The sequence below is a fragment of the Stenotrophomonas sp. MYb238 genome (assembly GCF_009496535.1).
Classification (GTDB): domain Bacteria; phylum Pseudomonadota; class Gammaproteobacteria; order Xanthomonadales; family Xanthomonadaceae; genus Stenotrophomonas.
In genome coordinates, this window is sequence record NZ_WIDL01000027.1 from 1 (window position 1) to 43815 (window position 43815).

Sequence of the window (43815 nt, forward strand, 5' to 3'; positions counted from 1 at the left end):
CCCGTTCCCCGTTCCCCGTTCCCCGCCTTACCGCAACAACTCGCCGGCGCCGCCGTCCAGCAGCTGGCGCGCGACGTTGCGGCCCAGCGCCTCCGGGTCGCGCCCCGGCCCCTGGGCCTGGGCGCGCACCACGCGCCCGTCGGCGACGCCGCCGACCAGTCCCTGCAGCCACAGGTCGCCGCCGCGCCACTGCGCCAGCCCGGCCACCGGCACGTGGCAGCTGCCGTCCAGCGCTCGGTTCATCGCCCGCTCGGCTTCCACGCAGGCGCGCGTGCCGGCATCGTCCAGCACCACCAGCAGCGCGATCACGTCGGCCGCGTCGGCCCGGCTTTCCACCGCCACCGCGGCCTGCGCCGGCGCCGGCAGCCACTGCGGCGCGCGCAGGCGGTCGCGGATGCGCCCGTCCAGCGCCAGCCGCTCCAGCCCGGCGCAGGCCAGGATGATGGCGTCGTAGTCGCCGGCATCGAGCTTGGCCAGCCGCGTGTTGACGTTGCCGCGCAGGTCGCGCGATTGCAGGTCCGGGCGCAGCGCGCGCAGCTGCGCCTGGCGGCGCAGTGACGAGGTGCCGACGACGGCGCCGTGCGGCAGCGCGTCCAGCGTGGCGTAGCGGTTGGAGACGAAGGCGTCGGCCGGGTCGGCGCGCTCCAGGATCGCCGGCAGCGCGAACGGCGCGTCCAGTTCCATCGGCACGTCCTTGAGCGAATGCACCGCGCAGTCGGCCTCGCCGCGCAGCATCGCCAGCTCCAGTTCCTTGAGGAACAGACCCTTGCCGCCGATGGCGGCCAGCGAGCGGTCCAGCACCTCGTCGCCGCGCGTGCTCATCGGCACCAGCTCGACCGACAGGCCCGGGTGCGCCTGGCGCAGGCGGGCGGCGACGTGTTCGCTCTGCCACAGGGCGAGCGGGCTCTTGCGGGTGGCGATGCGCAGCATGTTCATGGCGCCATTATCGGCGCAGTGCTCACGCCCCGGCCAGTTCCGCCTTCAGCGCCGCCACGCAGCGGCGGCTGACCTCCAGCGGCTGCGCCACGCCGCGCAGCACCGCCTGCACCTGCCCGGCCGCGGTCCGCCGCAGTTCCTGCAGGCGCTGCCGGGAAACCAGGCAGTTGCGGTGGATGCGCACGAAACGCGCGCCGAACTCCTCCTCCAGCGAGCGCAGCGACTCCTCGATCAGGTCCTCGCCGTGCACGTGGTGGACCACCACGTATTTTTCCTCGGCCTGCAGGTAGAACACGTCCTCCAGCGGGATCAGCCGCAGGTTGCCGCGCAGGCGCGCGCACAGCACCCGGCGTCCGGGCGCGGCGGGCGCCGCCGCGCCGACCCGCCCGGCCAGGAAGGTGCGCGCCCGTTCCAGCGCGGCCGCCAGCCGCTCGCCGCGCACCGGCTTCATCAGGTAATCGATGGCCGCCGCCTCGAACGCCGACAGCGCGTGCGAGTCGTAGGCGGTGCAGAACACCACCGCCGGGCGCGGCTCGAACCGCGCCAGGTGCCGCGCCACGTCCAGACCGTCGACGCCGGGCATGGCGATGTCCAGCAGCACCACGTCGGGCCGTTCCCGCTCGCAGGCCTCCAGCGTCGACCGGCCGTCGGCCGATTCGGCCACCACGCTGACGTCGCCGTGGGCGCACAGCAGCACGCGCAGGCGCTCGCGCGCCAGCGGTTCGTCATCGGCAATGAGCACCTTCATCGCCATCCCCTTGCCCTGCATCCCTCCCCGGATGACGCATGGTAGCCAACCGCGGCGCGGACCGGCAGCCGCTGCCGCCGCGCCCTGGCTCAGCCCTGCGCGAAGCGCGCCTGCAGCCAGTCGCCCAGGGCGTGGATTTCCTCGGCGCAGACCTGATGCGCCATCGGGTAGCGGTGCCATTCCACGCCGAAGCCCAGCTGCTCGAGCACCTGCCTGCTGTGCTCGGCCACCTGCACCGGGATCACCGGGTCGGCGCTGCCATGGGCCATGAACACCGGCTGCGCGGTGGCGCCGTCGGCCAGCTGCGCGGCGGCGGCATCCACCTCCGGCAGGTAGGTGGACAGCGCGACCAGCCCGGCCAGCGGCGCCTGCCGCCGCAGGCCGGCGGACAGGGTGATGGCGCCGCCCTGCGAGAACCCGGCCAGCAGGATGCGCTCGCGCGCGATGCCGCGCGCCTGTTCGCGCGCGATCAGTTCCTCCACCTGCGCCACCGACTCGGCCACGCCGGTGGCGTCGGCGCGGCTGCGGAAATCCAGGCTGACGATGTCGTACCAGGCGCGCATCGGCATGCCGTTGTTGATGCTGACCGGGCGCTTGGGCGCATGCGGGAATACGAAGCGGATCGCCGGCCAGTGCGGCCGCACCAGCTCCGGCACGATCGGCGCGAAGTCGTGGCCGTCGGCGCCCAGGCCGTGCAGCCAGATCACCGACCATTCCGGCGAAGCGCCGGTTTCCTGTTCCACTGTCTCCAGCATTGCATGCGACTCCAAGGGACTGGGACGCATTATGCCTGTGGACAGGAGACCAAGCCGATGCCGGTCTGTTGCTGTTGCTGTTGCTGTTGCTGTTGCTGTTGCTGTTGCTGTTGCTGTTGCTGTTGCTGTTGCTGTTGCTGTTGCCCGTGATTTTGCTGCTGTCTTTGGCTTTTGACTTCCGTGTCCCCTTCCGCAGCGACGGAGCCGGCGGGAAGAACCCGAAGGGCGGCGTGCAGGACGCACGCCGTTTTTCTACGCGACATGGATGTCGCGTAGAAAAATCCTGCCGGCGGAGTGGACCCGGCGCGCGCAGCGCGTCGGGCGCGGAGGCAGGGGCGTGTTTCTCTTGGTTACTTCTCTTTGCACGAGCAAAGAGAAGTAACTCGCTCCTGCGAAGCAGGGGCGAAAGCTGTGCTTTCAAGCTCCCGATTTCATGTTTGGCCTCTAGCTCTGGCTGGCCTCTGGCTTGGCCTTTTTGCCTATCGTGCTGGCACAGACGTCCAAGGGAAGCCCAGAGCAAGAGCAGAATCAGGATCAAAGGCTTTCGCTCCCCTTCGGGGCGTGAGCTACTTTTCTTTGCTCGTGCAAAGAAAAGATAGCCAAAAGAAACACGCCCCTGCCTCCGCGCCCTCCGTGCCTGCGGCACTCCGGGTCCACTCCGCCGGCGGGATTTTTCGACGAGACATCCATGTCTCGTCGAAAAACGACGTGCATCCCTGCACGTCGCCCTTCGGGTTTTTCCCGCCGGCTCCGTCGCTACGGAAGGGGACCCTGAAAGCAAAAGCCAAGAGCAGGGCAAAACCACGGCAGCAGCGAAGGCGAAGGCGAAGGCGAAGGCGAAGGCGAAGGCGAAGGCATCTTCGCCTTTGGACCGTTACGACACCCGGTCCGTTCTACAGCCGTAAACCAAACCAAAAATCCCGACCGTCAGAAAAACAAGAAGTCGCCCTGTTACTCCACGGAAAGCGGCTCCTGCATCGCCGCCGCACGCAATTCCGCCGCACGCACCAGCACCGGCGGCGGCGCGCTTTCCTCGGGAATGGACAGCAGGCGATGCCGGCGCAGCCAGTCGCCGATCTTGCGCGAGGAGGTGAGGCCCACCACCGGCACCGCCAGCGCCATGCCGATCACCACCGGCGCCATCCAGGCCGCCAGCGACGGCGACACCGCGTAGGCCATCGCCCCCATCGCCACGCCGAACACGCTCAGCCCACCGTAGCTGCGTAGCAGCGCCACCCAGGAAACCCTGCCGTCGTCGCGCTGCTGCGCGTCCCAGCCCGAGTCCCTGCCGGCCAGCACCTCGGCCACGCCGCGCGACTGCACGTACATCACCACCGGCGCCATCAACGCGGCCAGCACGGTTTCCAGCAACATCGAGGCGAACGCGCGCAGGGCGCCGCCACAGCCCTGCCGCTCGCCGCGCGCACTGAGCATGGCCACGTAGCCCATCGCCTTGGGCGCCAGCAGCACGCCCATGGTCACGGCGAACACCCACAGCACGCCCTGCTCGTCCAGGCCGCGCCAGTAATGCGCCGGCGACAGGCGCAGGTGCAGCTCCTCGGCAAGGTCGATGCCGCCGTGGACCAGCGGGATAGCCATGCCGATCAACATCAACATCGCCCACATCGGCGCGGTGAAGTAATGGCCGATGCCGACCAGCATGTGCACGCGGCTGATCCAGTGCAGCCCGGCGGCGGTGACCACCTTGGAGTGCTGCAGGTTGCCCTGGCACCAGCGGCGGTCGCGGATCAGCAGGTCGGTCAGCGTCGGCGGGCCTTCCTCGTAGCTGCCCTGCAGGTAGGGCACCATGTGCGCGGCCCAGCCGCCGCGGCGCATCAGCGCGGCCTCGACGAAATCGTGGCTGAGCACGTGGCCGCCGAACGGCTTGCGCCCGGGCAGTTCCGGCAGGCCGGCCTGCTCGGCGAAGGCGCGGGTGCGGATCACCGCGTTGTGGCCCCAGTAGTTGCTCTCGGCGCCGTGCCACCAGGCCACGCCGTAGGCCATCACCGGGCCGTAGACGCGGCCGCCGAACTGCTGCATGCGCGCGAACGCGGTGCGGCCGCCGACCACCGCCGGCAGCGACTGGATCAGGCCGACGCCGGGATGTTTTTCCATCGCCGAGGCCAGGCGCACGATCACCTCGCCGGTCATCAGGCTGTCCGCGTCCAGGATCAGCATCTGCGGATAGGCGCCGCCGAAACGCCGCACCCAGTCGGCGATGTTGCCGGCCTTGCGCCCGGCATTGTCGGCACGGCGCCGGTAGAACAGCCGGCCGCGGCCGCCGGTGGCCTCGACCAGCCGCGCGAATACCTGCTCCTCGGCACGGCCGATGGCCGGGCGCGTGGTGTCGCTGAGCACGAAGAAATCGAAGCGGTCGAGCTGGCCGGTGGCCGCCACCGATTCGTAGATGGCCTGCAGCCCGGCCATCATCCGCCGCGGGTCCTCGTTGTAGGTGGGCATCAGCAGCGCGGTGCGGGTGTGCAGTTCCGGCAGCGGCGCGTGCGGATGGATGCCCAGCTTGCGGCGCCCGCGCAGCAGCGCCTGCAGGCCGGCCAGGCTGCTGACGAAGGAGAACGCGATCCACGCGAACAGCAGCACGAACAGCCCCAGCAGGCAGGCTTCGAGCACGTTGATGCCGCCATTGGCCAGCACCCGCGCCATCATCCAGGTGGCCACCACGGTCATTGCCGCCGTGGTGCCGAACACGTACAGCCGGCGCAATACGATGTTCGGCGGCGAGGTGTCCTGCCGCCGCCCCTGCAGCCGGCCCTGCCGCAGCGACTGTTCAGGCATGGACAACGGGCTTTCCGCCGGCAGCACGGCGATGCCGGCGTCGCGCGCGGCGCGGTGCGGATCGGTCATGGAATCCACCGCTCGCCCGGACGCGCCGGGCGGAAAAGGAACGCCGCTGCCGGCAGGCGGGCGGCAACGGGAACAGGGCTTCCGTGGTGCACGGGGCTCTCCGAGAGTCAGACAGGCGCCAAAGCTAGAAGATCGAACCTAAACAGGCTGCGAACATGCCCGATGGGAGCGGCCGGAAGCGCCGTTCGTGCCCGACCGGCATCCCCGGAACCAGCGGCCACGGCCGCGCCACGCAGGGCCGCCGCGACGCGGCGCCCGCTCAGCGCGCGGGCGACAGCAGGCCGCGTCGGCGGAACCACCATTCCAGCGGCACGGTGACCAGCGGCGGCACCGCCGCCAGCAGGGCCAGCAGCAGCGCCCACAGCGGCCAGCGCTGGCGCACGCCGGCATACACGCTTGCCACCACGTAGAACAGGAACGCCAGCCCGTGCAGGCGCCCGAACAGCCACACGCCCAGTTCGGTCGTCTGCGTGCCGTACTTGAGCAGCATGCCGACCAGCAGCCCGGCCCAGGTCGCGCCCTCGATCAGCGCGGCGACAGCGAACAGCTTTCCAGCGGCGGACATCGGCTTTGCGGGCATCGACACGTCGTCATCGTTCGGAAGGACGCGGATTGTAGGCGATCCGGCTGCCGCATCGCCGCCGGCGGACGCCCCCGGGGAGGCCGCAACGGCGGTCCGATGGCGCATTGGCCTAGAATCCCGGGCGGCGGCGGGCACCGGCACGCACTGCGTCCCTTGACCTCCGCGCCCCATTCCCGTCGCCGGCGATGCTTCGATCGATGCCCTTCCCCTCCCTGCCCCAGGCGCTCCACCAGCTGCTGCGACAGGCGTTCCGCGCCCTGCCGATCTCCGATGCCCGCCGCGACAGGTGGCGCAACCACCTGCTGGACCGCTTCGGCGGGATGCTCCCGCGACCGCCGCGCGGCCACGCGCCGGAAACGGAAGCCGCCCTGCGCGTCACCCGGCCACTGCACCGGGCCGACGAGCCCGCGATCGGCCACGTGCCGTACCGCAAGGCCGACCTCCCCACGCCCCTGCCCGCCACGCTGGTCGCGTTCTACCTGCCGCAGTTCCACGCGTTCGCCGAGAACGACGCCTGGTGGGGCAAGGGCTTCACCGAATGGCGCAACGTCACCCGGGCACTGCCGCAGTTCGAGGGCCACGCGCAGCCGCGGCTGCCGGCGGACCTGGGTTTCTACGACCTGCGCAACCCGCAGGTGATGCGCGACCAGGCGCGGCTGGCCGCCGAGTACGGCATCGGCGCGTTCTGCTTCTATTACTACTGGTTCAGCGGCCGCACCCTGATGGAAGACCCGCTGCGGCAGTGGCTGGCGGACGACGGCATCGAGCTGCCGTTCTGCCTGTGCTGGGCCAACGAGAACTGGACCCGGCGCTGGGACGGGCGCGAGGGCGAGGTGCTGATCGGCCAGCAGCACAGCGCCGATGACGATCTGGCCTTCATCGCCCACGTCGCGCCCTACCTGCGCGACCGCCGCGCACTGAAGGTCGACGGGCGGCCGATGCTGCTGGTCTACCGCCCGCATCTGCTGCCCGATCCACGCGCCACCGCGCAGCGCTGGCGTCAGTGGTGCCGCGACAACGGCCTCGGCGAGATCCACCTGGCCTATGTGCAGGGATTCGAGCGGCCCGATCCGCGCGATATCGGTTTCGATGCAGCAGTCGAGTTCCCGCCGAACATGAGCAACCCGCGGTCGCTGGCTGCCGACCAATGGCTGCTCAACCCGGACTTCGCCGGCGATGTGCGCGACTGGCGCGAGCTCGCGCGCGAGGCCGCGGCGCGGCCCCTGCCCGCCTATACGCTGTATCCCGGGGTGAATCCCGGCTGGGACAACGAGCCGCGCCGTCCGGGCAGGGGCCGCATCTTCCTGCACGCCTCGCCGCGCGGCTATCGCGACTGGCTGCGCGCGACCGTGCACGGGCGGCTGGCTGCGGTTCCCGCCGACCGGCGCCTGGTGTTCGTCAACGCCTGGAACGAATGGGCCGAGGGCGCGGTGCTGGAACCCGATGCGCGGCTGGGCCATGCTTGGCTGGACGCCACCCGGCAGGCGCTGGCGCCGCCACCCGTACGACCGGCCGCCGCGCGCCCGTGCGCGGTGATCCACGCCTGGTACCCGGACGTCTTCGACGAACTGCTGCAGGCGCTGCACGCCAGCGGCCTGCCGTGGCGGATCGTGGCCACCACGCCGCCGGAGCGGAAGGACGAGATCGAACGCATCGCGCAGGCGCGCGGCATGGAGGTGGAGGTGCACGCCTTCGCCAACCATGGCCGCGACATCCTGCCGTTCCTGCACGTCGCCGGACGCCTGCTCGACGAGGGCGAGGACCTGGTGCTCAAGCTGCATACCAAGCGCTCCACGCACCGCCAGGACGGCGAGCAGTGGCGCAACGAGCTGATCGGGCGCCTGCTGGCGCCCGACAGGGCCGCGGCCATCGTTCAGGCGTTCGACGCGCAGCCCGACCTGGGACTGGTCGCGCCGGAAGGCCATGTCCAGCCGCTGCATTTCTACTGGGGCGCCAACGAGCGCAACGTGCGTGTGCTGCTCAGCCGCCTGGGCGTCGCGCAGCCGAATGTCGAGCGCGACACGTTCATCGCCGGCAGCATGTTCTGGGTACGCCTGTCGGCGCTGCGCCCGCTTCTGGACGGCCACCTGCAGCCGTCGCAGTTCGAGGCCGAGGCCGGCCAGGTGGACGGCACGCTGGCGCACGCGGTCGAGCGGGTCTTCACCCTGGCCGCGCGCGATGCCGGCTTCAGGCAGACCACGGCCGCCGGGCTGCTCGGCCTGCCTGTCGATACGGCAGCGCCCTACGCCTACGCGCAACGCCACTGACGACGCTGGGCCACAGGGTGGCCCAGCGAGGCGGATCAGGCGTGCGCGAACGGCACGCCGGTCCGGGTCTTCAGCTCTTCCATCTCAACGCCCGGCGCCGCTTCCACCAGCGTGAGGCCGGCATCGGTGACGTCGAACACCGCTAGGTCGGTGATGATGCGGTCCACCACGCCCACGCCGGTCAGCGGCAGCGTGCACTCGGGCAGGATCTTGTGCTCGCCGTTCTTGGCGGTGTGCTCCATCAGCACCACCACCCGCTGCACGCCGGCCACCAGGTCCATCGCCCCGCCCATGCCCTTGACCATCTTGCCCGGCACCATCCAGTTGGCCAGGTCGCCCTTGTCGGTGACCTGCATGGCGCCGAGGATCGCCAGGTTGATATGGCCGCCGCGGATCATCGCGAACGAATCGTGGCTGCCGAAATAGCTGGCGCCGGCGCGCGCGGTCACGGTCTGCTTGCCGGCGTTGATCAGGTCGGCGTCGACCTCGGCGTCGGTCGGGAACGGGCCGATGCCGAGCAGGCCGTTCTCCGACTGCAGCCACACGTCCACGCCTTCGGGGATGTGGTTGGCCACCAGCGTCGGCAGGCCGATGCCCAGGTTCACGTAGGCGCCGTCGGTCAGTTCGCGCGCGGCGCGCTGCGCCATCTCGTCACGGGTCCAGGCCATTTTGCTTCTCTCCAGTATTCATAGGCTGTAGTCGCCATCCCTGGCGCGGATTCATCGCTTCGTCAGACCCCGACCCGGACATGGCCGGACGGTCGCAAACGCGGCCGACGCCGGCAGGGCATCGGCCAAACGCGTTCACTCACCCTGACGGATGGTGCGTTGTTCGATGCGTTTTTCCGGGGTCGCGTTCAGCACGATGCGGTCGACGTAGATGCCCGGCAGGTGTACCTGGTCCGGGTCGATCGCGCCCACCGGCACGATCTCCTCCACTTCCACCACGCAGACCTTGCCGGCCATGGCGCAGGCCGGGTTGAAGTTGCGCGCGGTCTTGCGGAACATCAGGTTGCCGGCCTCGTCGGCCTTCCACGCCTTGACCAGCGACACGTCGGCCTTCAGCGCGGTCTCCATCACGTAGTGCTTGCCGTCGAATTCGCGGGTTTCCTTGCCTTCGGCCACCACCGTGCCGTAGCCGGTGGCGGTGAAGAACGCCGGGATGCCCGCGCCGCCGGCGCGCAGCCGCTCGGCCAGGGTGCCCTGCGGGTTGAACTCCAGTTCCAGTTCGCCGGCCAGGAACTGCCGCTCGAACTCCTTGTTCTCGCCCACGTAGGAGGAAATCATCTTGCGGATCTGCCGGGTTTCCAGCAGCTGGCCGAGGCCGAAGCCGTCCACGCCGGCGTTGTTGGAGATCACGGTCAGGCCGGTCGCGCCGGAATCGCGCAGCGCCGCGATCAGAGCCTCGGGAATGCCGCACAGGCCGAAGCCGCCGACCGCCAGGGTCTGCCCGTCGGCGACCACGCCGGCCAGGGCCTGGGCCGCATCGGCAACCACCTTGCCGCGCCGCCCGCTCAGGGTTGAAGGATCGCTCATCGCATCACGCCCACAGTCAAAGGATGGCCGCATTCTAGCCGCAGTCCATCGCCGCCCCTCTTGGACCTTCGTCCAGCCGCGAACGGCCCGCTCACCGCCGAGCGACTAAACTGGGCGTCTTTCCCGCATCGACAGGTTGCCCGCATGCCATTACCCGCGTTCAAGGCCTACGACATCCGCGGCCGCGTGCCCGAGGAACTCAACGAGGACCTCGCGCGCAGGATCGGCAAGGCCCTGTCGGCCCGGCTCGGCGACGGCCCGGTGGTGCTGGGCCACGACGTGCGCCTGACCAGCCCCGGCCTGCAGGACGCGCTGGCCGCCGGGCTGCGCGGCGAAGGCCGCGAGGTGATCGACATCGGCCTGTGCGGCACCGAGGAGGTCTATTTCCAGACCGACCACCTGGGCGCGGCCGGCGGGGTGATGGTCACCGCCAGCCACAACCCGATGGACTACAACGGCATGAAGCTGGTCAAGGAGCAGGCGCGGCCGATCAGCTCCGATACCGGCCTGTTCGCCATTTCCGACGCCGTGGCGGCCGATGGCGCGCCGGCGCAGGCGCCGCGCGCCGGGCAGGTCGAACGGCACGACAAGAGCGCCTACATCGCGCACCTGCTGTCCTACGTGGACGTGGCCGCGCTCAAGCCGCTGAAACTGGTGGTCAATGCCGGCAACGGCGGCGCTGGCGCCATCGTCGACCTGCTCGCCCCGCACCTGCCGCTGGAATTCGTGCGCATCTGCCATGAACCCGACGGCAGCTTCCCCAACGGCATTCCCAATCCGCTGCTGCCGGAGAACCGCGCCGCCACCGCCGAGGCGGTGCGCGCGCACGGCGCGGATTTCGGCATCGCCTGGGATGGCGACTTCGACCGCTGCTTCTTCTTCGACCATGACGGCCGCTTCATCGAGGGCTATTACCTCGTCGGCCTGCTCGCCAAGGCGATCCTGGCGCGCAATCCCGGCGGCAAGGTCGTGCACGACCCGCGCCTGGTGTGGAACACGGTGGAGATGGTGGAGGCGGCCGGCGGCATGCCGGTGCTGTGCAAGAGCGGGCACGCCTTCATCAAGGAGAAGATGCGCGCCGAGAACGCGGTCTACGGCGGCGAGATGAGCGCGCACCATTATTTCCGCCAGTTCGCCTATGCCGACTCGGGCATGATCCCGTGGCTGCTGATCGCCCAGCTGGTGTCCGAGAGCGGCCAGTCGCTGGCCGCGCTGGTCGAGGACCGCATGGCCGCCTATCCGTGCAGCGGCGAGATCAACTTCAAGGTGGCCGACGCGAGGGCCGCGGTCGAGCGCGTCATGCAGCACTTCGCCGCGCACGCGCCGGCGCTGGACCACACCGACGGCATCAGCGCCGATTTCGGCGACTGGCGCTTCAACCTGCGCAGTTCCAATACCGAGCCGCTGCTGCGGCTCAACGTCGAGTCGCGCGGCGACGCCGCGCTGCTGAAGGCGCGCACCGACGAAATCTCCACCCTGCTTTCGGCCTGAGGCTGTCATGAGCGACATCACGCCCGTCATCCTGTCCGGCGGCTCCGGCACCCGCCTGTGGCCGCTCTCGCGCGAGGCCTATCCCAAGCAGTTCCTGCCGCTGGCCGGCGAACAGACCATGCTGCAGGCCACCTGGCGCCGGGTCGCGGCCGTCGCCGCGCACGGGCCGCTGGTGATCGCCAACGAGACGCACCGCTTCGTCGCCGCCGAGCAGCTGCAGCAGGTGGGCGCCGAACCGCAGGCGATCATCCTCGAACCGGTCGGCCGCAACACCGCGCCGGCCATCGCCGTGGCCGCGCTGGAAGCCACCCGCGGCGGCGAGGATCCGCTGCTGCTGGTACTGCCGTCGGACCACGTGATCGCCGACGAGGCCGCCTTCCACGACGCCGTGCGCCAGGCCGCGGCCGCCGCGGCGACAGGCAAGCTGGTGACCTTCGGCATCGTCCCGACCGGCCCGGAAACCGGCTACGGCTACATCAAGGCCGCGCCCGGCGACGGCGCGCGCGCCGTCGAACGCTTCGTCGAGAAACCCGACCTGGATACTGCCACCGGTTACGTCGCCAGCGGCCAGTACCTGTGGAACAGCGGCATGTTCCTGTTCCGCGCCTCGCGTTACCTGGAGGAACTGGCACGTTTCAACCCGGCCATGCTCGAACGCAGCCGCAGCGCCTGGGAAGGCGCGCGCCGCGATGCCGATTTCACCCGGCTCGATGCCGAAGCGTTCGCGGCGGTGCCGTCGGACTCGATCGACTACGCGGTGATGGAAAAGACCGCCGACGCGGTGGTGGTGGCGCTGGACGCGGGCTGGAACGACGTCGGCTCATGGACCGCGCTGCGCGACGTCTCCACCCAGGACGGCGACGGCAACGCCCACCGCGGCGACGTGATCGCCATCGACTGCCGCAACACCTATGCCTACAGCGAGCGGCTGGTGGCGCTGGTGGGCCTGGACGACGTGATCGTGGTGCAGACCGACGACGCGGTGCTGGTCGGCAAGGCCGACCGCATGCAGGAGGTCAAGGACGTGGTGGCGCGACTGAAGGCCGAAGGCCGCGCCGAGGCCAGCTGGCACCGCAAGGTCTATCGCCCGTGGGGCGCCTACGACTCCATCGACAACGGCGAGCGTTTCCAGGTCAAGCGCATCACGGTCAAGCCCGGCGGCACGCTGAGCCTGCAGATGCACCACCACCGCGCCGAGCACTGGGTGGTCGTCAGCGGCACCGCCGAGGTCACCCGCGGCGACGAGGTGCTGCTGCTCGGCGAGAACCAGAGCACCTATATTCCGCTGGGCGTGACCCACCGCCTGCGCAACCCCGGCAAGCTGCCGCTGGAGCTGATCGAGGTGCAGTCCGGCAGCTACCTCGGCGAGGACGACATCGTGCGTTTCGAGGACACCTACGGGCGCAGCTGAAGCGCTCTCCCGCAAACAGCAATCCCGGCCATTGGCCGGGATTGCTGTCGGTACCCGATGCGGTCCACGTCAGGCGGCCGCGATCTCCGCCATCACCCGCTTCAACCCGTCCTGCCACGCCGGCAGCGCGATGCCGAAGTCCTGCTGCAGCCGGCCGTTGTCCAGCACCGACCATGCCGGGCGCCGGGCCGGCGTCGGGTACTCCGAACTGGGAATCGCGTCCACGGCCGGCACCTTCGCCAGCACGCCGGCGGCCAGCGCCTCGGCGAAGATCGCTTCGGCAAAACCGTGCCAGCTGGTCTGCCCGGAGGCGGTCAGGTGCCAGGTGCCGGACAGGCCGCCCGGATGCCGCAGCGCCTGCGCGGTGACGTCGGCGATCAGCGCCGCCGGCGTCGGCGTGCCGACCTGGTCGGCGACCACGCGCAGCTGCTCGCGCTCGGCGCCCACGCGCAGCATGGTGCGCAGGAAATTGCCGCCGTGCGCGGCATACACCCACGCGGTGCGGAAGATCAGGTGGCGCCCGCCCGCGGCACGCACCGCGTCCTCGCCGTCGCGCTTGCTGGTGCCGTACACGCCCAGCGGCGCGGTCGGCGCGTCCTCGCGGTAGGGCGTATTGCCCTGTCCGTCGAAGACGTAGTCGGTGGAGTAATGCACCAGCGGCACGCCATGGGCCGCGCACCAGCGCGCGATCACGCCCGGCGCCTGCGCGTTGGCGCGCAGCGCCGCCTCCGGCTCCTGCTCGGCGCGATCCACCGCGGTATAGGCCGCCGCGTTGACCACCACCGTGGGCCGCACGCGGTCCAGCAGCGCCGGCAGGCGATCGGGCTGGTCGAAATCGGCTACTTCGCAGGCGCTGCCGTCGTGCAGGGTGCCGCTACGGGTGGTAGCCACCACCGGGCCCAGCAGCGCCAGCGCGCGCAACAGCTCGCGGCCGACCTGGCCGTTGCCGCCGAACACCAGCACCGTCATGGCGCGTATACCGGCAGCCGGTCCTCGGCGATGTCCTTCAGGAACGGCGCGCCCTCGTCCTTGGCCGAGAGCGTGGGCGCGCTGATCGGCCAGTCCACCGCGATGTCCGCGTCGTTCCAGCGCACGCCGGCATCGGCCTCCTTCACGTAGACATCGGTGCACAGGTAGCTGAACACCGCGCGTTCGGACAGCACCGCGAAACCATGCGCGAACCCTTCCGGGATCCAGAACTGGCGGTGGTTCTCCGCGCTGAGCAGCACCGCTTCCCAGCGGCCGAAGGTCGGCGAACCGCGGCGGATGTCCACCGCCACGTCGTAGACCTCGCCCTCGAGCACGCTGACCAGCTTGCCCTGCGGCCGCGGCCACTGGTAATGCAGGCCGCGCAGCACGCCCTTGACCGAGGTGGAGACGTTGCTCTGCACGAATTTCGCCGGCAGCCCGTGCCCGGCGAAACGCTCGGCGTTCCAGGTCTCGAAGAACATGCCGCGCGCATCGCCGAACACCGCCGGCTCGATCACCACGCAGCCCGGCAGCGTCGTCTGGATCACCTTCATGGCACCACTCCGCGCTGCAGCAGCTTCTGCAGGTACTGGCCGTAGCCGTTCTTGAGCAGCGGCGCGGCCAGCGCTTCCAGCTCGCCGGCGCCGATCCAGCCCTGCCCGTAGGCGATTTCCTCCGGGCAGCAGACCTGCAGGCCCTGGCGGGTCTGGATGGTCTCGATGAAGTTGGACGCCTCCAGCAGCGACTGGTGGGTGCCGGTGTCGAGCCAGGCGTAACCGCGTCCCAGCTGCTCCAGGTACAGCCTGCCCGCGTCCAGGTAGCACTTGTTCAGGTCGGTGATCTCCAGCTCGCCGCGCGGCGAAGGCTTGAGCGCGGCGGCGTAGTCGCTGGCGTTGCCATCGTAGAAATACAGGCCGGTCACCGCGTAGTTGGAGCGCGGATTCTCCGGCTTCTCGACCAGGCCGACGACCTTGCCGTCCGGATCGAACTCGGCCACGCCGTAACGCTCCGGGTCGTTGACCCAGTAGCCGAACACGGTCGCGCCCGCGTCGCGGGCATCGGCGCGCTTGAGCGTGTCGCGCAGGCCATGGCCGTGGAAGATGTTGTCGCCCAGCACCAGGCAGCTCGGCTTGCCGCCGACGAAATCGCGGCCGATCAGGTAGGCCTGGGCCAGGCCGTCGGGACTGGGCTGGACCGCGTACTGGATGTCCATGCCCCACTGCGAGCCGTCGCCCAGCAGCGCCTGGAACAGCGCCTGCTCGTGCGGGGTGTTGATGATCAGCACCTCGCGGATGCCGGCCATCATCAGCACGCTCAGCGGGTAATAGATCATCGGCTTGTCGTACACCGGCAGCAGCTGCTTGCTGACGCCCTTGGTGATCGGATACAGGCGCGTGCCGGAACCGCCGGCGAGGATGATGCCTTTGCGTTGGGTCATGTCGGGTCCTTGGCTTCAGGCGGAGGTGCCGATGCGCTGGAGGCGGTAGCTGCCGTCGAGCACGCCGTCGACCCATGCCTGGTTGTCCAGGTACCAGTCCACGGTGAAGGCGATGCCCTGCTCGAAGGTGTAGGCCGGTTCCCAGCCCAGTTCGTCCTTCAGCTTGGAGGCGTCGATCGCGTAGCGGCGGTCATGGCCGGGGCGGTCGGCGACATGGGTGATCTGGCTGCTGCGCGGCTGCCCGTCGGCGCGCGGACGGCGCTGGTCCAGCAGCGCGCAGATCGCCTGCACCACCTCGATGTTCTGCTTTTCCGAGTTGCCGCCGACGTTGTAGGTCTCGCCGACCCGGCCCTTGGCCAGCACGGTGCGGATCGCCTCGCAGTGGTCGGCCACGAACAGCCAGTCGCGCACCTGTTTGCCGTCGCCGTACACCGGCAGCGGCTCGCCGGCCAGCGCCTTGGCGATCACCAGCGGGATGAGCTTCTCCGGGAAATGATACGGGCCGTAGTTGTTGGAGCAGTTGGTGGTCAGCACCGGCAGCCCGTAGGTGTGGTGGAACGCGCGCACCAGGTGGTCCGAGGCGGCCTTGGACGCCGAGTACGGCGAATTGGGCGCATACGGCGTGGTTTCGGTGAATTTGCCGGTCTCGCCCAGCGTGCCGTAGACCTCGTCGGTGGAGACATGCAGGAAGCGGAAGGCCTCGCCCTTCCCGGCCGGCAGCGCCTTCCAGTAGTCGCGCACCGCTTCGAGCAGGCCCAGGGTGCCGACCACGTTGGTCTGGATGAAGGCGCCGGGGCCGTCGATCGAGCGGTCCACATGGCTCTCGGCGGCGAAGTTCAGCACCGCGTCGGGCTGGTGTTCGGCCAGCAGGCGCTCGACCAGGGCGCGGTCGCCGATGTCGCCCTGCACGAAGACATGCCCCGGGTTGCCCTCCAGGCTCGCCAGCGTGCGCAGGTTGCCTGCGTAGGTCAGGGCATCGAGGTTGACGACCTTGATGCCGCGGGCGACCGCCTCCAGCACGAAGTTGCCGCCGATGAAGCCGGCACCGCCGGTCACTAGCCAGGTGGGCACTGTCTTTATCTCCTGTACCGTCCATTCGCCCGGATCCCAGCGATCCGGAGCTTGCTCCAGGCGGCACAGGATACAGGCAGCCCCACCCCCGCTGCCTTGCCGCCACCGAAACGCGCGGCACCGGCGGCCGGCGCCGGCTGCGGCCGAGGCATCGTCCTGCGCGCCCCACAGGTATCCATACGCGTTCGCACGGGACTCCCCCACCCGCTAGAATCGGGGCTTTCCTCCGTCCGGCATTTGGCGCCGGCCCCCTGCAACCGAAGGATCCCGCAGCACATGAAAATCCTCGTCGCGTACAAGCGCGTGGTGGACTACAACGTCCGCATTCAGGTCAAGCCGGATGGTTCCGGCGTGGTCACCGACGGCGTCAAGCTCTCGCCCAACCCGTTCGACGAAATCGCGCTGGAAGAAGCCCTGCGCCTGCGCGACAAGGGCATCGCCACCGAAGTCGTGGTCGCCACCATCGCCCCGGCCGACGCCCAGGCGCACCTGCGCAACGGCCTGGCCATGGGCGCCAACCGCGCCATCCACGTGGTCACCGACCAGGCCATCCAGCCGCTGACCGCCGCGCGCACCCTGCTCAAGCTGGTGGAGAAGGAACAGCCGGACCTGGTCATCCTCGGCAAGCAGGCCATCGACGACGACGCCAACCAGACCGGGCAGATGCTGGCCACGCTGTGGGCACGCCCGCAGGCCACCTTCGCCTCTAAAGTTGAGATCGCCGACGGCAAGGCCACGGTCACCCGCGAGGTCGACGCCGGCCTGGAAACGCTGGAAGTGGACCTGCCGGCGGTGATCACCACCGACCTGCGCCTGAACGAGCCGCGCTTCATCAAGCTGCCGGACATCATGAAGGCCAAGGCCAAGCCGCTGGAGACCCTGCAGCTGGCCGACCTGGGCGTCGAAGCCGCCGATACGTTCAAGACCACCCACTACGCCGCCCCGGCCAAGCGCAGCAAGGGCGTGATGGTGAAGGACGCCGCCGAACTGGTGGCCGCACTCAAGCAGAAGGGGTTGTTGTAATGGCCAAGATTCTCGTCATCGCCGAACACCTGGACGGCAAGCTCAACAGCGCCGTCGCCAAGACCGTCTCGGCCGCCGCCGCCATCGGTGGCGACATCGACGTGCTGGTGCTGGCCGCCGACCCGGCCGCCGTCGCCGCGCAGGCCGCGCAGATCGCCGGCGTCGGCCGGGTGCTGACCGTCGCCAACCCGGCCAACGAACACGCACTGGCGCAGGTGCTGGCCCCGCAGATCGCCAAGGCGGCCGCCGGCTACAGCCACGTGTTCGGCCCGTCCACCACCACCGGCAAGGATCTGATGCCGGCCGTGGCCGCGCTGCTGGGCGTCAACCAGGTCTCGGACCTGATGGCCGTCGAAGGCCCGCACACCTTCAAGCGCCCGATCTACGCCGGCAACGCCATCATCACCGTCGAGGTGCCGGCCGACCAGGTGGTCGTGGCCACCGTGCGCGCCGCCTCCTGGCCGGAAGCGGCCAAGGGCAACAGTGCCCCGGTCGAAGCGGTCAGCGTCGATGCCGCCCTGCCCTCGCACACCCGCTTCGTCGGCCTGGCCGCCGGCAAGAGCGACCGCCCGGACCTGCAGAGCGCCAGGCGCGTGGTCTCCGGCGGCCGCGGCGTCGGCTCGGAAGAGAACTTCAAGGTGATCTACCAGCTGGCCGACAAGCTCGGCGCCGCCGTGGGCGCCTCGCGCGCCGCCGTCGATGCCGGCTACGTGCCCAGCGACATGCAGGTCGGCCAGACCGGCAAGATCATCGCCCCCGAGCTGTACGTCGCCGTCGGCATCTCCGGCGCCATCCAGCACCTGACCGGCATCAAGGACGCCGGCACCATCGTGGCCATCAACAAGGACGGCGACGCGCCGATCTTCGAGGTGGCCGACATCGGACTGGTCGGCGACCTGTTCGCCCTGCTGCCGGAGCTGGAAGCGGCGCTGGCCTGAGTGATCGCGTCGCCCCGTGCCTGCAGCACGGGGCGACGCGGATCCAGTTACCGGCCCAGCACGAAATACGCTTGGTGCAGGCGATCCAATGCATCGATGTTCAATGCGACCGCAGCGCCCATGACCAGGGCCAGCAGTACGGTCCTGACAAGATCTGGACTCCGCATCGCCACGCCCGCCCAGACGAATGCCAGCGTCGGCAGGAAGTAGCGTCCCTGCAGTCCCTGCACGATAGGCGCATCCAGCGAAGTCCAGCGCGCGTACAAAGGCAGGGATATGAGCACGGCCGATCCTGCCGCCATCACCAGCGACGCCGGCGCAGCCCACCGCCAGGGGAACAGGTCCTCGCGATTGCTGCCGAGGAACAGTGCGGCCAGCAGTGCGACGCCTGCCAGCGGGTACGCCCATTCGGAGAGCGGCACGTCGATCCATCCCAGGATGCCGACCATCATCCGGTAGAGATGCTGGTTGTAGTCACCGAAAAAGGTATTGCCGACAAGATGCAGGAATACGGCCGGATCGCTCTTCAGCAGTTGCATGTTCGCCTGCGGGTCGACCCCGTCGCGCACGATGCTGTCGGAGTCGACCGAGGCGATCAACCCCAGATGCAGTATCCAGGGCAGCACCAGGAAGCAGGCGAGCGCCCGAACGTACGAAATGCCTGAACGCCTGAACGCATCGCGGCAGAACAGCAGGCTTCCCAGTATCCACGCCGCTCCCGGTTTGAGCAGTCCGACGGAGATGGCCAGCACCCACAGCAACCCCACAACCCGGCGTACTTCCACCTGCCCGCTCGCCAATCCGGCGGTAAGCCCGATCCAGGCGATGCTCAGGCTGATGACAAGCGAATCGGCCGACAGCGAGGCCATCTGGAACATCGACATCGGCAGCAGCGCGATGAGAGCCAGTGCCCATCTGGCGCGCCCACCGAAAGCAACGCCGATCCCGACCAGTACGGTAGCCAGCAGCAGATTCAGGAAACGTGCCGAATAAAGGAAGGTACCGAACGAAGAGCCGGTCGCGCACGCGACGGCGAAGGCGGCGGTAGAAAGCGCATATTGATGCGGGAAATAAGGATCTGCGCCACGTGCCATTTCCGTCGTCGTGGCCGAGCAGATGACCGGCTGACCGAGCTGCCGTTCCATGCGCTCGGCCGAGAGCGGCTGCTTGTTGTCCAGGTATTTGGAAAAGGGGCCGTACATCAGCGCCACTTCGGGGAACAGATCCCCCGGCGCCCCGCCAAACGGAGCCCCGGCATGGATCTTGGCGATCTTGGCCAGATGCGCCCCCTCATCCGGCACCGCGCCTGGCGGCGTCTGCAGCGCATAGAGGCCACCGAACACCAGCATCAGCCCTGCGCATACCCAATGGGCACGTCCGTCCAGCCACTCCAGCCAGCGCAGGCGCGGGAAGCGGCGGATCGGCGCCAGCAGCAGCCAGCGCAGGCCGAACAGGGCCACCGCCAACAGAACGACGCCCGCGCAGAGAACGCCCTGGTAGAGCCTATGCCAGCGCTTGGCCGCGCGTATCGACGCGTTCAGCGCCGCATCTCCGGCCAGCACCACCTGCGGATCGGCCGCATCGGCCGCCGACGACAACACCAGGCATTGGCCTTCGCCGGCCTGCTCCACCTGATGGGCACCAACCACGACGTAACCGCGGTCCTGGCCCGCCAGCGAGAGCCTCATGCCGCAAAGCGAAACCTTGCCACCGCCAGGTGGATCGATACGGACATGGGCCATGCGTGGCCCGGATTTTTCCAGCACGATTTCCGTCGGCTGGCCCGCCGCCAGCGGATACCACCGGGACGTGGATTCGCTGAAATGCCCCTCCTCGTCGTAGAACACCTGCATCTGGCCGGCAACGGACGATTGCACATTGAACGCAAGCCGTGATCCGGCCCGTTCACCCGCGAACCAGAGCAGCCCGAGCACAAGCAGCCCTACCACGGCCGCGAACAGCACCTCCGCGCGGCGCGGCCTCCACTGAAGACGTCCTGTCCCGTCTGTCGCATGCGTCATCGTTTCACCCATCCAGTACTCAACGGAAAACCCAGCGTCGCATCAACACATAGCTGAGCACGGCCAGCAGGATCTCGACGAAGATCTTCGCCCCCCAGGCTGCCCTGATACCTCCCGCATGGCCGATAAACACGACCGCTGCCGTGCTGAGCAGCGTCAGGGAGATCCATAGCAGCACGTAGCGGAACAACTGTTCCCGCGTCAGCCTGGATTGCCGGAACGTCAGCTTGCCATTGAGCAGGAAGCCCAGCATCGCAGCGGAAAAACGCGTCAACAGGTTGGTCCAGGACGGCGCCATTCCCCAGTAGGTGAGCAGGATGAACAGGCCCGCATCGAAAGCGAACTGCACCCCTCCTACCGCCAGGAACAATGCGATGCGCAGCAATCCTGCCTGCGCCGCTGACGGACGCGCCATCACCTTCCAGGCGCTCCACCAGCGGTGCCGGCGGCCGGCCCTGCAAGCAACCGGGAAGATAGCGGCAGCTTTGGCACGGCCGCGATATCGTAGGAAAGGAACGCCAGCAGCAACTGCAGCCCGACCAGGACGGGCATTGCCGCCAGCATCACCGTGCCAGCGGTGGTCGGAACGCCGCTGGAAACTCCCCGCCACCATTCGATGGCGCCAAAACCGGTGCCGAACGACAGAAGAGCCAAGCCCGCGATCAGTTCGAGCGAGGCGATCGACAGATCGCGCAGGAAGTAGTTGTAGAAGATCCGCTTGAGGAAATTGCGCACATGCTTGGCCATGAACTCGCCCAGGATGCGGCTGATCTTCAGGTTGCTGACCTCATCGGCGTACTTCGCGTCCATCGGTACATCCACGATCACCGCACGGAACGTGCCGAGGCGGAACATCATGTCGGTCTCGAAGAAGTAGCGCCTGCTGATCTTGTTCATCGGCAGCAGCCGCGCCACCCGCGCGGAAATGGCCGTGTACCCGTTGGTCGGGTCGAACACATCCCAATAGCCGCTCGAGAATTTGGCCATGAACGAAAGCGCCGCATTGCCCACGAGCCGGAGCGTTGGCATCTGGCCGATCTGGCTCAGATCGTAGAACCGGTTGCCCTTGGTGTAGTCGGCCATTCCCGTGGCGATCGGCGCCACGAAGCGTGGCAGCAACCCCAGATCCATCTGCCCATCGCCGTCGACCTTGACGATGATGTCGGCGCCCGACTCGATCGCATGCCGATAACCGGTCAACACCGCGCCGCCGACACCTTGGTTCACCTCGTGTCTGAGCACCACTACCCGGCCATCTCGACACTGTTTCTCCACCAGTTCTCCTGAGCCGTCCGGGCAGGCATCGTCGACCACGATGATCTGCTGGACCATGGACCCGATCGAGGCAATGACGTCGAGAATGTGCCGCGTTACCCGATAGCTCGGGATGACGACCGCTATCCTCGGTTCCATCTCGCGCATAGGTCAGGACTCCAGGAAAAAGGGCTTGGACAGGGAAAGGTTGGGATTGTAGGCCGGGTCGTGCCGCAGGGCCGCGCCCCAACGCTCCCGCATGAACTCCACTTCCGACATGAACCTGGCCTGCTTGACGGGATTGTCCTCCAGACCGCGCGATGCAGATTCGTGATGGTAAAGCTCGGCGAACGGCGTCCATAGGTTGCGATAGCCCCGCGAGCGGATACGCAGGCACAGATCGACATCGTTGAAAGCCACCCGCAGGCGCTCGTCCAGCCCGCCAACCTCGTCGTATACCGACCTGCGTACCAGCAGGCAGGCCGCGGTCACCGCCGACAATTCCTGGGTGAGCAGCAAGCGTCCAAAATAACCCTGGCTGCCGCGTGGCAGCCGGCTGCCGATGTGTCCTGCCACGCCGCCAAGGCCGACCAGCACGCCTGCATGCTGGATCGTATCGTCGGGGTAATAGAGCATTGCCCCCACGACACCCACGTCCGGACGCATCGCATGCGCGACCATCTCCTCCATCCAGTCGGCGGAGATGACTTCGATGTCATTGTTGACCAGCCCGATGACTTCTCCCCCAGCCTGCGCAACGGCGAAGTTGTTGATCGCCGAGTAGTTGAATTCGCCGGGATAGGACAGGACACGCACATTGGCAAGCGTGGAAATCCGGGCGAAGTAGTCCAGCGTCTCCGGTTCGGCCGAACCGTTGTCCACCACCAGGATTTCGTAGTCGGGATAGCTGCTGCGCTCCAGGATGCTGTCCACGCACATGCGCAGCAGGTCCACGCGGTCGCGGGTAGGAATGACCAGACTCACCTTGGGTGCCTTCGACGGCATGGCACGCCGTATCCGCAGCATGCTGGCCGGCAGGATGCTCACTTCGCATTCCTGCCTCGTGCGCTGCAGATGCTCTTCCACTGCGCGGCAGCCGGCCACCACGGCGTAATTCTTCTCGCCAGCCGCCAACGCGGTCGATCCCTGGATCGCCCGCCAGTGGTAAAGGATGCGCGGGATATGGACGATCTCAGCAGGAGCGATCCGCTCCACGCAACGCAATGCCAGATCCCAGTCCTGGGAGCCTTCCAGCCCCTTGCGGAAGCCACCGAGTTCGCGCACCAACTGCAACGAGTACACGCCCAGGTGCGAAATGCAGTTCTGGCCCAGAAACAGGTCGTAGTTCCAGTCCGGCTTGAAATAGGGATCGAACCGGTTGCCCTCTTCGTCGATCTTGTCCTCGTCGCTGTAGAGCAGCTTGGCGTTCGGATTGCGGCAGACTGCCTCGGCCACAAGAAGCAATGCCTCAGGATGCAGTTCGTCGTCATGGTCCAGCAGAGCCATGTACTCGCCTGTGGCCACCTCGAGCGCCGAATTCGACGACGCGGAGATATGCCCATTCTCCTTCCGGTAGACGACCTTGATCCTCGGGTCGCGGCGCTGGTATTCGTCGAGCACCGCGCGTACGTGCGGCGACGGCGAAGCGTCGTCGGAAATACACAGTTCCCAGTACGGATAGTGCTGCTCAAGCACGCTGTCCAGCGCACGGCGCAACCAGCGTTCCGGCGCCTGGTAGACCGGCATGACCACCGACAAGAGAGGATGGCGCTGCAATGCGTCGATGCGCGTGGCGATATCGAAGGCAGCAAGCGAAGGCTCGTTTCGGCCCAACCATCGGGCATAGTCGCTGGAAAGCCGGGGTTGCAGCGCCTGGTAGTCCGCCAGACAACGCCGGCGCACGGCGCCATGACCTCCCCTGAGCCCGGTTGCCAGCATCGACCATGACAGCCGCATCCCCTGGGCAAGGCCGCCGCCGCGCGCGCGGAGCACACGCCGCAGCATGTGCAGCCATGCCAAAGGACGCGCTACAGGCCGCAAGCGGACGTCGATATCGAAGCAGGCATCCTCGTCGCTGGGATCAAGCCGCAGAGAACGCAGGCCAGCCGCCAGGTACAGGACGGTTTCGCTGCGACCAGCAGCATCGTAAGGAAGCAGACCGACACGTTCGGAATCGTTCGTACCTCGGCCATGATCGGGATACAGGCAGGGATTTTCCAGCCGTCCCTCGCAGGCCCTGCCGTCGATCGTCAGTACGTACCAGCCTGGCGGAACGACCGCACCCAATATCGCCGTCCCGGCCATACGCAGGTTGAACTGGGGGTCACGCTGACTGCTTCGCCACCGTCCCTCCGCGGATAACGCCACATTGGCCAACGGCTCGATCTGCATTTTCCAGCCGCTGGCACGCTGCGCGCTGCGCAGCCTTCTCGCCTGCCATTGCCGGTTCAGGCGATACAGGACCGGCCGATCGGAACGCCGCTTGAGCTCCATCAGCACATCCGACAACGCGCCAAGCTGGGAAGCAAGGGCGTCGTGGCGGACCATCTGCGATGCCAGCGTCTGCCGTATGAGATCGACCTGCGCCGCATGCGTCTCCCGCACGGAATCGGCAAGGGACGACTGCGCCTGCCTGATACCGGCCGCCTGTTCCTTGGCGGTCGTGTGCAGAGCGTCCATGCGCTCCAGCTGCCGGGAATGCCGCAAGGCGGCAGCTTCGTCAGCGACGTTGAATGCTGTCAGCCGTCGGAACCGCAGTTCCACTTCCACCGGTTGTTGTGTCGTCCGCAGATGTTCCAGCCCGGACAGGTCCAGCTCCATCCACGGATCGTCGTCATCGCTGGCCCAGGCGATCTGGTCGGCGACACAGGGAGCGAGGCGATGCTCGTGCATCACCCGCACGCGCGATGGCAGATCCGTCACCGGCTGTCCGCCAACGCGCAGTTCGGTCACCGCGTAGGCGCCGGCGCGACTGTCCGGATCGAAGCGCAATCGATCCATCGGCAACGCCGGATCTACCACGAACGATGCATGCGCGATGCCGTCAGGGGCCATCGTCGCCTGCGCGGACAGCATCTGGTCTTCGCTGTAGGCGCCGTCGTTGCTGCGCAGGTACAACCGGGACGCGGAAGCGGGAAGCGCAGCCATCGGGGGCGCATTCCATGCACTGGCCAGACCCAGCCCTTCACTCCAGGCAGGCACGTGGCGTTGTCGGTCCAGTTCGATGGCCGACAGCGCGGTATCCAGCGCTGCTTCATAACCCCGCCGGGAAGCCTCGAAGCGCGGCCTGATCTCATCGAATGCCGCTGGCAGGTCGAGGGCTTCGCCATGCGCAGCGGACTGGATGCAGCGGTAAAGGGCTACCGCATCCGGGTCGAGTGCGAACTCTTCCGTGGCACGATGGTTGCGCAACTGCGCGTCGAGAAAGCCCTCCACCGCTGTGGTGGAGGCCGGATCCGTGGGTATTGGCTCCAGTCCAAAGACGGCATTGCAGCGTGCGATCTGTGTGCGCCAATCAGCGATCAGGTCCTCATAGGTCAGGAACAGGCGACTGGCGCCACGCGTGGCCTGTTCGGCTTCCATCTGGTAGGTCATCGACAACAGGCCCGCCCGGTAATCGGACATTCCTCCCCGACGCCGCAGCGAGGCGGCCACCTCCACCGGATGCCGCGCGATGAAAGCGAAATGCGCACGCGCTCCCATTTCCGCCAACAGGTCGCGCCACAGCGGCACAAAACGGCACAGGCGCGGATCCTTGATCACAGCCGTCTGGCCGTCGGCCATCAACGCGGCCAGTATCTCCCGCAGTTCGGATCGGGCCTGCAGTGCAGCGGGCCGCTGCAACCAGCCCTGGGGCAGCGCACGCAAATCCTGCCAATCCATGCCGAAACTGGCAAACAGGCGATCGTGCACCGCGACCACCTGGTTGTGCTCGAAGTAGCCCTTGGGGTTGTCGTCGGCCACCGCGGGCAACAGATCGTCTCCCAGGCTGAAACCGAGCATGCTGAAGGTTCCGGCCAGGGCCGACGTACCGCTGCGGTGCATGCCGAGCACGATCAATGCACCCGGTTCTGCAGTTCCTTTTTTCATGGACAAACCTTCCGTATCTGGGACTGCGGCACGCGCATGGCCGACTTATCATCCGGGGTCATTCTACCGGGGTACATGCCGACGGCATGCAACCGCCCCGCCTACCAGCGGATACCATGGCCCGCTGCCTGATCGCGCAACTCGCGCCTGAACAAGCGGCAGTAGAGACGCCAACGCAATCCTCCACGGCGCAACCGCTGGTAATCGCCCTCGAATACCCGCGGATAGTCCGCATGCGCTGGCACTTGCAGGCCGAGGAAACCCCATACTTGTCGCATGGTAGCCTCCGGCAGATCAGCCAGTCGCTCGTTGCGCAGCACCAGTACCTGCTCGCGCGGAAAATGCCGGAAAAGTACGTCCAGTTGGCGCGCGTAGTCGCCACGCAGCCGATAACTGTGGTGGCGCAGCGGCGAGCCCCATGCAAAATCGTCAGTGTGTCCGCGAAGGCGCAGCCGCTCCAGCAGCATCGCCCCCCAGAACGGCCAGGTTTCGTCGCCACGGCCCGCTTCCATGCTGTGCTGCGACAGCGCGCGCTCCAGCGGATGCCGCAGGATCACCACCCACTTCATCGCGGGGTTATAGCGGGCGATCCGCGCGACCAGCGCGGGATGGAGAATGTAGATCGGCGTCGCGTCGCCCACCAATACTTCTGCGCCATCCGTATCAAAATGCTGCGCATAGACGCGGTCGACATCCTCCGACGTCCAGGTGTCGTCGAAAGCGGGGTCGTCGAAAACGTGCGCCTCCTTGGTGCGCGGCAGCGCCACCTGTGGATGCACGCCGACATAACGCGCCAGCGCGGTGGTGCCTCCTTTCTGTACACCGCCGATCACGAAGCTGACACGTGGCCCGCTCACATCCCCCCCTGCAGCACGTCCAGCGCGCTTGCCACGTCCTCGCTTCCATAGAAGCGCCGCCACGGGCCATCGTGCCGATGCAGGCGCTCGGCATAACGCCGGCATGCGTCGGCGTCGTACAACCTGCTCGCATTGCGGTTGCGCAGAGGCAGCAACGGAACTGCGACTCCCGTTGCAGAGGCAAGGGCTTGGCCACCGGTGGCGACCACCTGTTCGTAGCGCAAGATGCGCTCACCAGGCAGATAGTGATCGAAGCGCGCGAACAGCCAGTCCAGAAGGTGCAGTTGGCGCTCCAGTACATCCGGCTCGGCATCCAACCGGGCCGCCAGTTCCGGGGACAACCTCTCACCCGCAGGCAATCTGCCGGCAGTCACCGGCAGATTCACGGAGTTCCAGGAGGCCAGAACAGCCAAGGGATTGCGCACTACGGCATAGCACTCGAATTCCCGCACCAGTTCGGGGAGCAGGGCGGTAAACGCGGCATTGTGCTTGATGACCAGACTGAACTCGCCGGACAGGGCCTTTTCGACCCGGATGTCTCCAAGCTGTGCCGTTCTTATGCGCAGGCCATCCGCGTCCACATTGCTCCCGAACGGGTTGTCCGGAACCCGGCCATCGACCTGCTGGCTGGTCGCGGTTCCGGATTCGAGCAAGCTGGCGCGCGACGCCAGGAAGAAGTCCCGGATCGCGCCAACCGCCGCGGCGTGCTGCCTGGGCAACTCATGCACGGGCATCGGTTCGAACAGCGCGACCGTATCCGGTGCCTGTCCCAGCAGATTGCAACACAGTGTGGTTCCGGAGCGGGGCACCCCCGTCAGGATGATGTTCCGTGGCTTCAAGACTCGCTGTTCTCCACATTCTGGATGACCTGCGCGAAACGTTGGCGCTCGTTCGCTTGGCCATATGAGGTCGCCGTTTCCCTTCCCTTCCGTCGCAGCCGCGTGGCAATTTCGGGCAACAGCGCGCGTTCAACGGCATGCGCGAGCGCCGCAGGTTCGGCGGTCGACAGGATGCAGTTGATGCCATCGCGCGCGTATTCACGCGACCCGATGCAGTCCGTCATCACAACCGGCACGCCAAGTGCCATCGCTTCCAGTGCCGGCAGATAGAAGCCCTCTGCTGCATGTGGCAAGGTCACCACCACTGTAGCGGCGGCCACCTTTTCCAGGTATTCCACCCGGGGTATCCACCCGTCGCACACAGCCACCCGCATCCCGCGGGCCTGTAGCTCCGTCGCAAGCGCGTGTGCGAGCTCCGGAGCCTTCAATCCCGCGATCAGCACGCGCCCGGCTCCGTCCTGGGAAGGCTGCGCAATCAGTTCCCCCGGCAGATCCAGCGCCGCAGGGATGACGATGACGGGCCCATTGACCTCCTCAGTCGCCAGTATGGACTCTGCCACAGGGTGGCTTACGCAGATGCGATGCGCGGGAGCCCCAAGGAAAGCACGCAATGGATGGTCCGCCCAGCCATGGCGTACGGCCTGGATAAGATTGATGACCGGGCGCGGAGGGTGTCGGCGATCGGGTAGTACCGTCCAATCCATGCCGGCAAGGAACAGCAGATCGAACGCCTGCGGATTCCATTCCCGCTCGATCCGTTCGGGCAGGCCCATCCATGGGTTGCACTCGTCACGAAGCGAACCCGGTGTCAGATGGACACGCGCATCCCACCCCAATGCCAGCGCATGCCGGAAATAGTCCCAGACCTTGCCGTGCCCCCCCGTGTAACCAAGGAAGTCCCGGTGGAACAGCATCCGACCACGACTCATGGCTCGATCCCGATCTCCATGGGAACCGGGAACAGCCCGGTGAAACGCTCGCGGCTGTCGTCCACAACCTCGAACGACAGCCAGCCTTCCTGCCGCGACAGCACCACGGTCTGTTCGATGGACGGGGAATCCACGACGCGCATGCGCAGCCGATAGATGCCCTGCTGGAACAACGCGTCGAAACCAACGTCGACCGTGACGTCGTCCGCCCCAACTGGCAACGCCACCCGTCGTCCGGTCAGCTGAAGGCCACGGCCATCCAGCACATCGAAGATCAGACCCGGATGGGCGATATCCGCCCGCCGCCGTACGACGAAGCGCAGCCGCAGGCGTTCACCATGCCGCACCGAGACATGCCGGACGTCATTGATGCTGGCCTCCAGCACACGCGCGTCGTCCAGCCCATAGCCACCGTCAATCCTCACCAGTTCTTCGGACCGGCGATCCTGCTGCGAGGCCAGAACCCGCTTGTGGGTGCGATGCAGGTACTCGGTGATCACCTCGTCCGGCAATCCCTCCAGCACGATGCGCCCCTTCTCCAGCAGCATCGCGCGATGGCAGAAGGCCTTGACCGCGTTGAGGTCATGACCGACGAAAAGCAATGTGGTCCCACGCGAAAGTATCTGATCGATCCGTGCCATGGCCTTGGCCTGGAAGGCGGCGTCGCCCACGGCCAGGGCCTCGTCGACGATCAAGATGTCGGGGTCGGTATGGACCTGGACGGCGAAGGCCAGCCGCAGCGCCATGCCCGAGCTGTAGGTCTTCACGGGTTCGTCGATGTAATCGCCGATGTCCGCGAAAGCGATGATGTCGTCCATCCGCTCGCGCACCTGCGCGGACGTCAGGCCCAGGATGGCGGCATTCACCCGCACGTTCTCGCGCCCGGTCAACTCCGGGTTGAATCCCGACCCCAGCTCCAGCAGCGCCGCCACCCGACCATTGACCTGCACGGTACCCGCACTGGGTTCAAGTACCCCGGCAACGATCTGCAGCAGCGTGCTCTTGCCGCTGCCGTTGTGCCCGACGATGCCCAGCGCTTCACCCCGCTGCAGACTGAAGCTGACTCCGTTCAGCGCCTGGTGATAATGGAGATGGAGATCCGCCCGCTTCCGGAGCCAGCTCGCCAGCCACGGCACTGCCCGCTCCACAATGCGGGAGAAGCGATAGAACACGGGCACCCAGAGCCGGCTCGCAGGCGTCACCCACAGGCGGTACTTCTTGTCGATGCCGCTCAGCGTCAGCGCGGGAGAGGGGGAAGTCATTCAATGGTGCCACGGCAGTTAGCGGGACAGGATAACGTCCTCGGCTCCAGCCCGCATCCGGACCAGGCAACGTGAGGATATTATTCAACATCTCTCCATCAATGACCGCAGGAGTAACCACCTGATGCCCATCTTCTCCACGGGCCTGATTGGCCTGATCGCAAGTACCGCCGGTGCAGCGGCTCCGGCCACCAGTCCGGTACAACAAGCCCAGCTTCAGCATCTGGAACTGACCCGGATGCAACTCATGGATGATCGATGCCATTGGTTGGATCGCACCAGCCGCACCGCGCTGGATGCCACCGAAGCCGAACGCCTTGCATGGCTCCGCGAAGCGGCGCCCGGGCAGAATGCCTCCTCCGCCGACGTCGCCGCCAATGCGGAGCGGGCCAAGGCGGTGAATTGCACGAACAGTGGCGACGCGGTTGCAATCCGCTATGGCGCTTGGCAGATGCGGGTCACCTGGGTGCTGCGGGCATATGCTCTGCTCGACGGCAAGGATCGGCCTGCATGGTTCACCCAGCAGAGCCCTGTGCGTCCACACCGGGGCGCGCTTGAAGAGACACTCGCTGCACTGAATGAAAAGTACGGCGGGGCCATTGCCAACAGCCTTCCGGGCATCGAGACCGAAGCCAGGCAGATGCTGGCGGCGTACTGCCCGAACAAACCACAACGTTGCGAGAACACCTCCTCTCCGGCGCATGGCAAAGACTATGCCCGTGTGTGGGTCCAGCAATCGGCCAGATTCGCGGCCGCGCTGGCTGCCGATCCGGTCAAGCTCCCGCCACTCCCGCAATAACATCCTGACTACCCCATTGCCGTCGACACAGGATTGGCATGGGGTAATGGACAACCTTCGGCAACGGGCTGCCATCAGTCCGTTGCACGGGGGACGCGGATCGAAACTGTCGTTGTGTCGCTGACGGCTGTACCGCGCACAGACCGTATTGATCACCGGCGCCAGCGCCGGGACCAACGCCTCCTCACTCTTGGCACGCTGCCATGTGGGACGGGGATCCCCTCCCGACAGGTGGAGCACACCGTGACGCGATGGCTGATCGATGGCCACCCGGGCTTCGGCATTGGAGACGCGTTTCCATAGCTGCCTGACATGACCGAAAGCGCGGCGACTGCCCCGGCCCTGCTCTGATCGCGCTCCGCCATCGCTCATGGCTTCATCTGCTCGATGCACCTCCGTAGAAGTCATCGGCCCTATCGGTATCGTGGCGACCCGTAAAAATGCACGCCGCATTAGGGAACCCGGCTTTCCTGTCGCCTGCCGTGGAACACGGCAAATAAAAAGGCGGATGGCATTGCTGCCATCCGCCTCAGTACCACCTTGATATCAGAGCGACTGCAAGCAGTCACTTAGAACATCATTACAGCTTGGTGGTCGGGGTCAGCCAGGTGTCGTTACCCTTTTCCGGGGTCAGGTCGGTGACCACGCCGTCCTGGTGACGGTTCAGAGCCGAAGCCTGCAGGTCAGCGCACTCGGCGGTGACACGGACGTACCACTTGCCGGTGCCGTCGCCGAAGCCGCCGGTCACGCCAGCAGAGGTGGCAGCGCCTTCCAGCACTTCCGAGTTGACCTGCTTCGAGCCATGCGGAGCCAGGGTCAGCTTGACTTCGCCGCTGTGCTTGCCGGCGTCGTCCTTGGCATCGATGGTGATCGGGCAGATCTGCGCGGTGTTGTTGGTCAGACGCAGGAACGACTGAGCAGTCGGGTTGCCGGCCGGGTTGACGTTCTGGAAGATGATCGTCGTGCCGTTCAGGCGCAGCGGCAGCAGGTCGAAGTTGTACACCGGCGGATCAACACGCTGCTGTTCCAGGTTGTACTTGACTTCCAGCGAACCGGCCAGGTTCTGGGCCTGCATCTCGGCAGCGTGGTTGGCGCCGAAGCACACGAACACGGTCGACGGCGACGGCGGAGCGTTGGTGACGTTCTGCCACAGGGCGCTGTTGGCCGGGCTGGTGAAGGTGGCAACGCCAGCGGCGACAACGCCGTTGGTGAAGGCACCGGCAGCCTTGGTGCAGCCAGCGTTCTGATCCAGCCACACGCGGTTGCCGCCGAACGCGGTCAGGTCGTTGCCGGTCACCTTGACGATGATGTCCGCGGTGGACACGACGTTGTAGTTCGGCAGGGCAGCCGTGGCGCTGAAGTTGTTGACGTAGGAGCCCGGGGCGGCACCGGCGGTTTCAATCGCCTTGGCCACGTCCAGGGTCACGCTACCAGCGTTGAAGGTCGCCTGGTCATCCGCACCCACGATGCCGACGCTGGAGAAGAACGTCTTGCGCGGATCGGCACCGACGTCGATGGTGGTGGCGACGTTACCCTGGGTCGGATCGGCTTCGACCACCAGGCCCCACTTGGACTTGGCGTAGTCGACCTTGCCGGCCAGGATCTGGATGCCGTTGGCATCCTGCACGGTGATCTGCGAGGTGATGTTGCTGTTGGTGAACAGACCGTTGACCAGGTTCTTGATCTTGGCGCTGTTCAGCTGCAGGAAGTAGTCACCCGCCGCACCGATGGTGCCGGCGCCCGTGGCGGTGTACTGGAAGTTCAGCTCGTTGCCGTTGTAGTTGGCGGTGCCCGGCACGTAGGCGATGGCAGCGCCGGCGCCGCCGGTCTGCGCACCTTCCAGGAACAGCTGCACCAGGGTATCAGCCGGGTAGGTGCTGTCGAAGGTGGCGCCCTGGCCCAGGGTGACCTTCACGGTCAGCACGTCGCCACCGGCGATGTTGCTGATGCGGTTGGTGGTGTTGTCGCTGGTCTCGGCGATCAGCTGCAGGCCGTTCGGGCTGTCGATGGACTTGGTGTCGTCGACGAACAGATCCTTGGCGTAGGTGATCTGCTGGCCAGCGATGTACTGGTACTTCGCAGCCGAGGCAATGCTCGGGATTGCCAGCGCGCCCACCACAGCGGCGGTCAGCAGGCTCTTGTTGAACTTCGTCATGTGAATCAACTCCGTTGAGTTTTTTTAGTTAACTAAAAAAGAAACTTCCTGATACAGCAGTAGCCGTTACCGGTCACCTGACCTACCCCGGTACCGTCGGGCCAGCCCGTTGGCAAACCGGTCGCTTCCGGCGAGCGTGGAAAAGAATTCTTCCCCATGATCCCCGTAGGCAAGCTACCGGGCGAACGTTAACCAAGCCTTACTTGGCCGTCAAGCCCGCGCGAGGCTTTTTGCGATGGCTCCGCCGTTCACCACCACCGATGGTGGGATGAGACGCCGGTTCAGGCGAGTTGCGAAACCTGACATCCGCCCAGCCGAGGGGATGAGCGAAGCAGTCAGGATTCACTTGAATGAATAGCCTTGTCAAGCATCCCTGCACCCTCCACCGGGATATGCCCCGGCCGCTGGGCCTATCGCACGCGACGCGGGTTACCGGGAGATGACAGGCCTGCGTCAGGCACTTCCAGCCCCAGCGCGGGCTGGGACCTGCGTTCAGACTGCGATGTCGTTGGCGCTGGTGATCGCCAGGATGATGCCGATCATGATCACGCCGATGGCTCCGCCGATCAGCAGGATGGCCACCGGCTCCAGCAGGGCCAGGAACTGCTTCATGCGGGTACGGCCGGAGTCCTCGCACAACCGCGCAAGGGACTGCAGCATCGTCGGCAGCTCGCCCGAGCGCTCGCCCACGCGGACCAGGTTGTAGCCCGTCGCTGTGAGCGTCTGCTGCTCTTCCAGCGCATCGGCCAGGGGGACGCCATTGCGCACGTTGCGCGACACCTCCTCCAAGCGGGCACGCCGCCCGGGAGCGATGATGCTGGCCCGAGCCAGCCCCAGCGCATCCATCAAGGGGACGCGATTGGACAGCAGGGTCGCCAACACCCTGGCCCAGGTGGCGGTCTCGGATTCCACGCGCCAAGCCCCCAGCACCGGCAGCCGCTCCAGGCCCTCCAGCCAGCGCGCCCGCGTCTCCGGGTTGCGCAGCACCACCACCAGCCAAGTGACCAGGGCGGCCACGAGCAACAGCACGCCCGCGTACCATTGGCGCAGGAACATGCCCGTATTCAGCACCGCCGACGCCAGCCATGGCAGATCGTCGGCACGCTTGAGCAGCGCGGCGAACTTGGGCACGACGAAGGTGAACATCATCACCACCGCCCCCAGGCCGGCACAGATCAGCACCGCGGGATAGGTCAACGCCTGCCGGATCTCCGAACGCACCGTCTGGTCGTACTCCATCTGCTCCACCACGTCGTGCAACGCACGGCCCAGCAAGCCCGATTTCTCGCCGCTGCGCACCACCGTGGCGACATAGCGCGGCAATGGCAGGCCGGCAGCCTCCAAGGCCGTGGAGAATGCCTGCCCCTGGCGCAGGCCGGTGGCGATGCCATCGAACGCGGCCACCAGCCGCGGATGGTGGACCGAACGCACCTGCGCGGCCACGGCCTCGGCCAGGCCGACGCCAGCCCCGAGCAGGGTGGACAGCTCATGGAAGGCCAGGATCAGGTCACGCTGGCGCAGGCGTGCAACCTGCCCCCTCTGCCGTCGCCGCGCCGCCTCGGCCGGCTGCACGGCGACGACCGACAGCCCGCGCCGCTCCAACTGGCGGGCTGCTTCGCGCTCGGACTGGGCCGCAACCACTCCTTCCAGGGCGGCGCCTTCAGCATTGAACGCTTTATAACGGTATTGGGGCATGGGTCAGACCGCCGTCACGCGCAGCACTTCCTCCACCGAGGTCAGCCCCTGCCAGGCCTTGAGCAGCCCATCCTCGCGCAGGAAACGACCGCCCCGGGCACGGGCCATGCCCTTGAGCTCGGCATGGCTGGCACCGGCCACCACGGCCTGCTGCATTTCCTCGTCCACCGGGATCAGCTCGTAGATGCCGATGCGGCCCCGGTAGCCGGAATGCTGGCAGCGTTCGCAACCGACCGCCTCGCGCCATTGCGCGGGGGTCTCACCCAGCACCCGACCGGCCCATTGCGCGGCCTCGGCCGCGATGGCCGGCAGTACATGCGCGGCCGGACGGGCGCAATGCGGGCACAGGCGCCGCACCAGGCGCTGCGCCTGCAGGCCTTTGACCGGGGTGGCGACGAGAAACGGCTCCACGCCCATGTCGATCAACCGGGTGAAGGCGCCGATGGCATCGTTGGTATGCACGGTGGACAGCACCAGATGGCCGGTAAGCGCCGACTGGATGGCGATTTCGGCCGTCTCGCGGTCGCGGATCTCGCCGACCATGATCACGTCCGGGTCCTGGCGCAGGATGGAGCGCAGGGCGCTGGCGAAGGTCAGGCCGATATCCGCATGGGTCTGGATCTGGGTGATGCGCGGCAACTGGAACTCGACCGGGTCCTCAACGGTAATGATCTTCTTCATGCCGTCGTCGGCGGCAGCCAGGGTGGCGTAGAGGGTGGTGGATTTGCCCGAGCCGGTAGGGCCGGTGACCAGGATGATCCCGTGCGCCTCGCGGCTCCAGGCGCTCAGCAGGGCCAGATGGTCCGGCGCCATACCCAGCCGCTCCAGGCCCAGGTCCTTGCGCTCCTTCGGCAGCAGGCGCAGCACAATGGACTCGCCGTGGACGCCGGGCAGTGCGGATGCGCGGATATCCATGGCTTGGCCGCTGGCGCGCACGCTCATGCGGCCGTCCTGCGGCAACCGGCGCTCGGCGATGTCCATGCCGGAAATCAGCTTCAGGCGCGAGGCCACGGCATTGAACCGCTCGCGCGGCAACTGCAGGCGGGCATAGAGCACGCCGTCGATCCGGAAGCGGACGATAAACTGGTGTTCGTCCGGCTCCAGGTGGATGTCCGAGGCGCGCTGCTCCACCGCCTGCGCCAGCAGGCTGTTGACCAGCTCGACCACCGGCGCTTCCTCGGCCAGTTCACGCAGGTGGCGGACATCGTCGCCACCGTAGCCGGAAGCCACCAACCCATGGGCCAGCTTGTCCAGGGTGCTTTCCATCAACTGGTTGGCAGCCAACGCCCACCGCATGGAGACCCCCGGATACAAATAGGCCAGGGCCTCCTGCAACCCAGGGTCCAGCGGGTCGCGGCTGGCACACCAGACAGCGCCCTCGGCATCCTGCCAGAGCAGCACTTCCTGATCCTGCATCCAATCCACCGATACCGGCTCATCGCCGGGCACCACCCAAGCCTCGATTTCGGGCAGAACCACATCGCGCCCTGCAAGCGGAATGCCGAGCTGTTCGGACAGGACGGCCAGCAACTGCTCCTCTGACAGCGCGCCGATGCGCATCAGCAGACTGCCCAGGCGTCCGCCCACATTGCCCTGCAGTTCGAGCGCCCGCTCCAGGTCGACGGGGCTGATCGCACCGCGCGCGATCAGCATCTGACCCAGGAGATCAGGGGAAGACACATCCGCGGGGGGCGGGACGAGAAGATCGGCTGCGGTGTTCATGTAAGCCTGGGCACGCTTGAATCGGGAAGCGGGTAAGTATCAGAGCACATCTGCGAAGCCCGGGCGCAACGCCCGGAACAGGGCACTGCCCATCACCAGCACCACCAGCGCGGCCGCGGAATAGCCTGCCGCCGATGCAAGGTCGGGCCATTGTCCGTGGAAAACGGCTTGGCGCAGCGCCTCGACCGGCCAACTGATGGGATTGATGGCCACCGCGCCCACCAGCATGGGGGGCACCATCGAACGCGGATAGAGCACCGCGCCGGTGAAGAGCGCGATGGTCACCAGCACCGATGCCACCTGGGTCAGGTCGCGCAGATAGACCCCGAGCGCGGCGAAGATCATGGCGATGCCGTACAGCATCGCCAGATAGGGAACGAGGACCAGCGGCAAGGCGAGCAACTGCCAGTGCAGCCCCGTCCCCCAAACCGCGTTGACCCCACAGACCAGGAGCAGCCCCAGCAGCATGTGCGCCAGTGCCGCGCCCAGCGGAACGGCCACCAGCACCGGCAGCGGGAACACGATCTTGCGGACGAAGTTGCTGTTGCGCTGCAGGAGAGATGGCGCCTGACCTACCGTTTCGGCCAGCAGGCCGTGGACCAGCAGGCCGAGGAAAAGGTTGAGGGCGAACCCCAGGTGGTCATTCTCGGCAAGGCCCGGCCAGCGCGCGCGGAACACGGCGCCGAACACGAACCCATACACCGCCAGCATGGTTAGCGGCAGCAGGAAGGGCCAGGCCCGCCCCAGCAGGGTGCCGCGATAGCGCACCGCCAGCTCCTGCGACACCAGGGTCCGCCACAATGCGAGATACCCGGCGCCGCGGGAAAGGAACTTGTAAACCATGAACGACCACACGATGCCTGCTGCCAGTTGAATAGGTTAACAGCCACACCCCTGCCCCGATGCGTCTTTTGGCAAAGCTGCTAGACTGCCGTCCGCTTTTACCACCCTGCATCCGCCTCGATGAACATCGCACGCCCCCGCTCCGGCACCGCCCTGCGCGCGCGCCGCGCCATCCAGGGTTTCACCCTGCTGGAAATGATCGTGGTCCTGGTCATCATCGGCCTGATCATGGGTCTGGTCGGCCCCCGCCTATTCAGCCAAGCTGACAAGGCCAAGGTCCAGACCGCCGAGACCCAGGTGAAGATGCTCAAGGGCACGCTGGAAACCATGCGCCTGGACATCGGCCGGTACCCCACGCAGGAAGAGGGCCTGAAGCTGCTGGTCCAGCAGCCTGCCGACAGCAAGCTCCTGCAGCGCTGGAAAGGGCCGTACCTGGAAGATGGCCTGCCGGACGACCCGTGGGGTAATCCTTACCAGTATTCGCCACAGCCAACCGGCACCCATGCCTTCGTGCTGTATTCCTTCGGCGCCGACGGCAAGGATGGCGGCACCGGATACGACGCCGACCTGGGCCAGCTCCCCAAGCAATGAGCCAACACCTGCGGGGCTACACCCTGCTGGAGATGGTCGTGGTCATGGCCATACTCGCCATGGCCACGGCCATCGCCGCCCCCCCGAGCTATAGGATGATCCGGTCCTGGCAGGAGGCCACGCAGGTCGAAGATGTCATCCAGCAGCTGGAGCGCCTGCCCAGTGCGGTCCGCGCCAGCGGCAACCCCCTGTCCGCCGACGCCGAGAGCGGCATCGAACTGATCGACCTGCCCCAGGATTGGGTGTTGCACATGGATACCCCCCTGCAGGTGCAGGCCAATGGCGCCTGCTCGGACGCACAGGGCACTCTGATCACCACATACCAGACCGTCGAGTTCCGGGTACTGGCGCCGTTTTGCCGCATCCAGCGGATCGATCCGTGACCTCCCGTCTTCCGCTCCGGCAAGGACAACAGGGATTCTCGCTGCTGGAAGCGATCGTCGCATTGACCATCATGGCAACCTGCCTGCTCGCACTGTACGCATGGCTGTCCACCAGCACCTTCGCCCTGGGCCGCGCCCGCGCCAGCGCGCAGGCGCTGCAGGATGCCCGCGTGGGCAAGGCCATCGTCGAGACCATCAACCCGATGAAGGATCCCACGGGTTCGCGCGACCTGCCGCCGCTGGAAATCCGCTGGAAGGCCCGCCCCATCACCGAGCGTCGCACCGGGATGAGCCGTGCGGGCACCGCCACGCAGTTCGATTTCCGCCTGTATGAGGTGGACGTGGAAGTGCTGCGCAGCGGCACGGTCGTGCGCGACTTCAGCATGCGCAAGACGGGATGGGAAGCGGCGCGGCCGATCCTGCCTGTGGAGGACTGAGCCATGCCCAGGCGACAAGATGGCCTCACGCTCCTGGAAATGCTGGTGGTGCTGCTGATCGCCGGCATGGCCATCGCCCTCGGCTTCCAGTCGCTGGGGCAGTGGCGGCGGGCCAACGCCTCCATTTCCAGCATAAGCGGCGCCACTCAGCAGACGACCCTGACCGAGGCTTGGCTCGAGAGTTCGCTGCGCAGCCTCATCCCACTGAAGGAAGTGGAGTTCCAAGGGACAGGCGACCGGCTCTCCGGCATCTCCGTGCAACCGGTGCAGTCCCATCAGGGAGGCGCTACCGAAGTCGAATGGTCCATCCACCGCGAAGGCGCGGACCAGCTCCTGACCGTGACGGAATCCGGCCGGAAGCTCGATCTGCCCCTGCCGGGCGCCACGGGCGCCAGCTTCGGCTACATGGACAAGGAAGGCCGCCTGCACGAGCAATGGCCGCCGAAACTGGGGCTACACGATCAACTGCCGATGATGATCGTCCTGAAGCAGGAAATGGACGATGGCGGCCAGCGGCTGTGGGCGGCCACCATCGCCGGGGACCACAATCCCCGCTTCAACCCGTTCGAGGCCGATCTTGACTGACCACCGCCCCAGGAATGAACAGGGTTTCGTGCTGGTCATAGTATTGGCGGTGCTGGTGGTGCTCGCCCTGCTCGCAGCGGCCACCGCCACATCCGCCGAGCGCGCCATCCGCGCCGCCCAGGCCGACGCCGACCGCTTCCAGAGCGAACTGGCGATGGCGGGCACCCGAGAAACCCTGCTGTTGATGCTCGCGACCCAGCGCCAGACCGTGGCCGGGCTGACCGTCAACGAATCGGACGCCAAAGCCAACATTGCCATGGACCTCGACGACCCGGATGGCTTCACCGCGCTGCCCGTCGGCAACGAGATCAGGCTGGACGGCACGCCCTACCAGGGCCTGGAAGACATGCGCTTCTCCCTGCAGGACGACCGCGGCTTGCTGAGCGTGAACTGGGCCGCCCCCATACTCCGCCAGTCCTTCTACAGGTCGATGGGAGTTCCAAGCGACCAGTGGGATGGACTCGAGGCCAAGCTGCTGGATTACCAGGACGCGGACGAACTGCACCGCCTCAACGGCGCCGAAAAGAGCGAGTACGACAAGCTCGGCCTCCCTCCGCCGACCAACCGCACCCTGGCTACGCCGCTGGAGCTCCGGCGCGTCCTGGGCTGGAACGAAATTCTGGCCGGAATGGACGATTCCCAGTTGCTGTCGATGTTCACCATGACCCGCGGCGCGGACCTGAACATCAACACGGCTCCCCCGCAGGTCCTGGGGCTGCTCCCGGGGCTGACGCCCGAGAACACGGCCCGCATAGTGGAACTGCGCCGTACCACCCCCTTCCTGTCGACCTGGCAGGCACAGCAGAATTTCGGCATAGGCATTGCTTTCGAGGAGGGCCTGGCCCTCTTTGCAAAACCCTCCGGCAACCTTATCCTATGGGATCATCGTTCCGGTGCCCGTCATCTTCTGCATTGGACACTAACGCCTTTCGAGGTCAACGGCCCTCCTTGGCGTATTGATTACGAGGTCATCCTCCCACGTGGCAACGAATCCGATCAAGCCGTGGTTGGCTCGCCTTCGACACCGCTTTTCCCCTCGCAGGATACGCCTGGGAAGCAACAATAACCTGCCGTTGGAAGGTGGCGGAAGCGACACCTTGGTCTGTTTGGTCGGCCGCGAGCTGTGTCTTTTCACCACGGTCGATGCAAGCAAGGCCCCCGTCAAGCAGCGCAAGGAGTTCACGGCCATGGCGGTACGCCGCGCCGCGCCCTTCGCCGATGCCGATTTCGACGCTGCTTGGACTCCCGACGGAACCGCCGCGATCTGGTACTGGTCCCGCGCCAAGGTTGCCGCACTGGCCTCCACCGAAACGGGCAAGCGCAAGCGCTTCGTCGCGGAAGCCTCCCATGTCGGCCTTCCACGCGAGGAAGGTACGGAGTTGTTGCAGCTTGCCGAGGGCTTCGAAGCGCGCGCCTGGAAGGCCGGGCACCTGCAGGCCAGCCGCTGGTGGCCAGAGTTGCCCACGGCAGGTCAATGGCGGGATTTCCTGCGTGGTGCCGGCCAGGCAGGCGCCGCAGGACATGCCGTTCCAGAGCCCGTCGCCGGCCCGTTGGCAGCAACCTCCTGGAGCCGCGCGTCGTCCAGCGCCGAGAAACTGCAGCTTTCCGGGCTGGACCAGTACCTGCCCAAGGTGATGCTGGCTCTGGCAGCGTTGTTCCTGCTGCTGGTTGGCGGCCAGATTGGCGGCATCGCGCGCGCGCAGCTGGACATCTGGCGCGCGCAGTCGGCTGCCAACGACCTGGACGCACCGCTCAAGCGCATCCTCGATGCCCGTGAAGCCAGCGACGAAGCCAGCGCGGAAGTGAATCAGCTGCTGGCGCTGCAGGGCTTCAGGCCCAGCATTTCGCTGATGGCCGAGTTCACCCGACTGATGGCAGGCAAGGACTGGCAGGTCACCAAGTGGAATCAGCCCACCCCCGACACGCTGGAGGTGAACCTGCTGGCTCCCGGCAGCAATCCCGAGGAGCTCGTCTCGAGCTGGGAAGCCTCGCCGATGTTCAAGGGCGTCACCACGGAGCTGGGCCGCGACAACGAACTCACCATTAAGGCCACCATCGTGCCTCCCCCTGGCCGGGTCGGGAGCGAAACGCCATGAAGGCATTCGAAGTACAGATCCGGGAGTTGAAGCGCCAGCTCGAAACCAGCCCATGGCTGAAGTGGGCCGGCGTGGCAATCGCACTGCTGCTTGCGGCGTTCGCCCTGCAGAGCATGGAAGGCTGGCGTGCCGGCCGGCAGAAGGCCGCCATCGAAGCCGAGCAGAACCTGAGGCGCATCCTGTCGCTGAAGGGGCAGGACGCCTGGCTGGAGCGGGAAAAGAACGCCCGGCAGCTGCGCGATGCATTGAAGGCCCAGCTTCCCGGGGTCAGCACGCCCGGGATGGCACAGGCGGCGCTGCAGAGCTGGCTGCGAAACATCACTGCCGGCTTCGAGTCGAAGCAGAACATGACGATCCGGGTCAACCGGTCCGGTCCGGTGGATGGCATGCCCGATGTGATCCGGGTCAACGCCGCCTTGAATGGCGCGCTTTCCCCACGGCAATCGCTGGGCCTGCTTCGCCAGATCGAGAACTCCCCCAATCTCGTTGTCGTGGAGACTCTTACCCTCTTGAGCGACGACAACAACACGGTGCACCTAACCGTCAACGCCTACTATCGCGTCACCGGGGCCGAGAAACCATGAGGGTCCGTCGCCAACAGTGGCTGCTGGCTGCCGCCCTCGTGGTCGGCTTGGCCGCCGGTGCGGCCTGGCCGCCGCCACCGCTTCCCAAGCTCGCCGCCAATGGCGACGAATGGGGTCTTCCCAGTGCGACCGACGTCGCACGCTACTTCCCCCAGGACATGGCTGCCGTCACCAGCGGCCTGCGCTGGAAGGGGGAGGTAGGGGGAGCCGCCGGCGCGAGAAGCGCTTGGCGCCTGGCCGGCATCGTCAACGACGCCGGCCCCGCGGTTCTGGTGATGACCCCGGATGACCAGGGCAAGGTGCAACGCGTCGCCATCGGTGAAACGCTCCCCGACGGCAGTGTCCTTCAGTCCGCCAGGGGCGACCGCGCCACGACCCGGCGCGATGCCTGCATTACCACGTATCAGCTGTTCCAAGCCCAAGCCGTGGACATATCCGGCGAATGCGAGGAAACGGAAGTACCCGACCAAGGAACAAACGAATGACGCATCACCGCCGCCCCATGATTGGCCTCGCCGCATTCGGTGCGGCGCTGCTGGCCGGCTGCAGCACTGCGCCCGTCTTGACCATCCCCGCCTCGTTGCCGCTGCCGCCAAAGACCGAAACCGCCCAGCCTGGCGAGATCCAGATCGGCGCTCCGGACAGCCGCCCGCAGAGCTTGGTGGTGACCGACACACCGCGCGTGGGGCAATCAGGACCGACCAGTGCCGGTACCCAGGTGCGTGACGACCTCCCGCCGATGTACAGCGGACCGGTGACCGTCAATGTGCAGAACGTGCCGGTACCGGTGTTCGCGAACGAAGTCTTCGGCAACCTGCTCGACCTGAACGTCAACATGGCGCCCGACGTGGCCTCCCTGCAGGAACTGGTCACCCTGCGCTCGGAGGCCAAGCAGAAACCGCAGGACCTGTTCGTGCTGGCCCGCCAGGTGCTGGCCGAGTACGGCGTCGTGGTCAGCGTCGAAGGCAAGCTGGTCCGGCTGACCAAGGGAACCCCCGGCAGTTCGACCAATCCGCCGCTGATCATCAGCGGCCGCGCTTCGCCGACCGTCCCGCTGACCCATCGCCCCGTGTTCCAGCTGGTGGAACTGGAAGTCATCCGCAGCGGCGATGCACTCCGCTGGTTGAACACTCTGTTCGGCCAGGACATCAAGGTGCTCGATGAGTCCGGCCGCAATTCGATCATCATCAGCGGCAAGCCGACGCAGGTGCAGCAGGCAATCGAAGCGCTGCGTGTATTCGATCGTCCTCTGATGCGCGGTCGGATCAGCGCCCGTCTGGAGCCGGCGTTCATGAGCGCCGAGCAGTTGGCCGTGCAGTTGATGGAAGTGCTCAACACGCAGGGTTACGGCACCGCCCGCTCGGCCGGCTCGCCCTCGAGCGTGATCGTGCTGCCGATCCCGGCCGTCAACTCCGTGCTGATCTTTACCAGCAGCCAGGAGACGCTGGACTATGCGGTTTCCTGGGCAAAGGAACTTGATCGCCCCAGCCAGCAGGCGGGTACCCAGTCGCTGTTCTATTACCAAGTGAAGAACACCAAGGCCGCGGATCTGGCCAACGTGCTCGGCGGTACCGCGACACCCCCGAGTGCGGCCGCGACGCCGCCACCGGCGACGGCAGGCACCGCACCGGCGCCCGTCGCCGCCCAGCAGTCCGCCGGCCGCAATGCCCCCCCGGTCCCAGGGCTGCTGCAGGTGGACGAGCCGCGCAACGCCCTCATCTACCAGGGCGATCCCTCTCAATGGGAGCGCATGCTGACCCTGATCCGGCAGATGGACCGCGCCCCGCGCCAGGTGATGATCGAGGTGACTATCGCCGAGATCACCCTGAACAATACGACCGAGGTCGGCCTGAACTGGTTCGCCAAGCAGGGCTTCGGCCGCTTCAACGGCAGTGTATGGTCTGGGGCCAAGTCCGGCGGCGCTGCTGGCGAGGGCGGCCCTGGCAGCGGACTGACTTGGCTCCTCGATGTGGCCGGCCAGAATCGCGTCATGCTGTCGGCAATGGCGCAGGACAACCGCGTAAACATCCTTTCGACCCCGCGCCTTCTGGTCAAGAGCGGTAGCGAAGCGTCCATGGACGTGGGCGACGAGATCCCCACCGTCACCATGACTACTACCTCCAATCAGCAGACGGGCGGCAACACCAACCTGCTGCAGTCGATCCAGTATCGCAAGACCGGCGTATTGCTGAAGATCAAGCCCACCATCTATTCCGACGACCGTGTGGATATCGATCTGACCCAGGAAGTCAGCAAGGCCAGCGACGAAGCGCCGGCCGTGTCCAATTCCGCCTCCTCCGCGTCGCCGACGATCCGCAACCGGGCCCTGACCACGTCCCTGACCCTGAAGGATGGTCAGACGATCGTCATGGGAGGCCTCATCAGCAACGACGATACCCGAGGCAATACCGGCATTCCGTTGGTGAAGGACATTCCGCTGCTTGGCAATCTGTTCAAGAGCACCAAGAAGGTAACCGAGAAGAAGGAGCTGGTCCTCATCATCGTTCCCTACATCGTCGAGAACGACGATCAGGCCAATGCTGTCAGCCAAGCCGTCATTGATCGTCTCGAGTACCTGGATCTGACGCCCGCCACTCCGATCCAGCCCGTTTCGCCCGCACAACCGTCCCCCCTTCCGCCCACCCAC

At 66.8% G+C, this 43815-nt stretch carries 39 protein-coding genes; 15 read left to right on the forward strand and 24 right to left on the reverse strand.

Annotation, left to right across the window (positions count from 1 at the left end):
* Positions 1-27: 27 nt before the first annotated feature.
* From hemC to CQ393_RS15670, 6 genes are all read right to left on the reverse strand, one after another.
* A complete protein-coding gene (gene hemC, locus CQ393_RS15645; protein ID WP_153192818.1) occupies positions 28-936 on the reverse strand; it encodes a hydroxymethylbilane synthase in 909 nt (302 codons plus the stop codon).
* A 22-nt stretch (positions 937-958) separates the two neighbouring features.
* Positions 959-1684: a LytTR family DNA-binding domain-containing protein gene (locus CQ393_RS15650; RefSeq protein ID WP_153192820.1), complete on the reverse strand. Its 726-nt coding sequence runs from the start codon at positions 1682-1684 to the stop codon at positions 959-961.
* 89 nt (positions 1685-1773) lie between these two features.
* Complete coding sequence (locus CQ393_RS15655; RefSeq protein WP_153192822.1) at positions 1774-2439, reverse strand: alpha/beta hydrolase; 666 nt, start codon at positions 2437-2439, stop codon at positions 1774-1776.
* 29 nt (positions 2440-2468) lie between these two features.
* Positions 2469-2702 (reverse strand): hypothetical protein, encoded by a 234-nt coding sequence (locus CQ393_RS15660; protein WP_153192824.1) that lies wholly within the window; start codon positions 2700-2702, stop codon positions 2469-2471.
* 688 nt (positions 2703-3390) lie between these two features.
* Entirely contained in the window at positions 3391-5301 is a 1911-nt protein-coding gene (gene mdoH / locus CQ393_RS15665; RefSeq protein WP_153192826.1) for a glucans biosynthesis glucosyltransferase MdoH, read from the reverse strand.
* A 259-nt stretch (positions 5302-5560) separates the two neighbouring features.
* Positions 5561-5866 (reverse strand): DUF3817 domain-containing protein, encoded by a 306-nt coding sequence (locus CQ393_RS15670; RefSeq protein WP_153192828.1) that lies wholly within the window; start codon positions 5864-5866, stop codon positions 5561-5563.
* Positions 5867-6081: 215 nt separating this feature from the next.
* Here CQ393_RS15670 and CQ393_RS15675 point away from each other — a divergent pair, with 215 nt between their 5' ends.
* Positions 6082-8151: a glycoside hydrolase family 99-like domain-containing protein gene (locus CQ393_RS15675; RefSeq protein WP_153192830.1), complete on the forward strand. Its 2070-nt coding sequence runs from the start codon at positions 6082-6084 to the stop codon at positions 8149-8151.
* 35 nt (positions 8152-8186) lie between these two features.
* Here the strand turns inward: CQ393_RS15675 and CQ393_RS15680 are convergent, their stop codons facing one another.
* Both CQ393_RS15680 and CQ393_RS15685 read right to left on the reverse strand, forming a co-directional pair.
* Positions 8187-8819 carry a CoA transferase subunit B gene (locus CQ393_RS15680; RefSeq protein ID WP_153192831.1) on the reverse strand — a complete coding sequence of 211 codons (633 nt, stop codon included), beginning with the start codon at positions 8817-8819 and terminating at the stop codon, positions 8187-8189.
* Positions 8820-8954: 135 nt separating this feature from the next.
* Complete coding sequence (locus CQ393_RS15685; protein ID WP_153192833.1) at positions 8955-9686, reverse strand: CoA transferase subunit A; 732 nt, start codon at positions 9684-9686, stop codon at positions 8955-8957.
* Positions 9687-9830: 144 nt separating this feature from the next.
* Here CQ393_RS15685 and CQ393_RS15690 point away from each other — a divergent pair, with 144 nt between their 5' ends.
* Both CQ393_RS15690 and CQ393_RS15695 read left to right on the forward strand, forming a co-directional pair.
* Positions 9831-11177, forward strand: a complete 1347-nt coding sequence (locus CQ393_RS15690; protein ID WP_153192835.1) for a phosphomannomutase — start codon at positions 9831-9833, stop codon at positions 11175-11177.
* 7 nt (positions 11178-11184) lie between these two features.
* Complete coding sequence (locus tag CQ393_RS15695; protein WP_153192837.1) at positions 11185-12588, forward strand: mannose-1-phosphate guanylyltransferase/mannose-6-phosphate isomerase; 1404 nt, start codon at positions 11185-11187, stop codon at positions 12586-12588.
* 69 nt (positions 12589-12657) lie between these two features.
* Here CQ393_RS15695 and rfbD read toward each other — a convergent pair whose 3' ends face one another.
* From rfbD to rfbB, 4 genes are read right to left on the reverse strand one after another with little or no spacing between them, the layout of a single operon-like run.
* Positions 12658-13557, reverse strand: a complete 900-nt coding sequence (gene rfbD, locus CQ393_RS15700) for a dTDP-4-dehydrorhamnose reductase (RefSeq protein ID WP_153192839.1) — start codon at positions 13555-13557, stop codon at positions 12658-12660.
* Positions 13554-14111 carry a dTDP-4-dehydrorhamnose 3,5-epimerase gene (gene rfbC / locus CQ393_RS15705; RefSeq protein WP_153192841.1) on the reverse strand — a complete coding sequence of 186 codons (558 nt, stop codon included), beginning with the start codon at positions 14109-14111 and terminating at the stop codon, positions 13554-13556. The genes rfbD and rfbC overlap by 4 nt, the downstream gene beginning before the upstream one ends.
* Positions 14108-14995 carry a glucose-1-phosphate thymidylyltransferase RfbA gene (gene rfbA, locus CQ393_RS15710; protein WP_153192843.1) on the reverse strand — a complete coding sequence of 296 codons (888 nt, stop codon included), beginning with the start codon at positions 14993-14995 and terminating at the stop codon, positions 14108-14110. Before rfbA ends, rfbC begins: the two co-directional genes overlap by 4 nt.
* A 15-nt stretch (positions 14996-15010) precedes the next feature.
* On the reverse strand, positions 15011-16066 hold the full coding sequence (gene rfbB, locus CQ393_RS15715) for a dTDP-glucose 4,6-dehydratase (RefSeq protein WP_343200002.1): 1056 nt from the start codon (positions 16064-16066) through the stop codon (positions 15011-15013).
* A 276-nt stretch (positions 16067-16342) separates the two neighbouring features.
* Here rfbB and CQ393_RS15720 point away from each other — a divergent pair, with 276 nt between their 5' ends.
* The gene (locus CQ393_RS15720; protein ID WP_057627298.1) at positions 16343-17089 is read left to right on the forward strand and encodes an electron transfer flavoprotein subunit beta/FixA family protein; all 747 of its coding nucleotides are present in this window, start codon (positions 16343-16345) and stop codon (positions 17087-17089) included.
* Positions 17089-18027 carry an electron transfer flavoprotein subunit alpha/FixB family protein gene (locus CQ393_RS15725; protein ID WP_153192845.1) on the forward strand — a complete coding sequence of 313 codons (939 nt, stop codon included), beginning with the start codon at positions 17089-17091 and terminating at the stop codon, positions 18025-18027. Before CQ393_RS15720 ends, CQ393_RS15725 begins: the two co-directional genes overlap by 1 nt.
* 47 nt (positions 18028-18074) lie before the next feature.
* Here the strand turns inward: CQ393_RS15725 and CQ393_RS15730 are convergent, their stop codons facing one another.
* The 8 genes from CQ393_RS15730 to CQ393_RS15765 all read right to left on the reverse strand — a co-directional run bounded on the left by CQ393_RS15730 (position 18075) and on the right by CQ393_RS15765 (position 29278).
* Positions 18075-20060, reverse strand: coding sequence for a DUF2142 domain-containing protein (locus tag CQ393_RS15730; protein ID WP_153192847.1), 1986 nt, complete (start codon positions 20058-20060; stop codon positions 18075-18077).
* Between the two features lie 7 nt (positions 20061-20067).
* Positions 20068-20463: a GtrA family protein gene (locus CQ393_RS15735; protein WP_153192849.1), complete on the reverse strand. Its 396-nt coding sequence runs from the start codon at positions 20461-20463 to the stop codon at positions 20068-20070.
* On the reverse strand, positions 20463-21470 hold the full coding sequence (locus CQ393_RS15740) for a glycosyltransferase family 2 protein (RefSeq protein WP_153192851.1): 1008 nt from the start codon (positions 21468-21470) through the stop codon (positions 20463-20465). The genes CQ393_RS15735 and CQ393_RS15740 overlap by 1 nt, the downstream gene beginning before the upstream one ends.
* A 3-nt stretch (positions 21471-21473) precedes the next feature.
* Positions 21474-25391, reverse strand: coding sequence for a glycosyltransferase (locus tag CQ393_RS15745; RefSeq protein ID WP_153192853.1), 3918 nt, complete (start codon positions 25389-25391; stop codon positions 21474-21476).
* Positions 25392-25492: 101 nt separating this feature from the next.
* Entirely contained in the window at positions 25493-26248 is a 756-nt protein-coding gene (locus tag CQ393_RS15750) for a sulfotransferase (protein WP_343200003.1), read from the reverse strand.
* Positions 26245-27087: a hypothetical protein gene (locus CQ393_RS15755; RefSeq protein ID WP_153192856.1), complete on the reverse strand. Its 843-nt coding sequence runs from the start codon at positions 27085-27087 to the stop codon at positions 26245-26247. The genes CQ393_RS15750 and CQ393_RS15755 overlap by 4 nt, the downstream gene beginning before the upstream one ends.
* The gene (locus CQ393_RS15760) at positions 27084-28001 is read right to left on the reverse strand and encodes a glycosyltransferase (protein ID WP_194269690.1); all 918 of its coding nucleotides are present in this window, start codon (positions 27999-28001) and stop codon (positions 27084-27086) included. Before CQ393_RS15760 ends, CQ393_RS15755 begins: the two co-directional genes overlap by 4 nt.
* An 11-nt stretch (positions 28002-28012) precedes the next feature.
* Positions 28013-29278, reverse strand: a complete 1266-nt coding sequence (locus CQ393_RS15765) for an ABC transporter ATP-binding protein (protein WP_153192861.1) — start codon at positions 29276-29278, stop codon at positions 28013-28015.
* Positions 29279-29402: 124 nt separating this feature from the next.
* Between CQ393_RS15765 and CQ393_RS15770 the strand changes: the two genes are divergently transcribed.
* Positions 29403-30077 carry a hypothetical protein gene (locus CQ393_RS15770; RefSeq protein WP_153192863.1) on the forward strand — a complete coding sequence of 225 codons (675 nt, stop codon included), beginning with the start codon at positions 29403-29405 and terminating at the stop codon, positions 30075-30077.
* 580 nt (positions 30078-30657) lie between these two features.
* On the opposite strand, the gene CQ393_RS15775 is transcribed toward CQ393_RS15770, so the two are convergent.
* The 4 genes from CQ393_RS15775 to CQ393_RS15790 form a co-directional block, all read right to left on the reverse strand.
* Positions 30658-32232: a hypothetical protein gene (locus tag CQ393_RS15775; protein WP_153192864.1), complete on the reverse strand. Its 1575-nt coding sequence runs from the start codon at positions 32230-32232 to the stop codon at positions 30658-30660.
* Between the two features lie 492 nt (positions 32233-32724).
* Positions 32725-33927, reverse strand: coding sequence for a type II secretion system F family protein (locus CQ393_RS15780; RefSeq protein ID WP_153192866.1), 1203 nt, complete (start codon positions 33925-33927; stop codon positions 32725-32727).
* A gap of 3 nt (positions 33928-33930) precedes the next feature.
* Positions 33931-35649: a GspE/PulE family protein gene (locus CQ393_RS15785; protein ID WP_153192868.1), complete on the reverse strand. Its 1719-nt coding sequence runs from the start codon at positions 35647-35649 to the stop codon at positions 33931-33933.
* 39 nt (positions 35650-35688) lie between these two features.
* The gene (locus tag CQ393_RS15790) at positions 35689-36492 is read right to left on the reverse strand and encodes an ABC transporter permease (RefSeq protein ID WP_153192870.1); all 804 of its coding nucleotides are present in this window, start codon (positions 36490-36492) and stop codon (positions 35689-35691) included.
* Positions 36493-36612: 120 nt separating this feature from the next.
* Between CQ393_RS15790 and gspG the strand changes: the two genes are divergently transcribed.
* From gspG to CQ393_RS15835, 9 genes are all read left to right on the forward strand, one after another.
* Positions 36613-37083 (forward strand): type II secretion system major pseudopilin GspG, encoded by a 471-nt coding sequence (gene gspG / locus CQ393_RS15795; protein WP_153192872.1) that lies wholly within the window; start codon positions 36613-36615, stop codon positions 37081-37083.
* Positions 37080-37466 (forward strand): type II secretion system protein, encoded by a 387-nt coding sequence (locus tag CQ393_RS15800; RefSeq protein ID WP_153192874.1) that lies wholly within the window; start codon positions 37080-37082, stop codon positions 37464-37466. Before gspG ends, CQ393_RS15800 begins: the two co-directional genes overlap by 4 nt.
* The gene (locus CQ393_RS18105) at positions 37463-37903 is read left to right on the forward strand and encodes a prepilin-type N-terminal cleavage/methylation domain-containing protein (RefSeq protein ID WP_194269691.1); all 441 of its coding nucleotides are present in this window, start codon (positions 37463-37465) and stop codon (positions 37901-37903) included. The genes CQ393_RS15800 and CQ393_RS18105 overlap by 4 nt, the downstream gene beginning before the upstream one ends.
* A gap of 3 nt (positions 37904-37906) precedes the next feature.
* Positions 37907-38488, forward strand: coding sequence for a prepilin-type N-terminal cleavage/methylation domain-containing protein (locus CQ393_RS15810; protein WP_153192878.1), 582 nt, complete (start codon positions 37907-37909; stop codon positions 38486-38488).
* A complete protein-coding gene (locus CQ393_RS15815) occupies positions 38481-39554 on the forward strand; it encodes a type II secretion system protein GspK (protein ID WP_194269692.1) in 1074 nt (357 codons plus the stop codon). Before CQ393_RS15810 ends, CQ393_RS15815 begins: the two co-directional genes overlap by 8 nt.
* Before the next feature lie 31 nt (positions 39555-39585).
* Positions 39586-40584 carry a hypothetical protein gene (locus CQ393_RS15820; protein ID WP_153192882.1) on the forward strand — a complete coding sequence of 333 codons (999 nt, stop codon included), beginning with the start codon at positions 39586-39588 and terminating at the stop codon, positions 40582-40584.
* The gene (locus tag CQ393_RS15825; protein ID WP_153192884.1) at positions 40581-41168 is read left to right on the forward strand and encodes a hypothetical protein; all 588 of its coding nucleotides are present in this window, start codon (positions 40581-40583) and stop codon (positions 41166-41168) included. Before CQ393_RS15820 ends, CQ393_RS15825 begins: the two co-directional genes overlap by 4 nt.
* Positions 41165-41653, forward strand: a complete 489-nt coding sequence (locus CQ393_RS15830) for a hypothetical protein (protein ID WP_153192885.1) — start codon at positions 41165-41167, stop codon at positions 41651-41653. Before CQ393_RS15825 ends, CQ393_RS15830 begins: the two co-directional genes overlap by 4 nt.
* On the forward strand, positions 41650-43815 hold a 2166-nt coding region (locus tag CQ393_RS15835; RefSeq protein WP_194269693.1), incomplete at its 3' end, for a type II secretion system protein GspD. The genes CQ393_RS15830 and CQ393_RS15835, both read left to right, overlap by 4 nt.

Coding starts and splice junctions, on each gene's coding strand:
- CQ393_RS15810 (WP_153192878.1), top strand. CDS start 37,907: ATGCCCAGGCGACAAGATGGCCTCACGCTCCTGGAAATGCTGGTGGTG.
- mdoH (WP_153192826.1), bottom strand. CDS start 5,301: ATGACCGATCCGCACCGCGCCGCGCGCGACGCCGGCATCGCCGTGCTG.
- CQ393_RS15775 (WP_153192864.1), bottom strand. CDS start 32,232: ATGACGAAGTTCAACAAGAGCCTGCTGACCGCCGCTGTGGTGGGCGCG.
- CQ393_RS15780 (WP_153192866.1), bottom strand. CDS start 33,927: ATGCCCCAATACCGTTATAAAGCGTTCAATGCTGAAGGCGCCGCCCTG.
- CQ393_RS15650 (WP_153192820.1), bottom strand. CDS start 1,684: ATGAAGGTGCTCATTGCCGATGACGAACCGCTGGCGCGCGAGCGCCTG.
- rfbC (WP_153192841.1), bottom strand. CDS start 14,111: ATGAAGGTGATCCAGACGACGCTGCCGGGCTGCGTGGTGATCGAGCCG.
- CQ393_RS15675 (WP_153192830.1), top strand. CDS start 6,082: ATGCCCTTCCCCTCCCTGCCCCAGGCGCTCCACCAGCTGCTGCGACAG.
- CQ393_RS15830 (WP_153192885.1), top strand. CDS start 41,165: ATGAGGGTCCGTCGCCAACAGTGGCTGCTGGCTGCCGCCCTCGTGGTC.
- CQ393_RS15800 (WP_153192874.1), top strand. CDS start 37,080: ATGAGCCAACACCTGCGGGGCTACACCCTGCTGGAGATGGTCGTGGTC.
- CQ393_RS15825 (WP_153192884.1), top strand. CDS start 40,581: ATGAAGGCATTCGAAGTACAGATCCGGGAGTTGAAGCGCCAGCTCGAA.
- hemC (WP_153192818.1), bottom strand. CDS start 936: ATGAACATGCTGCGCATCGCCACCCGCAAGAGCCCGCTCGCCCTGTGG.
- CQ393_RS15690 (WP_153192835.1), top strand. CDS start 9,831: ATGCCATTACCCGCGTTCAAGGCCTACGACATCCGCGGCCGCGTGCCC.
- CQ393_RS15720 (WP_057627298.1), top strand. CDS start 16,343: ATGAAAATCCTCGTCGCGTACAAGCGCGTGGTGGACTACAACGTCCGC.
- CQ393_RS15760 (WP_194269690.1), bottom strand. CDS start 28,001: ATGCTGTTCCACCGGGACTTCCTTGGTTACACGGGGGGGCACGGCAAG.
- CQ393_RS15735 (WP_153192849.1), bottom strand. CDS start 20,463: ATGGCGCGTCCGTCAGCGGCGCAGGCAGGATTGCTGCGCATCGCATTG.
- CQ393_RS15725 (WP_153192845.1), top strand. CDS start 17,089: ATGGCCAAGATTCTCGTCATCGCCGAACACCTGGACGGCAAGCTCAAC.
- CQ393_RS15790 (WP_153192870.1), bottom strand. CDS start 36,492: ATGGTTTACAAGTTCCTTTCCCGCGGCGCCGGGTATCTCGCATTGTGG.
- CQ393_RS15730 (WP_153192847.1), bottom strand. CDS start 20,060: ATGGGTGAAACGATGACGCATGCGACAGACGGGACAGGACGTCTTCAG.
- CQ393_RS15670 (WP_153192828.1), bottom strand. CDS start 5,866: ATGTCCGCCGCTGGAAAGCTGTTCGCTGTCGCCGCGCTGATCGAGGGC.
- CQ393_RS15745 (WP_153192853.1), bottom strand. CDS start 25,391: ATGAAAAAAGGAACTGCAGAACCGGGTGCATTGATCGTGCTCGGCATG.
- CQ393_RS15685 (WP_153192833.1), bottom strand. CDS start 9,686: ATGAGCGATCCTTCAACCCTGAGCGGGCGGCGCGGCAAGGTGGTTGCC.
- CQ393_RS15785 (WP_153192868.1), bottom strand. CDS start 35,649: ATGAACACCGCAGCCGATCTTCTCGTCCCGCCCCCCGCGGATGTGTCT.
- CQ393_RS15655 (WP_153192822.1), bottom strand. CDS start 2,439: ATGCTGGAGACAGTGGAACAGGAAACCGGCGCTTCGCCGGAATGGTCG.
- CQ393_RS15680 (WP_153192831.1), bottom strand. CDS start 8,819: ATGGCCTGGACCCGTGACGAGATGGCGCAGCGCGCCGCGCGCGAACTG.
- CQ393_RS15770 (WP_153192863.1), top strand. CDS start 29,403: ATGCCCATCTTCTCCACGGGCCTGATTGGCCTGATCGCAAGTACCGCC.
- gspG (WP_153192872.1), top strand. CDS start 36,613: ATGAACATCGCACGCCCCCGCTCCGGCACCGCCCTGCGCGCGCGCCGC.
- CQ393_RS15765 (WP_153192861.1), bottom strand. CDS start 29,278: ATGACTTCCCCCTCTCCCGCGCTGACGCTGAGCGGCATCGACAAGAAG.
- rfbD (WP_153192839.1), bottom strand. CDS start 13,557: ATGACGGTGCTGGTGTTCGGCGGCAACGGCCAGGTCGGCCGCGAGCTG.
- CQ393_RS15740 (WP_153192851.1), bottom strand. CDS start 21,470: ATGCGCGAGATGGAACCGAGGATAGCGGTCGTCATCCCGAGCTATCGG.
- CQ393_RS15660 (WP_153192824.1), bottom strand. CDS start 2,702: ATGTCGCGTAGAAAAACGGCGTGCGTCCTGCACGCCGCCCTTCGGGTT.
- rfbA (WP_153192843.1), bottom strand. CDS start 14,995: ATGACCCAACGCAAAGGCATCATCCTCGCCGGCGGTTCCGGCACGCGC.
- CQ393_RS15695 (WP_153192837.1), top strand. CDS start 11,185: ATGAGCGACATCACGCCCGTCATCCTGTCCGGCGGCTCCGGCACCCGC.